Origin of the sequence: Phocaeicola plebeius DSM 17135, assembly GCF_000187895.1 — a bacterium.
Lineage (GTDB): Bacteria > Bacteroidota > Bacteroidia > Bacteroidales > Bacteroidaceae > Phocaeicola > Phocaeicola plebeius.
The window spans coordinates 57,672-115,342 of record NZ_DS990133.1; the positions used below are offsets into that span (position 1 = coordinate 57,672).

Here is a 57,671-nt window from a genome sequence, read left to right on the forward strand (position 1 = left end):
CCGCAAAGCCGAATTCGACATCATGTTCGGTGAAGGAATCTCTCGTAGCGGTGAAATCATCGACTTGGGAGCTGAATTAGGCATCATCAAGAAGAGCGGTTCATGGTACAGCTACAACGACACCAAGCTGGGCCAAGGACGTGATGCGGCCAAACAGTGCATCCAGGATAATCCGGAACTGGCTGATGAACTGGAAAAACTGATTTTTGACGCATTGAAAGACAAGGAATAAACTGATTCTTTATCTATATAGAAAACGGATTCACCGTGCTGGAATTCAGCGGGTGAGTCCGTTTTTTGTGCAAGCTAAAATACCCGTCCCCGCATTGTATTCCACATAAAGAAAAAACCACCCCAAGTTTATCTGAAAATCTTACCACACACTCTACGTTTCGCGCAGCAAAAACCTATGTTTCACGATAGGAAAACGTACGTTTCCGCCAAGGAAAACATAAGTTTCCCGTTCGGGAAACATAAAAAAGACAAAAGGAAATAAGCATATACGCCACGGCATTCAGCACTTATCAAACGAAGGTTCCCTAACCATGTTTCCTCTTTTCTCAGGCAAGCAATACTCCCAGCGATTTGTCTTATTTTTTCTTTTTCTTTCTTTTTCTTGATAAAAAGCGAGGAAAAATACAGAAAAATACGTTATATTTACCACTGAGAATAAAATAACAGGTAACTAAAAAACAAAACTATGACACTAAAACACTCGCTTTCTTTCATATTTTGCCTGGCTTTTACCACCATCGCAGCTTGGGCGCAGAGTAACAAGTTTTCAAACTCCATCTTCCGCTTTGCCACTCGTGCCGAAGGACAAATGCTGATTACGGAACTGGATGACTATACCCGCAACTGGAACCAGTTTGACATTGACGTACGTCTGCAAAAACCGCAAGGACGCAAATCACAGCTGTTGCAGTTTGCCATGGAACAGACACTCAACTGGAGTGACACTGAAAAAGAGCGCATCAACAAGGCAATGAAAAGCCTGGATGCAGAAATCAAGAAACAAAGTTACAACCTCGATTTCCCGAAAGAAATCATCTTTGTAAAAACTACCCAGAAAGAAGAAGGTAATGCAGAGGCTTACACCCGCGTAAACTGGATTGCCATCGGCGAGCATGCGTTGAAGGAAGCTTCGGACGCAGATTTGAAATACCTTGTAGCCCATGAGTTGTTTCACCTGCTGACACGACAGAATTCCAACTTCAAGAAAGACATTTACAAGGTCATCGGATTCACGGTGATTGAAAAAGAAATTATCTTCCCGTCCGATTTGGCGGAGATTCGTATTTCCAATCCGGACATCAGCCGATATGACAGTTACGGCACGTTTACCATCGGCGGACAGAAGCAATACTGCACCATGGTGATTTATACCGACAGACCTTATGACGGGAAAACGCTCTTCGACTACCTGAAAGTGGGACTTGTACCTTTGAACGGTGATTTTGTTCCTATTCAGAAGGCTGGAAAGACAATCATTTATGCACTGGATGAAGCGGAAGATTTCTACACACAAGTAGGAAAGAACACCAACTATCTCATTCATCCGGAAGAAATCATGGCAGACAACTTTGCCTTCACGCTGACTGGCAAGAAGGACCTTGCTAATCCGGAAATAATCCAGAATGTACAAAAAGTGCTGAAGGCCAAAAACCGATAAACAATCTACTTTCACAGATATAAAAAAAGTCAGGCAACCACTGAAGTGCCTGACTTTTTTTATGACTTATGAGATTATCTTTTCCGGTAATCCTTCTCGATGGCTAAGGTTATCCAGTTGGCTAAGGCCTGACGATTGTCGGCAATGACCAGACGTTTCTGATCCTGCGCATTCTGGATATTTCCTACTTCCAGGAAAACAGCTACCGGAGTCGTGTTGCGAAGTACGAACAGGTTACGTTCGCTCACCGTACCATCGAATCCGCGGTTGGGCTGATGGCGGTCGTACTTGGCACGGAAAGTCCGCTGGATTTCTCTCGCCAGCCGTTTTCCTTTCGAACTGCCCGGCGCATGATAGAAATACACGTCGGTCTGGTTGTTCCGGGCCCGACTGTCTACATGGATAAATACAGCACGCTTGTAGCTGCTCTTATCCTTCCGGTACATGCGGTTCACTGCATCACAGCGCTGTTGCAGACGGGCTATCTGATTCAACGGAATAGCCTTTCCCATGCAAGTTTCCCGCTTGCTGTTATTCAGTATAGCCTGGTCACGAATCCCATCCTTTGCATCCTGAATGATAAAATGCACTTTTGCCCCACGTTTCATCAACTCGCGTCCCAAACGGAGAATGATGTCGTAAGCATACTCATCTTCATGCAATTCTTTTCCGCGGTATTTACCAATGCAGCCAGGATCCGGTCCCCCATGTCCGCTGACAAGATAGAAAGTGGCTCCTTTCAACGAGCTGGAAGTTACCGCATACGACGCATATTTCTTTCCAAACAGCGGTTCATAATGTCCCTTCTTTTTTCCCGTCATTCCCGAAGGGAAGCACAGCAAGCCACACAAAATCAAACATAAGAACTTCTTCATCACTTCAGCAGTTCATCTATTTTCTTACAAAGAGAAGCAAACTCCTCTTCATTATACAAGCGGGTCATCATCACGATTTTACCCTCCTTATCTATCAGCACGTTACGGGTGATTCCGGCATTGCGTTCCGCATATTTGGCAAAAATATCTGCTCCCGGATCAAGTCCTAACGGATAAGTCACTCCTGTCTGCTTGGCAAAGGCTTTCACTCGTTCCAGCGGCTCGTCACGGTCAATTCCATAAAGCGCAAAGGAAGTATTGTCCTTATGTTTCTGCCAGATGTCTTTTTCAATAAAAGGCATTTCCTTACGGCATACTCCACACCAGCTTGCGGTAAACTGCAACATGACTACCTTTCCCTTAAGTTCTGACAATTTCACCTTGCGTCCGTCCGTCAGCTTCATTTCAAAGTCGGGAGCCGTATCGCCTACCTTGACAATATATCCGGCTGCATCAGGAACCGGCTGAGAGGCTGTAAGTGGTGCATGGCCGCCTAAAAGTCCCATCAATGTCAATGCAAAAATAAGCTTCTTCATACTCATTCTAAATTATATTTCGGCTCAAAGATAGTACAAAAAATTAAAATACAGACACATTCGGCAAGAAACCTGTCTGCAAAAAGAATATCAGAAAGTGCGAAAAGGGCCGAAAGAAAATGCTTTTTATTACTTTTCGGTATGTTTATACAGAAACTTTATTAACTTTGCGAATTATGAAGAACAAAGCGTACACCCTTACGCTTTTATTGTAAATCAAAGCTAAAGAGAAGAACTATGGATTGCACCAACATCATCGGAGAAAAAATAAAATCGCTCCGAACCAATCAAGAAATAAGTATACAGGAACTGGCAGAACGCGCAGGACTGACCGTGGAACAGGTAAGTCGCATTGAGGAAAACATCGACATTCCTTCGCTGGCTCCGCTGATTAAAATAGCACGTGCATTGGGAGTACGTCTGGGTACTTTCCTGGACGACCAGACCAGTGAAGCCGGACCGGTTATCTGCCGCAAAGGCGAAGCGGACGATACCATCGGATTTTCAAACAACGCTACGCATGCCCGCCAGCACATGCATTATCATTCATTGTCAAAAAGCAAGGTGGACCGTCACATGGAACCGTTCATCATCGACATCGACGCCAACGACGAAAAAGACTTCTTTCTGTCGGCACATGAAGGAGAAGAGTTTATCATGGTACTGAAAGGAGAACTGGAAATCAGTTATGGAAAAAGCAACTATCGCCTGAAAGAAGGAGATACCATTTATTATGATTCCATCGTGCCGCACCATGTACACACCGCCGAAGGACAGGCTGCACAAATTCTGGCCGTAGTCTACACCCCGGTATAAGTCTCACACAAATCATCAACGACATGTTACAACTTTCTGAAAGAACATTAGGCGACTGGCTGGAGCATTGGGCGGAAGTGACTCCGGACAAAGAATACATTGTATATTCCGACCGCAACCTGCGTTTTACCTGGAAGCAGTTTAACGAGCGTGTGGACCACATGGCCAAAGGTTTGCTGGCCATCGGTGTGAAAAAAGATACTCACGTGGGCATCTGGGCCCGCAATGTGCCCGACTGGCTGACATTTCTGTATGCCTGCGCCAAAATTGGTGCCGTGGCCGTTACGGTCAACACGAACTACAAGCAGGCGGAACTGGAGTACCTCTGCGAAAACTCCGACATGCATACTCTGTGTATCGTAGACGGAGAAAAGGACAGCAACTTCGTGGAAATGACCTACACCATGCTGCCCGAACTGAAGCTATTCGAACGGGGGCACATGAAGAGCAAGCGTTTCCCTCACATGCGTAATGTGGTATACATCGGTCAGGAGAAATACCGGGGTATGTATAACACAGCAGAGATTCTGCTGTTAGGAAGCAACATTGATGATGAGGAACTGATTAACGCCAAAAAACTGGTAAGCTGCCACGATACGGTAAACATGCAATACACTTCCGGAACTACGGGATTCCCCAAAGGTGTCATGCTTACTCACTATAATATTGCCAACAACGGATTTCTAACCGGTGAGCATATGAAGTTTACAGCTGACGACAAGTTGTGTGTATGCGTTCCGCTATTCCATTGCTTTGGTGTGGTACTGGCTACTATGAACTGCCTGACGCATGGCTGCACACAGGTCATGATAGAGCGCTTCGACCCGTTGCTCGTACTGGCTTCCATACACAAGGAACGGTGTACAGCTCTTTACGGCGTACCGACCATGTTCATTGCCGAACTGCATCACCCCATGTTCCCCATGTTCGACTAGTCAAGCCTGCGCACGGGTATCATGGCCGGCTCTCTCTGTCCTGTGGAACTGATGAAACAGGTAGAAGAAAAAATGTTTATGCGCGTTACCAGCGTATATGGACTGACAGAGGCTTCACCGGGTATGACCCACAGCCGCATTGACGACGATCCGGAAGTACGTTACACCACCGTAGGCCATGACTTTGAGTTCACGGAAGTGAAAGTAATCGACCCGAATACCGGAGAAGAATGTCCGGTGGGCGTACAGGGCGAAATGTGCAACCGGGGTTATAACACCATGAAAGGTTACTACAAAAATCCGGAAGCTACAGCTGAGGTGATTGACGCCAACGGATTCCTGCATTCCGGTGACTTGGGAGTAAAAGATGAAAACGGAAACTATCGCATTACGGGCCGTATCAAGGACATGATTATCCGCGGAGGAGAAAATATTTACCCGCGCGAAATCGAAGAATTCCTCTATAAGATGCCGGGCATCAAGGATGTACAGGTGGCCGGAGTGCCTTCCAAAAAATACGGTGAGGCAGTGGGAGCTTTCATCATCCTGCACGAAGGATACACCATGAACGAATTTGATGTACGTGAGTTTTGCCAGGGGAAAATAGCCCGCTACAAAATTCCCAAATACATTTTCTTTGTAAAGGAATTCCCCATGACAGGAAGCGGAAAAATCCAGAAATTCAAGCTGAAAGATTTGAGTCTGAAACTGTGTGCCGAACAAGGCATCGAAATCATATAAAAAAACGGCCCGGAATCCTTCTTTCTCAAGAACAGATTCCGGGCCGGAATTTTATCGACAAATTGCTTGCTTTATTTCTTTACAATCTTCACCAGCAATGTCTTGCTGTCTAAGTTGCCTTTAGTATCGTATGCTTCTGATTTTACCAGTCCCACTCCTTTGGCATACCATTCGGTCACACGCAGTGTAGTGGTTTTCAGCACAATCTTTGTACGCTGCAGGTAAGAAATCTTCACACAGTCAAACTTTCCGGCTGTAGTGCTGATGGTTTCATTTCCCATGTAAGCTGCACCAGACACATTCACTTCATTCTTCAACATATTGCAAACTACCTGATAAGAGCGGTCAGGAATACTTTCCCCACCTTTGGCACCGTCTTTGATAGTAAATGAATTGTCGCCTTTAAACTTGAGCTTCTCCAGCAAACCTAAACGGGCAGCCTCGTTGTATTTATCAGGGTCGGAATCAGAATCTACATACGGACCGTACATCAAATCTTCCGTACATACCGTATTGGCTCCATCGTAGCTCCAGTTGAATAAGGTATAGCTGGTATTGTTCTTTGCCTTTGTAGTGACAATCTTATCATAGTAGGCAGCCTGAAGCTTTCCGTCCACCTTCTCTACTTTACTTACGGTCATGGTTTCATCCGATGTGCTCTGACCGATTTCATCGTAATTCACATAGTGCAGTTCTGTACCTTCTGTCGTGCAGAAATATTGTGCCTGCATGGAATGGCAAGCCAAGACAGCTGCCACCAAAAACATTAGCCTCTTCATAGTTTCATCTTTTAAAGTAAAATACGGTGCAAACATACAAATTTCTTTCTTTTTTCTGCCTATCTTTGCCACAGAAAAAACATTAAATCAGTTTATCATGGGATTATTATCATCTTTATTCGGAAAAAGTAAATCCGATGCAAACGAACAAGAGAAACAAGACAAGAAGAATTTCGACATCCTGAAATATGACGGCATCCGTGCCCGCAACATGGGTAAACTACCCTACGCCATCAAATGTTTTGAAGAGGCTGTGGCGCTTCAAGAAGAAAAGGAAACGCTGGGTTTACTGGCCAGTGCATATCTTCAGGCCAACCGCACGGAAGATGCACGTATCACCCTTGACCGGCTGATTGCAAAAGATGAGACAAACGTACAGGCCTTGCTGTCTTTGGCCAGTGTATGCTATATACAAGAAGACTATGAAGGGATGGATAAGGCCTGCCAGAAAGCCATAGCTTTGGATGAGAAGAACGCTCAGGCTTACTACTTAGCCGCTCGTGCAGCACGAGGTTTGAAAAATGACTTGCAAGCCATTGTCATGCTAACCAAAGCCATCGTACAAAACGAGAGTTTCACAGAAGCCTATCTTCTGCGTGCCGAAGTGTTGTGGGAAATGCGCCAGGCGAAAGATGCGCTCAACGACCTGGAACAGGTGCTGAAACTCAATCCGGAAGAAGAGGAAGCACTTCTACTGAAAGCTACCATCCACATCGGTATGGGAGAAAATCAGGAAGGAGAAGCATGCGTGGAACAGGTTATAGCTTTAAACCCGTTCAATGTGAAAGCGTATTTGCTGAAAGGTGGCTTGCTGATAGAGGAAAAACAACTGGACAAGGCACTTGAGAATTATCAGGAAGCTATTGAACTGATTCCACAAGAAGCGCAATTATACCAGGAAAGAGGACGCGTTCACCTGCTGATGGGCGACAAGGCCGGTGCGGCAGAAGACATGAAAAAGGCCATCGAGCTGGCTCCTGAAAAAGAAAACCTGATTTCCGGCAATTTCAATAACTTTGAAAAGAGTAATCTGCAAACCGGAATCTACTAAACGATACCGTTCAAGAAGAGCGGGTACGGAACATTCATTCGATGAAATTCCGCACCCGCTCTTTTATGTATAGATTAAAGTGCTTCGTAAGCTGCTTTCAACTGCTGCAAAGCTTTTTCAAGTGTCACACGCGGACAGCCTACATTCATCCGCATAAAGCCTGCTCCTTCCTTACCAAACATCTCTCCATCGTTCAGCGCCAATCCGGCCTTGTCTACAAAGAAAGCATTCAATGCCTCATGCGACAATCCCAGTTCGCGACAATCCAGCCAAATCAGGTAAGAAGCCTGCGGACGCATCACCTTAATCTTAGGAGTATGTGCTTTTGTATAGGCATCTGCATAGTCAATATTTCCCTGAATATAAGCCAGACACTGTTGCAGCCACTCTTCTCCTTCAGTGTAAGCAGCGGTTACAGCCGGCCATGCAAACACATGTCCCGCATTCAGTTCTCCGGCATCCAGATAAGTCACGAAGCGTGAACGAAGTCCTTCATTGTAAATAATGGTATGCGAAGCAGCTACTCCCGGCATATTGAAAGTCTTGCTGGGTGCCATGAAAGTAACAGAATTATTGCGGGCTTTTTCTGACACCATGGCAAAAGGCAGATGCTGATAAGGCGGTAAAGTCAGGTCGGCATGAATTTCATCCGAAAAGACAATAACATTGTCATCGGCACAGATTTCGGCCAGTTCCTGCAACTCTTCTTTCTTCCAAACCACTCCTCCCGGGTTGTGAGGATTACACAGAATCAGTACCCGTACTCCCTTTATGGAACGGCGAATCAAATCCAAATCCATGCGATAATGTCCGTCCACTTCTTTCAGCGGGCATTCCACCAGACGACGGTTGTTACGTGTCACCAGCCAGGCAAAAGGATGGTACACCGGAGGCATAATCATAATCTTGTCGCCCGGCTTTGTGAAACAGTTGATAGCCATTCCCAAACCCGGTACAATGCCTGGTACAAAATTAATTTCTTCCTTCTCTACCGACATGCCATAACGTTTCTTTACCCATCCGATAATAGACTGATAGTAATCGTCTGAACGGAAGGTATATCCCAACACCGGATGTTCGCAACGCTTGCGAATGGCTTCCAAGATAAACGGAGGTGTGGCAAAATCCATATCGGCCACCCACATCGGAATCAAATCAGACTTTCCCCATACGTTTACCATACCGTCTACCTTCTCGCAACACGTGCCGCGACGGTCAATCACTTCATCAAAATTATAGTTCATGTTCTTATTTGTTTTGGCTGTTTTACAAATGAAATATCTCTGTACAACAAAGGTAAGAAAATACATTCATATCCGCCATTCTGAGGCTATTTTTTAAAAATAAGAAGAAAAAGTTTGTCGGAACATTTGTTTTTTAAAGAAAAGTATTACATTTGCAGCAGAAATAACAACAAAATAACAAACAAATGAGAACATTTGCATCATACTTCTTCTTTTACTTTTATTTCTTTTACTTTAGCAATGAAGTGAAGCGGGAGTTTGCATGCATACGGTAATAAAGAAAACAAGAATGAAATGATAATACAAAGTCCCGCTTCGATGGAGCGGGACTTTTTTTATAGTTATACAAAAGATGAAGAAGATAGCCATACAAGGAGTTCCGGGCTCGTATCACGACATTGCAGCCCATAAATTTTTCAAGAATGAGGAAATCGAACTGATCTGCTGCAACACATTCGAAGAGGTGTTCGATACTCTGAAAAAAGACAGCAGCATCATCGGAATGATTGCCATTGAGAATACGATTGCCGGAAGTCTCCTTCACAATTACGAATTGCTCAGAGACAGTGGAGCTACGATTATCGGAGAACACAAATTACGAATCAGCCACAGCATCATGTGTCTGCCCGGAGAAGACTGGAGTACACTGACAGAGGTAAACTCCCACCCGGTAGCACTGGCACAATGCCGGGATTTCCTGCAACACCATCCACAACTGAAGGTGGTAGAAACGGAAGATACCGCAGGCAGCGCACGCGACATCAAGGAAAAAGGGTTGAAAGGACATGCTGCCATCTGCTCCAAATATGCAGCCGAGCTTTACGGCATGAAAATCCTACAGGAAGGCATTGAAACCAACAAGCATAATTTCACCCGCTTTCTGGTGATATGCGACCCCTGGATGGCCGACGAACTGAAAGACCGTTCCAAAATCAACAAGGCCAACATCGTTTTCTCTCTGCCTCATAATGAAGGAAGCTTGTCACAAGTGTTGTCCATCTTTTCGTTCTATCACATCAACTTGACCAAAATACAATCGTTGCCCATCATCGGACGGGAATGGGAATACCTGTTCTACGTAGACGTGATGTTCAACGACTATTTGAGATACAAACAATCCATTGATGCAGTAATGCCATTAACCAAAGCACTTAAAATTTTAGGAGAATATGCAGAAGGAGAATCAACCTTATAAGATAGAGCCGGCCAGCCGACTGAGCCACGTCAGCGAATACTACTTCAGCCGGAAACTGAAGGAAGTGGCACGGATGAATGCCGAAGGAAAGAATGTCATCAGCTTAGGAATCGGAAGCCCGGACATGCCGCCTTCAGAAGAGACCATCAACGTGTTGTGTGAGAATGCCCGCAAGCCGGACGCACACGGCTACCAGCCTACGGTGGGAATACCGGAACTGCGCAAGGCCATGGCCGACTGGTATAAAAGATGGTATGATGTAGACCTGGACCCGGCTACGGAAATCCAGCCGCTCATCGGTTCAAAGGAAGGTATTCTTCACGTCACACTGGCACTGGTGAACCCCGGCGACCAGGTGCTGGTTCCAAACCCCGGATACCCTACTTACACTTCACTGAACAAGATTTTGGGAAGTGAAATCGTGAACTACAACCTGCGGGAAGACAATCACTGGCAACCGGATTTCGAAGAACTGGAAAAGATGGATTTAAGTCGGGTAAAAATCATGTGGACCAACTATCCCAACATGCCGACCGGCGCCAATGCCACCATGGAACTTTACGAGAAGCTGGTGGATTTTGCACGCCGTCACCAGATTGTCATCGTCAATGACAACCCGTACAGTTTCATCCTGAACCGCAAACCTATCAGTATCCTGAACGTACCGGGAGCCAAAGAATGCTGTATCGAGTTCAACTCCATGAGCAAGAGCCACAACATGCCGGGATGGCGCGTGGGTATGCTGGCAACCAATGCTACTTTCGTACAGTGGATTCTGAAAATCAAGAGTAACATTGATTCTGGTACTTTCCGCCCCTTGCAGCTAGCAGCCGCACAAGCTTACCACAACAGCGCAGAATGGCACGAAGAAGCCAATATTCAGACTTACGCACGTCGCCGGAAACTGGCTGAAGAAATCATGCATACCTTGGGATGTACCTTCGACCCGGAACAAGTAGGTATGTTCTTGTGGGGACGCATTCCAGACCACTATGCCGACGTGGAAGAGTTGACCGAAAAAGTATTGCACGAAGCCCGCGTGTTCATCACTCCGGGATTCATTTTCGGCAGCAACGGAAAACGGTATATCCGTATTTCACTCTGCGCCAAAGAGCCTCAACTGGAAGAGGCGTTAAAACGAATCCAGGCCATCATGAATAAATAACATTACAAAAATCAAATACTACCATGGAACAGTTAGATTTACTCCCTATTGAACTGGAAGGTGTTTCTCAGGAACGCCCGTTGATTATTGCAGGCCCTTGCAGTGCCGAAACAGAAGAACAAGTTATGACTACAGCCAAGTCACTGTCAGACAAAGGTATCAAGATATTCCGTGCTGGAATCTGGAAACCCCGTACCAAACCGGGAGGTTTCGAAGGTATCGGTGTAGAAGGTCTTTCCTGGCTGAAAGAAGTAAAGAAGGAAACCGGTATGTACGTAGCCACGGAAGTAGCTACCGCCAAGCATGTGTACGAATGCCTGAAAGCTGATGTTGACATCGTATGGATTGGTGCCCGTACTACTGCCAACCCGTTTGCCGTACAGGAAATTGCCGATGCACTGAAAGGCGTAGACATTCCCGTCTACGTAAAGAATCCGGTAAACCCTGATTTGGAATTGTGGATTGGTGCATTGGAACGCATCAACAATGCCGGACTGAAACGTATCGGTGCCATTCATCGCGGATTCTCTTCATACGACAAGAAAATATACCGCAACCTGCCGCAGTGGCACATTCCTATCGAACTGCGCCGCCGTATCCCGAACCTGCCTATTATCTGCGACCCAAGCCATATCGGCGGAAAACGTGAGCTGATTGCTCCGCTGTGCCAGCAGGCCATGGACTTAGGCTTCGACGGACTCATTATCGAATCACACTGCAATCCGGAATGTGCATGGAGCGATGCCGCACAGCAGGTTACTCCCGATATCCTTGACTACATCCTGAATCTGCTCGTTATCCGTTCTGAACACCAGACTACAGAGAACCTGAACGAGCTTCGCCGACAGATTGACGAATGTGACAACGACCTGATGGACATACTCGCCAAACGTATGCGTGTGTGCCGCGAAATCGGTACCTTCAAAAAGGAACATAACATGACCATCCTGCAGACCGGACGTTACAACGAAATTCTGGACAAACGTGGCGCACAAGGCTCACTTTGCGGCATGGATTCCGATTTCGTCAAACAAGTATTCGAGCTGATTCACGAAGAAAGCGTGCGCCAGCAAATGGAAATCATCAACAAATAACAAAAACAAAGCATGAAAATATTGATTCTAGGAGCCGGAAAAATGGGCTCCTTCTTTACCGATGTATTGAGTTTTGAACATGAAGTCGCCGTGTACGATGTGAATCCCCAACGCCTGCGCTTTATGTACAACTGCTACCGCTTCACCAAACTGGAAGAAATCGGCGAATTCAAGCCGGAGCTGGTCATCAATGCTGCCACGGTAAAATACACACTCGATGCTTTCCATCAGGTCCTTCCGGTACTGCCTAAGGACTGTATCATCAGCGACATTGCTTCCGTGAAAACCGGATTAAAGGAGTTTTATGAAAACTGCGGTTTCCGCTATGTATCTACCCACCCGATGTTCGGTCCCACATTTGCCAACCTCGACAAACTGAGTACGGAAAATGCCATCATCATCAAGGAAGGTGACCACCTGGGCAAGATTTTCTTCAAAGACCTTTACCAGCACCTGAAGCTGAACATCTTTGAATACACTTTCGAGGAACACGACGAAACGGTGGCTTACTCCTTGTCCATCCCGTTCGTATCAACCTTTGTGTTTGCAGCTGTCATGAAACACCAGGACGCGCCGGGTACGACCTTCAAGCGCCACATGGCCATTGCGCAAGGTGTACTAAGCGAAGATGATTTTCTGCTACAGGAAATCTTGTTCAATCCACGCACTCCGGCTCAGGTCGAAAATATCCGTACGGAGCTAAACGAACTGTTAGATATTATCAGCCGGAAAGATGCAGAAGGTATGCATGCCTATCTTAGCAAGATTCGAAAAAATATCAAATAACTTATAGGGAAATCCATAAAAAGGGCAGGAAGAAAATCACAAACCTTTCTTCCTGCCCTTTCTATTTTTTATCAGACCGTTATTTATTTACAGCTTAATCTTTTTTGATACCGATTTCGACTCATTGTGCAGACGGTCGAGTGCAGTCACTACGTAACGATACTTCGTCTTTCCGTCTTCATACGGTAACTTATAGAACTCATCGTGTGTAATCGCTACAATGTGTGAAGGATCGTTCAGATTCACCTTCTCCTTGCTTCCGAAGCGGTACACCACATAATGATAAGCCTTATCCATCTCGGTTTTTGCCTTCGGTGCCGTCCAGAACAAGATGTATCCGTCTGCAGTCCATACCGGTTTCAGCTTACGCACTTTTCCCGGAGCCTTGTCGTCCATAAACGGAGAAGCCGGAAGCAATGCCGGATACTTGTGATATTCTTTCACCAGCATATCCCGGTAATTTCCCTTGTTCTCTACCACTGCCGCCGCATACCACTGACAGCTTCCCTGTACGGTAGGCAATGAACGCTGCAAATTATACTTTGCCGGAATCTGGCTCTGGTTCGGATTCATCAAATCCGCTTTCGATACCGTACGTATCACATCCTGACCGATGTACAGCGGACGAGCTGCCGAATGACGTGCCCACCAGCGAATCAGCGTATCATAATCAGCTGCCGGATGTCCGATTTCCCAATAAATCTGCGGGATATTGTAATCTACCCAGCCATTGTTTACCCACAAAAGTACATCGGCATACAAGTCATCGTAGTTCTGCAATCCGTTCGTCTCACTTCCGTTCGGGTCATTCTTCTTGTTACGATAAATACCGAACGGTGATACACCAAACTTCACCCACGGTTTGCATTCGCGTACGGTTTCATGAATTTCCTTAATCAACACGTTCACATTATCCCGACGCCAGTCTGCCCGACGCGTAAATCCGCGACCGTATGCTGCAAAGCTGACATTATCCGGAAACTCCTCTCCCGGATTCGGATAAGGATAGAAATAGTCGTCCATGTGAATGGCATCCACATCATAGCGGGTCACAATATCGCGTACAATCTTGCAGATGTATTTTCTGGATTCCGGCAGTCCCGGATCAAAATACAGCTGGCCGGCATACTGCACAAACAGTTCCGGATTCTTGCTGTACGGATGCATGGGCGACAAAGCACCTGTGCCTTTCGTCTTGGCACGATACGGATTAATCCACGCATGAAGCTCCATGTTCCGCTTGTGGCATTCCTCAATCATAAACTGCAAAGGGTCCCACATAGGCGAAGGAGCTTTTCCCTGCACACCGGTCAAGAAACGGCTCCATGGTTCGTAAGGAGATTTATACAAGGCATCCGCCTCTGCTCTTACCTGAAAAATGATGGCATTGATACCGGCTTTCTGCAAGTTGTCCAACTGGCTCACCAGCACCTTCTTCATTTTCTCCGTAGGCATACCCTGGAACTGTCCGTTTACACACTGTATCCAGGCTCCGCGAAACTCCCGTTTGGGATAACGTGTCTGAGCATACAAGTTGCTCGTCCACAGGCTTCCCCAAAGGACAAGCAACATCAATAGTTTAGTCTTCATATCCGTAAATTTTATCATATCCTTTTCACTTTCCGGACAAATGTCCGATTAAGCCGCAAAGATAATGAAAGGTGAGAGCAATACCAAGCCAAAAGCCTGCTTTTGAGCACAAGTATTGCCGAACCGCAGCCTATATTCAAGAAATCAAAATTTCCTTTACTTGGCAACCTTATGCAACTCCACTCCCACCACATAATAATGTGGTACGTTCGACAAAATCATTCCGGTCTTATCATTCCCGTCAATTTCTCTTTCCCCACAGAAGCGCATAAATCCGTATTTTTCATCTACCCAGCCAGAGCCGTATAAGACTAAAGGTATGTTCAGGCTGTCTACATTCGGATTATTCCGTAAGATATAAGGTCTGGCTTCGTAAAAATACACCTTTTCTTTTCCTAACGGATGCAACTTCAATGCCACATTCGTAGTCATCGCATTCGGAACTTTAATAGTAAGCAAAGTTGTAGAGTCATTTCTGCTTGTCAGGAATAAAGACAGATCTGTGATTTTATTCCACACTTCTGTGTCCTCCGGTAAATCCTTGTATCTCCAGGAATCTTTCAGCAGCTCCTTATTTTTCCCCATCCGAAACAGTTCGATACGTTTGGATGTTTTCCCCTGCTCATGTTCCTCCACATATACTTGTACTTCATACGTATCTGCCAGGAACGGCATCAGGTCAAAATGGAACATCTTTACACGCATCACATTCAGCACATCTACAATATCCTCCACACCAATTTGTTTCGTATTTACCTTTAATGAATCTTGTGCATACAGTCCTGCGGACAAACAAAGGCAAATAATTGCCATCCATACTCTTTTTTTCATTGTATTATGTTTTAAATTTCATTCAGCTTTTATCTGCAAATCGAAAATGCATAGTACGATTATATCCTTCTATATAAACCAACCATGCAAATTCTCACAAATATAATGATTACTGAATGATTATCACTATAACTTCCTCAAAATCTACGATTTGCTTCTACACCAGTCCTAATAGAAGTAACTGGGCCGTCCTAAATCTTCTAAACCGCCTTATATAAAAGAGAAACTCCTATACAAAATTACCTTGACACGTAGCTGTCAATATCTCGACACGAACGTGACGAGACATCAGCACGTACGTGTCAAGACCTCGTCACGTACGTGTCGAGGTAAATTTAACTCTATTTTAAGTAATATACGGAAGAAAGCTGAAGAATCTATAAGAAACTATTTACTCTTTTTTGCAGGCAGCAACGGCTTTATATATTTCTTGAAAATTTTTCCTACTTCAATGGGAGTGGAGTTATTCAGCATATCATACGTTCTGCCCGTTGAGGGCTTGAGAGAATGCCCGTAATCTGTCTGTAGTTTTTTACTGACGTCCGGTCCCTCGTTCATGATAAGTTCAGGCGGACGACCTTCCACAGTCACATCATACACCGGATCTTCTCCCCGTTTTGTCCAGATGGAATAAGGACACATGCGGATATATCCCTTCGGTTTCTTCACCATAAGACTGTCTGTCAGACTTCGGGGGATTCCTTTATCAAAAGGATTCTGAAATTCCATCCATTTCTTTTCCAACGGAGCTTCCAAAGGCTTGTTATAATTCTCCATATCCCCTGGAAGGAAATCAAACTGAATGAGTTTTACCGTTTCTTCATTCAGCTTAATTTCCTTGTCTTCCTTTTGCTGGCTCATCACAGGTATCACCACCAGCAAAAGGGAGTTCAACACCATATATCGTTGGAGAGTGTTCATTCAACCTTCTTTACTGATTATCCATATTCAATCGTGACATTTCCGTCTCAGCTGCACTCTGATTATTCATCTTCTTTTCGGTACGGAAGCGATAAGTAATCGTGAAACCGACTTTTCGGGTTTCCTCCTTTCCGACACTGTGCATGATAATATCATTCAGACGGGCTGAAGCACGCGTATTGTTCTTATTGAAAATGTCATAAGCATCCAGTGAAAGTTGAAGCTTGTCTTTCAGGAACGATTTCTTCAAACTCAGGTTGAAGGAGGTGTAACTCTTCGCTTCGTACAACTGATAATATCCTCTGGAACCATAATTAAAATCAGCAGACAACAGAAATCCGGATGGAAGTGTGAAACTGTTGTTGAAGTTCAGCATCACCAGCGGACGTCCCGCTTTTAGAACACTCTCGTTCGGCCCCGGATAATTGAAGAATGTTTTCAAACAGGTAAGCGTAAGTGAGGGCAGCCACCACTTCACCGGATATTGTACGTTCACCATACCCGTCAGATTGTGCATCCTGTCAAAATTATCCATGTAGCTGACAGTAACTGCTGAATTTCCCGGCATACTGTAGAACGCTGTTATCAGCGGATTATGGGTATGAGTATAATTCAGGTTAAAAAACAGAAACTTATAAAACAGCATATAGTTCAGGTCATGAGTCAAAGCCTGTTTCAGGTAAAGATTTCCTTTCTGATAGGTAAACCGGTCGGTATAAACAGCATTGTCGTTCATCATACCAAAAGGCGGGCGCTCCGTATGAACGGAATATGTAAGTGACTGTTGCAGGCTCTCAGTATTGTAGCTTAACGAAACAGACGGCAGAAAGTTATGATATGTCTGGTTCTGGCTCTTGTTGCTGCTGTTTTCCTTCAAATCGCTCCGGATGTGTTCGTAACGCAAGCCAGCTCCCAGCGACAGTTTGTTCCATGTGTAATCATACGACAGGTAGAGCGAGTTCTTCATTTCCGTATTACTTGTACTACCATTATTCAGCGCACGGACATATTCTATATAGTCCGTTCCGGTTGTGTGGCTGAAATCATAACCGAAACTGAAAGTTCCGGCTTTCCCGGTTTCATACGATAAGCTTAATTTGGCTGCAAACAAATCCCAGTCCGCCTTACGGTAATAGTCCATAGACGTTTCCACACCGTCGCTTTCCCATTCACGGATATTGCCACGGCTTCGGTCGGTCTTATGAAGATAATCACCGAATGCGTTCATCCTCCAGCCATTCTTCCAGTCGTTTGTATAATACAGATTCAAATGATTGCTGACAGATTTATCAGACACATCGCTGAGATTCCTGATAAAGGTTGAAGTCCCTTTGTCCGGTATCATGGAAAGCGTATCCTTAGAAAACGTATTACCTTCATTGTATTTACCTTCATATTTCAGGCCGATTTCCGACTCCGGAGAGAAATGATAAGAAACCCCTCCCGTATAGGCATGGCTTTCATTGAAGATTTGTTTCCGGTTCAAATCGGTCAGATTCCAGATTGTATCACTTTGAGTCTGCTGGTAAACGTCAAGATTCGAATCCTTCTTTCCACGGTCATAATTGTAAGAGAAAAAGAAGTCCCAGTTCTTGTAATTGTAACTTCCGTTCATCTTGTAATTCTGACTAAGATAATTTCCCTGCAGCAGATTACCGCTGACATTAAAGGCAAGTCCTTCGCCCAGGCGTTTGGTCTTGATCTCAATCACCGCACGCTGTTCTGAATGATAACGTACCCCCGTATTCGTCACCAGTCTGACAGACTGAATCTGGTCGATAGCCAGATTATCCAGTTCAGTCTGGTCTGTCACTTCACGGCCATTGATATAATAGGTAGGGAGACCTCTACCAATCACTTCTATGTCCTCACCACGTTTCTGAATGCCGGGTATTTTGCAAAGCAAATCATCCAGTGTAGTCTGTTTGGCAAGAATCGTATTGGGTACATCAGCCGTAATACCTTCCCTATCCAATTTGAAAGGTTTTCGGTAGGCAGTAACCTCCACTCCTTCAAGTTCGGTCTGTGCCAGTTCCATTTTAACTACCGGCAATGTGAGATTCGCATTGACTTGTATATTCCGAAACAATGTCTCATAACCCAGATAAGAATAGCGGATGATATAATTACCTCCAGCAAGCGATGTGCTATATACCCCGCAAGAGTCGGATACCGCTCCGGTGACGAGTGTACTGTCTGCCTGATTCAAAAAGGCGACATTCACCATTGGCATCACCGTATTTTCCGAATCGATGATTGTTCCTTTAATCAAATGCTGACTGTAAACAGGCTGTATGATTAAGCTGCCTATAACATATAAAAATAGCTTTTTCATAGAGTTAAGTCAATGCTAAATTTTTCATTCCATCATGTTTGTGTTTTATCTTCCGAAACGTGAAGAATCTACTTCTTTCTTCTCCTTACTGATGCTGCCACCAAAACGGTAGACAAATTTCACTGAAACGGTACGGCTGTACTGCCCCATGTTCAAGTCGATGTGCTGTCCTGCATAGCGGTTTCTCACCTTCATACGCATGGTATCGAACAAGTCAGCACAGTTCAGACTCAGACTGGCCTTATCCTTCAGGAAGTTCCACTGTGCTCCCACATTGACTGTAAAGACCGGTTTCGTATCGCTGATACCGGAAATCATGCTTGAACGATACATCGCATCCAAGTCAAATCCGAGGTTGGAACCTGCCGAGAAATGATTCTGCATGGCAAGCATACAGGCCCATTTCTTGCGGTCAAAAGGAGTATCCCAGAAGTTGTCGCAACGGTTACGGTCATTGACCAACGTCGCATTCACCTGAGAAGACAACCACTCGCCGATATTGAACGGAATGTTGGCGCTCATACCGAAGGACTGGTAATAGTCCCAGTTCTGCGTGCGGTACACCAATGCCAGACGGTCTTTTGCCTGATACATATCCATCGTGAAATAATCGTTGGTACGCTCGTAGAACAACGACAACATGTACTTCTGCAGGAAAAGATAATTGGCATTTACACTATACACATTGGCAGGCCGCAGTCCCTCAATAGTCTGGAGCTCTTCATAAGCGTTCATATAAGTGGTACTGGTCTGCATATCCCAATAGGTAGGATAATCTTTTTCAGACGAAACGCCCAGCATGAACGTATGCTTTTCCGACGGCGAATAGGTCAGACTGGCCTGCGGATAGACAGCCCATTTATGATAGTCACCGATGGAGTAATACTCACCGGTTGCCGAGAGAGAAAGAGACAGCCCGTTTTCAAACTCCTTGTCGAAACCTCCATAAAAGTTGGTAATCTGCTCATAAAGACGTGAGGAAGAATTGCCCACATTATCCTTACCTTCAGTCTGATTGAAGAACTGGGCGTTCTTATTGTCCGTATAATCATAACGGACACCGTATTTCAAAGTCCAATCATTGGCGAGAGCGTGGCTCTGGTCGGCATATATAGAGAACTTGCGTATCTTCTGGTCCGAAGTATAATCAAGCAACTGACGTGTATTGTCTGTCAGTTTACTTTCCAGACAATTCTTGTCATTCATGGTATAGTCCGTATAATCCACCCCAAAATCAAGTCCGAATCCGGAAGAATAGCGGGCAAAAACATTGTGCAGACGGCTGTCCTGCAACTTGTCATTGTGGCTGTTCTGGAAGTTTCCATTTACATCAATCGTACCTTTACCATTATCGGAAAGGGCACCGTTGTAACCCACGCTCAACTCATTATCCTCATCTATCTGATAACCATATTCAGCATAGATATTATGCTTCCAGCCCTTTGTATTGATTTTCTGTGTCTGCGTAATATCGTATACCTTTCCGTCATACGTATGTTGGGATGCCAGATCCATCACCGTCATTATATGCGAATAACCCGGATTATAAGAGACATTCAGCGATGACTTGCCTTTCGTCAGCAGAAAGTTTACATTGCCGCTGTAACTGCTAAAATACTGGTTGCTGTAGCTGGCCGACAGCTCACTCTGGATGGTATTGTCGTCTGCCTTTGCCGTTACGATATTAATGGCAGCCCCGCGCACATGATATTCAGGCGGTGTATTATACATCACTTCGGCCGTCTGTACCTGCGAAGCGGAAGTATTCTTCAGCATCTCAATCAGCTGTTCCTGTGTCAGTGTACTTGCCTTTCCGTTCAAGATAACCGTTACGTCCTTTGCACCCACCAGTGAGAGTTTACCGTTCCTGTCCTGCACACCCGGCAGCTTACAGATAGCCTCGTAGGCATTGTTTACAATATGCTTTTCTGAAATGGCCGAAATGTCATAATTCAGCTTTCCCTGTTCCACGGTTACAAACGGGCGTTCTCCCTCAATTACCACTTCCTCCAGATTGTAGTCTTTTGCTTCCATAGTAATAACACCGACATCACGCGCCTGGCCCTTCACCTGCCTAGTCTGATAAAGTAGATGCTGGACAATGAGCTGATAATCCTCCGGTTCCGGCTCAAGCACAAATGTACCGTCGGCTGCAGATATGGTTGCTCCCAGATAGGTTGAATCCGGTAGCTGCATGACGATGGTAGCACTTTCTACTGGATGCTGATTGGCATCTACTATCTTTCCGGTTGTCTGACTGAATACAGATGATACAAAACCTGCATATATGAAGAAACCTGCTATAATTTTTTTACATTCCATTCTATCTATCCATTATAGGCTTTAAATGAAATCTTTACTATTTCCTTCCCTGCAAAACACATATCTCCTACTAGATTCAACGTGTCATTTACTGAGAGATATACAATTATAAGATATTATTTTTAAGAATAGCCCTCAAAGGTAGATATTATACACAAAACTCCACCCCACCCTTCTCATAAATTATCCTTTCAGCAATCTATAATTGTTTAATTAAGAATAAAAAGACACTTATCGTTCAATTGCACTTCTCACTGCTTCATAAAACAGGCCTCCCACATCTATGCCTAGTTTAAACTTACGAAATTTATAGGATGGAACGACCATCGGTGCAGTCTTCCATCCTTGTCGCACATCATAATACTTTTGTACACCAACGTCCACTCCAAAACGGTTTGTAAAATCGTAACCAATGGTGGCTCCATAATACGTACGGTTGAGATTATACCTATTATCCGGACTATAAGCACCAAACACGGTAAGATGAAAATCATCTGTCGGATAAAGCGTCATGCCTCCTGACACACCAAACGACTGACCGACACTATAGGGAAAAGTATATTTTGCCGCATTCACTCCTGCATATATATCCAAGAAATCATTGATTTCCCTTTGGTATATAAACATCATCTGGTTCACCCGACCGATGCCTGGAATGGTAGTTTGCATTCCCCTGCCATAAAAATAGGGAGAAAACTGCCCGAATGCATTATAGTCACCCATAAACATGGGAGACGGATTCACATAATAGATTGGGACATAAAAAGGCCTTTCCTGCCTAAAATCAAAATCTACGGATGAATCAGACTGTATTTCTTGATTTACTTCATGGTCTTTTATTTTCACTCTATCCGTGGATGAATCAATTAACAAGAATTCCCCACCCACATCTTTTTTCAACCCTGTACCAAGCTTTATCGTATCTTTTTTGATACTTTCTTGTCCAAAGATCTGCATACAGGGTAGTCCCAAAAGCATAAGAAAAACCACTACCGATTTCATAGCTTAAAGATTAAAAAGCAATCACCTCAAAGTTAGTTTATTTTTCATTCTGACTAAAAATAATACGTTAATGAAGCTACAAAAGTCCGGAACTTAGTATCGGGATTATGCTGATAAGTTTTGGTCATGCCCCAGTCGTATCCTATGGCAATCTGTACATGGCGGGCTATCTCTACCCCGGCACGAAAGCCTACTCCCCAGTCAAAACGCGGCATCACTCCCTCCTTAAACATATTATGTGAGGCTACTGTAACAATATCCTGTTCTCCCGGAAGACTGGCTATTTGCTTCATTTGACCAAACAAACCGACATTAAAATAAGGTCCGGCATCCAGAAACAAACTGACATTTCTCCCGACTTTCAACTTATAGCCTAAGTGGATGGGAATATGAAGATAATAAGGCGTACTTTCATATTCGTAGGTTCTCTCATTCATTACATAATAAGGAACACTTTTCCAACCGTATGAGGAAATCATCAGTCCCATATCTGCATACAGCCCTTTTGCAGCCTCACGGAAGGCATATTCCCCTTTCAGTCCGGCATGAAAACCAGATCTGGAAATACTTTCTTTCGTGGAATTATAGTTATACCCTCCTGAAAGTCCATATCTGAACTCTTGCGCTTGTACACCTACGCGCAATGATACCGCCATTACCAGCGTAAATAAAATTTTTTTCTTCATAAGTCTATATTTTAGTTTGTAAATAAAATTCTTCTCACTCGATAAGATTTTAGACCACTCACTTCAAATCCTTTCTCTCTCTCCTTTTCCACAATTCCATAAAACAGTCCTGTACCGCATCTTCTGCATCATCAATATCTTTCAGATAATGAAGCGCAAACAAGCAAAGCGGACGATAATATTGAAGAAAATTATCTCTGAAGGCTTTTGTATTAGTATCCATATTCCCGTGTGATTGATAGATTCGCATTTTTAGGAAAACTTGGAATAACTGATTTACCACTATAAACAAATCCGTCTTTTATTATATTTAAACACAACAGACTTATTTTATACGTTTTTTATGTATCAGAATCTTACTGGCTTTTAAAATCAAAAAGGGGGCCGAATTCAATTTGCAGATTGAATTCGGCCCCCTTTCATAAAACTCATATTAATAACGAAATCTTTCCCACACACGACACAATAACAACCCAATAAAGTAATGGGTACCTACTACTCATAGATTCTCCCTATCCTTAAACTCTTCCCACTTCCTGACCACCGTATCAATGGAAATATCCAGCAATTTCATCTGACTAAACAGTTCCGGCAGGTTTTCTGTCATAAACTTCAGGCTTCGGGTCTGTTTTATCTTCTCCAGTGCATCAGTAGTTACAAAATACCCCAGCCCTCGCCGGGTGTAGATAATCCCCCACTGCAACAGCAGGTCGTAAGTCTTCACCACGGTATTGGTGTTGACTTCGAACATAACGGCCTGTTCCCGCACACTGGGTATGCGATCATCTGAATGATACTTTCCAGCCAGTATCTCGTCGCAGATTCGTTCTGCCATCTGCAAATAAATGGCTCGGTCTTGCTTGAAATCTACCATCTTACTATCTAAACTCCAACTTTCTAAAACCTTTATAGGTCATGATAACAGCTACTATGCTCCAAACCACAGAAACAATCGACCATGTGTATTTAATGATACTTTTAGGAGCACCTAATCCATACATACACAATACTGGCAACACATAAGACAAAACACATAAAACAACTATCAGCCAGAACCGGGTTTTGCTGTATTGTTTCCTCAACATAACCACCAAAGTCCACAGGGCTACATAAAAAGCAATCACCACCTGCAGCATAAGTTGCTTAAGTCCATAGCCTCCTCCCAAAAAGAGAAGAACCGGTCCGTCCGTTTCCTCCGTAAAAAACAATGGAATAGCCAGTTGCATAAAGATATCCGATAATATCGCACATCCTAACAACATCACCGTACCTATCAAAAAAGTACTGAAAAACAAACTTACATATTTTTCTGCCAGTGTGACCGGAAGCATGAACTTATTTATCAGACCTCTGTCATTCCGCATATCTTCCACCAGACTCCAGAACGTAAAATAATAAGACAGAAGTATCAGCAATTGCTCTATGAGTGACAAGCATTCTTTCAAACTATCTCCTGACACCAAGGCACAAATCACACAGATACTAAAAGAACGTAAAAACAAAAGCTGGATAAAGGCTTTCTTTTTTCCATAGCAGAACATTTCATTTAACTGAAGCAGACTAAACTTCCACATTTCTTTCACTGCAAAACTTTTCATATCCTTCCTCCTCCCTTGATTAATGCATTAAACAGCAGTTCCAAAGATACCTCCGTATCCATGTTTTCCTGCTTATGAGCGATTACATGGTAACCTTCGGCACAAGCTTCTGCATATAGCACTCCTTCTTCATTACTTTGGATTCCGAACGAATACCGAGTGGCGATTTCCTCCAAAGAAGCCGCATACACAGGAGCATACTTTCTTAACACAATCACATCGGTCAACAGATTTTCAATGTCCTGCACAATGTGTGTAGACAAAACCACTATCTGATCTTCACGGACATGCTTCATCAGTAACTTACGAAACATCTTTCGTGCCGGAATATCCATTCCGTTGGCAGCCTCATCCAGTAATAGAACTTTCGTTCCCAGCGACAAGGCAATGCTGAATGCCACTTTGTGCTTCTCTCCCAACGACAATTTGTCCAAATGTTCAATATCCCGCCGTATTTCAAAATCGGCCAGACAGTCATCCAGCACTTCTGCACGAAACTTAGGATAGAATTTGGAATAAATGGCAAGAAAGTGTTCCAGCCTCATATCCGGAAAAATAAAGTCAGCTGGCAACATGAATACTTCCCTCAAAGTTTCTACCTCCCTTTTCCGGGAGTTGCGACCGTCTACATAAATCTCACCGTCGTGAGCGAAAAGCTTACCAGCAATCAGTTTCAAGAGCGTGGTCTTGCCTGAGCCGTTCATTCCCAGCAGGCCATAGAATCGTCCTTCTTCCAAACGGAAACTCAGATTGTTCAACACATTCTTATCAGACTGATACCCAAATGAAACACCGATTAATTCTACCATAACCTTACAAAGTAAAAATTGTTATACTGTACCATCAAAGTGATACAGCAAAAATAACTTTTTTTCTTGAACAAACAAATGGTTTTACGGAATTTATGATACAATATCCAACAAGCCTCAGCACACTTTCTACGTTTCCATTCCGTGAACCTTACGTTTCCCGATGCGAAACCGTACGTTTCGCATAAGGAAAACATACGGTTCCACTCCGGGAAACGTAAAAGACTTCTTTTCGTCCGAAAGTATTCGCTTTGATAATTCCAGCTATTTTTCGTAACTTCGCATGTTCATCTAACAAGAAAAGATACATGTCAGAAAATGATTTTATTACCATAAAGGGTGCCCGGGTGAATAACCTGAAAAACATCGACGTACGTATCCCACGCAACAAACTGGTAGTCATTACCGGCCTGTCAGGTTCGGGAAAGTCGTCGCTGGCATTCGATACGCTGTATGCCGAAGGGCAAAGACGCTATGTGGAAAGTCTGTCTTCTTACGCCCGCCAGTTTCTCGGACGTATGAGCAAACCAGAATGTGACTTCATCAAAGGAATTCCACCTGCCATCGCCATTGAACAGAAGGTGACGAGCCGCAACCCGCGTTCTACCGTGGGTACCTCAACGGAAATTTATGAATACCTGCGCCTGCTTTTCGCACGGGTAGGAAAAACGTATTCTCCCGTAAGCGGACAACTGGTGAAGAAGGACAGTGTGGAAGACATCGTAAACTGCATGCTGTCTTACCCGAAAGGCACACGCTATACCGTACTGACGCCTATCCTTCCCCGTGACGGAAGAAGTGTGGCAGAACAGCTGGACATGGATATGAAGCAGGGCTTTACCCGACTGGAAGTGGACGGCGAAATGGTACGCATTGAGGATTATGCCTACAATGAGAACGACAAGGTGTATCTGTTAGTGGACCGCATGAGCTGTGATGATAGCAAGGATGCCATCAGCCGACTGACGGATTCTGCCGAGACGGCTATGTACGAAGGTGACGGCACATGTATGCTCCGTTTCTATTTGTCGGATGACACCCGCCTGCATGTATTCAGCACGAAGTTTGAAGCCGACGGTATCAAGTTTGAAGAACCGAACGACCAGATGTTCTCATTCAACTCTCCGCTGGGAGCCTGCCCTACGTGCGAAGGTTTCGGAAAGATTATCGGTATCGATGAACACCTGGTGGTGCCTAATCGGGCGCTGAGCGTGTACGATGGTGCCGTACTTTGCTGGAGAGGGGAGAAAATGGGAGAATGGCTGAACGAGTTCCTTCGGGAAGCGCCGGCTCATGATTTCCCTATCTTTGCCCCCTATTATGAACTGACACAGGAACAGAAAGATTACCTCTGGCACGGCCCAAGAGAGAAGGTCTGCATCGACTCTTTCTTCAAGATGCTGGAGGAAAATCAATATAAGATACAGTATCGCGTGATGCTGGCCCGCTACCGGGGAAAAACGACTTGCCCTACCTGTCACGGAAGCCGACTGAAAAAGGAGGCCAGCTACGTGCGAGTGGGGGGAAAGAATATCTCGGAACTGGTGGAAATGCCGATTACCCAGTTGCAGGAGTTTTTCCGTACGCTCACACTGGATGCACACGACACTCTCGTGGCACAACGCCTGCTGAGTGAAATCAAGAACCGTCTGACATTCCTGTCGGATGTGGGATTGGGTTACCTGACACTGAACCGGTTGAGCAACTCGCTTTCAGGAGGTGAAAGTCAGCGAATCAATCTGGCCACCTCGTTAGGAAGCAGTCTGGTAGGCTCATTGTATATTCTTGACGAACCAAGCATCGGTCTGCACAGCCGTGACACTACCCGCCTTATCAAGGTGCTGCGCCAGTTACAGCAATTGGGAAACACGGTAGTGGTAGTGGAACACGACGAAGAAATCATCCGTGCAGCAGATTATATTATCGACATCGGCCCGAAAGCCGGACGACTGGGCGGACAAGTGGTGTATGAGGGCGACATGAAAGACTTACAGAAGGGAAGCGACAGCTATACCGTGAAATACCTGTTAGGAGAAGAGACCATCGACCTGCCTGCCAGCCATCGTCCGTGGAACAATTACATCGAAATCAAGGGAGCACGTGAGAACAACCTGAAAGGCATCGACGTGCGCTTCCCACTTAACGTGATGACGGTAGTGACAGGTGTCAGCGGTTCCGGAAAGAGTACGCTGGTACGCGACATTTTCTACAAGGCTCTAAAACGGGAATACAGTGAATCGAGCGAACGTCCGGGCGAATTCATCTCATTGGAAGGAGACATCCGTCAGGTGAACGACATCGAGTTTGTAGACCAGAACCCCATCGGAAAGTCTTCCCGAAGCAATCCGGTGACTTACGTCAAGGCCTACGACGAAATCCGCAAACTGTTTGCCGACCAGCCACTGGCCAAGCAGATGGGATACAGCGCAGGCTATTTCTCGTTTAATACGGAAGGCGGACGTTGCGAAGAATGCAAGGGAGAAGGTACGGTAACGGTAGAAATGCAGTTCATGGCCGATCTGGTGTTAGAATGTGAGTCATGCCACGGCAAGCGCTTCAAGAACGACACGCTGGAAGTGAAGTTCGAAGGAAAAAACATTTACGACATACTGGAAATGACGGTCAACCAGGCCATCGAGTTCTTTACGGAACACAACCAGAAGAAGATTGTCAAGAAGTTGCGCCCGCTACAGGATGTGGGACTGGGTTACATCAAGCTGGGACAGTCTTCGTCTACCCTCTCGGGAGGAGAAAACCAGCGTGTGAAACTGGCGTACTTCCTCAGTATCGAAAAGGCACAACCTACCATCTTCGTGTTCGACGAACCGACAACTGGCTTGCACTTCCATGACATCAAGAAACTGCTGGAAGCTTTCGATGCCCTCATCAGTCGGGGACATACGCTGGTCATCATCGAACACAACATGGATGTCATCAAATGCGCCGACCACGTGATTGACCTCGGTCCGGAAGGTGGCGACATGGGAGGAAATCTTGTGGCAGCCGGCACCCCGGAAGAAGTGGCCAAATGTGCGGCCTCCTATACGGGACAATACCTGGCAGAAAAACTCAATCAGCAATCTTAACAAACAGACACATGACTCAAATTCTTGAAACCCTATACAGCCAGTTCACCGGCCATGCTCCGGAAAGCGTGGAAGCATTGCCGGGAGCCGGCTCCAACAGAAGCTACTACCGCCTGAAGGGTACTCCGACGCTTATCGGGGTATGCGGTACTTCACGCGAAGAAAACGAGGCCTTCATCTACCTGTCGCATCATTTTCAGGCACAGCATCTTCCGGTACCGGTGGTGCATGCCGTTTCCCACGACGGACTCTGTTACCTGCAGGATGATTTAGGAACAGATTCTCTGTTCCAGCTTATCGCACACAGAAGAGAAACCGGAGAGTTTGACTCAACGGAAAAGGACTTGCTGAAGAAAGTCATCCGGTTACTGCCCCGCATACAGTTTGAAGGAGCACAAGGACTGGATTTCGGGAAATGCTATCCGGCGGTAGAGTTCAATCACAGAAGCATTCTGTGGGACTTGAACTACTTTAAATATTGTTTTCTGAAAGCTACAGGAGTAGAATTCAGAGAGGATTTGTTAGAAGACGATTTCGAAGCCCTTTGCCAGACACTGATAGAGAGCATGGAAACCCAACCGGTATTCATGTATCGCGACTTCCAGAGCCGTAACATCATGGTGAAGGACGGAGAGCCTTACCTGATTGATTTCCAGGGAGGACGGAAAGGACCGCTGTATTACGATGTGGCTTCTTTCCTCTGGCAAGCCAAGGCCAACTATCCGGATAGCCTGCGCCAGGAATTGATTGACGAATACCTGACAGTCCTGCGTCCCTACAAACAGATAGAAAAGGAAGTGTTCCTGTCCCGTCTGCGTCATGTCGTATTGTTCCGCACGCTACAAGTACTGGGAGCTTACGGCTTCCGCGGCTACTTCGAGAAAAAGGCTCATTTCATTGAGAGCATTCCTTTTGCCATTGAAAATCTGCGCCAGTTATTGCAGGAGGGTTTTCCGGAATATCCTTATCTCTGCGAGGTATTGCAGCGCATGACAGAACTGAAACAGTTTGCCGCTGCACGCAACCGCCGTAACCTGACGGTCACGGTGATGAGTTTCTCTTACCGGAAAGGTATTCCGGCAGACGAAAGCGGAAATGGTGGAGGATACGTGTTTGACTGCCGCGCCGTACACAACCCCGGACGCTACGAACAGTACAAATCACTTACAGGACTGGACACACCGGTCATAGAATTTTTAGAAAAGGACGGAGAAATTACAGAGTTCCTTCGCCATACTGACGCTCTGGTGGATGCCCACGTGCAGCGTTTCCTGGAACGTGGATTCTCGCACCTGATGATTTGCTTCGGATGCACCGGAGGACAGCATCGCTCCGTATACTCTGCCCAGCACACAGCGATGCACTTGCATGAAAAATTTAAAATTAATGTACACCTGATTCATCGGGAACAACAAATAGACCAATTACTGAAAGCCAAATGAAAGCCATGATATTTGCTGCCGGACTGGGTACCCGGCTCAAACCGCTGACCGACCACATGCCTAAAGCCTTAGTACCGGTGGCCGGACGTCCCATGCTGGAACATGTAATTCTCAAACTAAAAGAAGCGGGATTTACCGAACTGGTCATCAACATTCACCATTTCGGAGAACAGATTATCGATTTTCTGAAAGCCAACCAGAATTTCGGACTGACGATTCATATCAGCGACGAGCGTGACAAGTTACTCGACACAGGGGGCGGTATCAAAAAAGCGGCAACCTTCTTTACAGGAACGGAACCGTTCTTGGTACACAATGTGGACATCCTGTCGAATGCCAACTTGAAAGAGGTATATGATTTTCATCGGAAAAGTCAGAATCTGGCCACACTGCTGGTCAGCCCACGCAAAACCTCACGCTACCTATTGTTCGATACAGACAACCGCCTGCAGGGCTGGATTCACAAGGACACCCTGCAAACCAAGCCAGAAGGGTTTGTGTACGAACCAGGCCAATACCGTGAATATGCATTCAGCGGCATCCATGTAATTTCACCAGAGCTGTTTCACCACATGGAGGAAGAGACATGGAACGGTAAATTTCCCATCATGGATTTTTATCTGCACACCTGCCGGCAACTCCAGTTCGGAGGATACATCAAAGAAGACTTGCAACTGATTGACATCGGCAAACCGGACACGTTGGCCCGGGCCGAAGAATTCCTAAAGGATTAATACCAGGTAACTGCACTACCCGTATTGCTTCGCTGATCCCACTTCAGGGCATCGGTCAGCATACTGGAATTGGCACGGATAGAGAAGTTATAAGAAGTAAACGGACCGAACACCAATCCACAACTCATATTAAAGCAGTGCAAGTCACGGGTAATGTTCAAGGTTGTCATAGACATCTCCTTGGAGGTAAAGTCGTATCCGGTAGAATAGGTCATATTCCAACGGCTACCAATCTTGAAGTTACCCGATACATTCAATGAATGCGTCAATGAATACGGATAACGCATGGTCTTGATGTTAATGTCCTTCGAACGGTCTTCACGAATACTGTAGCTATAACTCAAGCTGACACTCCACGGAAGTTTGAAAGCCAGGTAACCATCTGAATCGACAGAAGCTTTCTCTGTCTTTCGCATGTTGGAGTTGTTATTCTGTTCTTCCGTTTCTTCATCTGTCTCCTCGTCTTCATTTTCTTCCTTCCCTTTATTGTCCTTGTTCTTTTCATCCTCTTCTTTCTTTCCGAAGAGTTTCTTGAAAGTATCATTGTTCAAGGTATAAGAGAATGAACCACTGTACCCCTGAAAACGTCCAAAACGTCCATAAGACCATTCTGTACGGTCACCCACCACTACATTACCATTCTCATCAAACTCATAGGCATACGTAGCGAATGAGGCATTCATATTAAACGTATAACTCTTGGTCAACTTCAAGCGAAGATTCATACTCAAGTCACTCCACCGCTTGTTGGCTACGTCGTAAGAAAGAGAAGCTCCCAACTGGTCAATCAAACTTATTTTCTTATAACCAGTGGTATCCTTATCCGACTTCATCTTCATTTCAATGTTATTATCTACCGAGAAGCTAATGTTCTGTGACATACCTTTTCCCGGATAACCATACACTGCTCCTTCATAAGGAGAATATTCTACGGTACGCACTTCACCATCCTCATCCGTATAAGTATAGGTATCATAATAGCCGTAACGTGATTTTCCAAAGTCTGGCGTATAGGTATAGCTAACAGTAGGGGTAAAGACATGACGAATCTGAAGTTCCTTACTCTTCATGAACAAAGGCTTGTACATACCATATAACTTGGTATTCATCTGTAAAGACAAGTTATAATCATACAAACGGTTGAACCCGTTGATGGTATCCCGCTTCACATGGTCAGTAGAAGCAGGACTCGGGTCATAACTCTGCTTTACTTTCCGCAAATACCAGCGCTCCGTATAATTGAACGAAGGAACGATGTTGATGTACTTGAACAAGTTGAAAGTAGCCGAAACCGGAATCTTGTGCTGCATACCATTCTCCCACTGTGTCAAAGGTGTCTTAAACAACAGATTATCCTTTGTACTGATGGAGTTGGTGATACTTCCGGTATATTGCAATGAAATCTTTTCATACCAACGTTCATCTCCTACCGATTTTTTACGTTTGAACGGATAAATACGGTTCAATGAGATATTTACGTCGGGCAACGTCATACTCAAAGAAGAGTCACGCGTATTCTGTGTGATATTGAATGTACTTGAAATATTCAATCCAATTTCCGGGAAGTTCCGCGAATAGCTCACACTGGAAGCCTTGGTATTCTGAGAATACTGTTGCGGATTATACAAACTACTCAAACTAGAACGGTCATAACTACTGGTAGCAAAGTTCACACTGGCAGAGAACGAGCTGTTCGGGTTAGCCTTGGCATCCTGACGATGACTCCACTGGATACGGAAGTCTTTCGACACAGAATAGTCGGGCATATTCTTCTCACCCGTCTTTGTCACCAGATAGCTGGCATTGAAGGAGCCACTGAATTTATAACGCTTGTTATAGTTAGATGCAGCCGATAATCCCCATGAACCCTTCGTAAAGATTTCTCCCAACACCTTCAAGTCCATCTGGTCGCTGATGGCAAAATAATAACCACCATCACGCAAATAGAAACCACGGTTCATTTCATCACCATACGTCGGCATAATGAAACCGGAAGAATAGCTGCTATTAAACGGGAAGAAGCCAAAAGGTACGGCAATAGGTAAAGGCACATCCTCTACCACAAGCTGGGCCGGACCAAATACTACATTCTTCTTGGGACGGACCTTTGCCATAGAAAGCCGCAAGTAAAAATGAGGATGTTCATGATTGTCACAAGTTGTATATTTACCATGACGCATGTAAATCTCATCATCTGCTCCTTTCTTTCCCTCCTCACTGGTGACATATCCTTCACCCTGCTGTGTGACAATGTTATTGATGAAACCTTTCTTCGTCTTGAAGTTATAGCGCATAATTTTAGACTCATACGGAGTCTCTCCATCCTTGAAAATCGGCGTACCCGTTTCCACTCCTGTCGTATCGGCTACCCCCTTAGCAAAGACAGTACTACTATCCATATTCATGGTAATTACCGCAGAAGTCAGTTCAATGTTCTGGTAATTCACCTTACCTTCCCCATAAAGGTGCGCATATCCATCCTTTGTAAAGACAATAGAATCGCTTGCCTCATAAATGACCGGCGCATCCAGGGGTTCTTTTTTCTTTGTGGTATCCACGGCCAGAGAGTCCATTCCCAGCGAATCAAGCGCCACAGAATCCCGATGAAGGGAGTCGGTCTTTTCTCCTCCCCGCATACGCTTTCCCCTCACACGCTGTGCTTCGGCATAAAATGAGCAGAAAAAGCCAAAAACAAACAGAGATAGCAGTAAATATGTAGTTCTTCTAAATGATGTCATCACCGTCTTTTTACGCAATATGCGGTGCAAAAGTAAGCATTATCCTACAAATAAACGTCAACCCTTTCCTTTTTAATGTATTTTTAGTTCTACAAAAAGAGTTTACACCAAGCATCAAAGCGTGTCAAGCCCTCTTCCCCATGCTTTTCAATACTCTTTCGGGCCTTCTCCACACTCTTTTCTTTATCTAATTTAGTCTTTGAATAAAACTTGTCGGCAAAGCAGATAATCTGTTCTTCCAGGCTGACAGGAATCATTTCACGGTGAGGTACCGGAAGGTCACGTTCCATAATCGCCTTAAGAGAAAGTCCGGCACCTGTATGACGCTCACACACCAGCGCATGACGTGGATAACCTTCGCGAGCTACCAGTTCTGAACCTAAATACCCATGACAAATATAAGGATACTTTCCAAAACAGAAAATACCATCTGCATCCGTCATAAAAATACCAATATCATGAAGCATGGCTGCCTCTTCTATAAAAGTCAAATCCAGATTCAGTTCCGGATGCTTACGTGCCATTTCCAAGGCTTTATCTGCTACCGAACGGCTGTGTACCAACAAAATATGTTTTAACTCATTATCTTCCGGATAATATTTGTCAATCAATGCAAGTGGATTCATAAATAAATGTGGCTATATTTGTAAAAAGTATCACAAATCTACAAAAATTCCATGAGTTACACGAAAAGAATCTTTTTGAAATACATTTTGGGTGTATGTATAGGCTATTTTATAGCTTTTCAAGGACATGCCACCGTACGCAACGGAGCCGACCAGCTGGAAAAACTGTTTCCCCTGCTTGAAGGAAAACGGGTTTCTCTAGTAGTAAACCATACTTCTCTTTGTGGGAAAACACACCTGCTGGACACTCTGGCCAGTCAAATAAAAATCGTGCGTGTATTTGCTCCTGAGCATGGATTTCGAGGGGATGCAGATGCCGGAGAATACATTCAAAACGGGAAAGATACCCGCACGGGGGTGCCCATCCTTTCACTTTATGGGAAAAACAAGAAACCGCTACCTTCACAGCTAACAGGCACGGATGTAGTGGTATTCGACATACAAGATGTAGGAGCCCGCTTCTATACTTATATCAGTACCCTTTACTACGTAATGCAGGCTTGTGCCGAGAACCAAAAAGAGCTGATTGTGCTGGATCGCCCCAATCCATGTGACTATGTAGACGGTCCGATACGGGAAAAAGCATACAAAAGTTTTGTGGGCATGCTTCCCATTCCCCTGCTTCACGGATGTACCTTAGGCGAAATGGCCGGAATGATTAATGGAGAAGGATGGTTAGGTAAAGGTCTGCAATGTCGTTTGCAAGTAATCCGAGTGGAAGGATGGAAACACGGTCAGCCTTACTCTCTTCCGGTAAAACCTTCTCCCAATTTGCCCAACGATCTTGCCATTGCGCTCTACCCTTCACTCTGCCCTTTTGAAGGTACTTCCGTAAGCATCGGAAGAGGTACCACCTATCCTTTCCAAGTCATCGGTTCCCCGGCACTAAAGGATTTATTCCAGTTTCAGTTTATCCCACGCTCTTTAAAAGGGTTCGACAAACATCCGCTTCATCAGAATCAGACCTGCTTTGGCCTTGACCTGCGTACAGAGAAAGAGTTTCCTCAAGGCTTTTCCCTAAAATACCTCCTGCAGTTTTATCGGCTTTATCAGAAACTGTATTCGGATGCTGAAAAGCGTTTCTTTAGCCGTCCCCAGTGGTTTGACCAGCTAATGGGTACCTCACAGGTACGAAAGGACATACTTCAGGGAAAAACGGAGTCCGAAATACGTCAGACATGGGAGACAGATTTAAAAGCTTACCATTCCTTACGCGAGGAATATCTACTATATGAATAGCAATTTAAGAAAGCACCTTTTAATTTTTATATTTTAACATTGCATTAAGTAAGCTTTAAATGCCGCAAAGTCTTTCGACATCGGTACACTCTGTTTGGTACCTTTCATGAATGCCTGAAGTTTTTCCGGTATTTTTACTTCCACTCCAATGATACTTTCCACCGTTTGCAGGAATTTTGCCGGATGAGCTGTTTCAAGGAACAAACCGACTTCTCCTTCTTTCAGTTCTTCTGCCAACGCACGGTATCCGCATGCACCGTGAGGATCGAGCAGATAACCAGTTTCTTCATAAACCTTCTGCACCGTTTCACGTATCTGTTCATCGGTATAGGTTTCACCGCTGATTTCAGAAGCAATGGCATCGTGACTACCCTCGTACAAATCCAGTACCCGGGCAAAGTTACTGGGGTCGCCTACATCCATGGCATTGGCAATAGTAGCCACCGACGGACGCGGACAATACTCTCCTGTTTTCAGGTATTGATAGAATATATCGTTACGATTATTGGCTGCTATAAAACGCTTAATCGGAAGCCCCATACGCTTGCCAAACAATCCGGCTGTAATATTTCCGAAGTTACCGCTCGGTACGCAAACTACCAGGTTATCGGCCTTACCGATTTTTTTCATCTGTGCATAGGCATAGAAATAATAAAAGGCCTGCGGCAGGAAACGAGCCACATTGATAGAGTTGGCAGATGTCAGCTGCATGTGCTCGTTCAATTCTTTATCCATGAACGCATTCTTCACCAAAGCCTGGCAGTCATCGAACGTACCGTCCACTTCAACCGCTGTGATGTTACGTCCTAAGGTCGTGAATTGTTTTTCCTGAATTTCACTGACCTTTCCTTTCGGGTAAAGCACATACACATGAATGCCTTCCACTCCCAAGAAACCATTTGCCACCGCACTTCCCGTATCTCCGGATGTAGCCACCAGCACATTGACCTGCTTCTTTCCTTCCTTACGGATAAAGTATCCCAACAGACGAGCCATAAAACGACCACCTACATCTTTAAAAGCCAATGTGGGTCCGTGAAACAGCTCCAAAGAATAAATATTGTCTTTTACTTTTACTGCCGGTACATCAAAGTTCAATGTGTCATACACAATCTGTTTTAATGTTTCGGCCGGTACATCTTCTCCAAAAAAAGCATCTGCTACTTTATAAGCTATTTCTGGAAAAGAAAGTGTCTCAATCTCGTCATAGAACGATTGTGGCAAGGGTTTAATCTGACGGGGCATATATAAACCCTTATCTGAAGCCAGTCCTCTTACCACAGCTTCTTCCAATGTCGCGTCTAATGCTTTTCCGTTTGTACTGTAATACTTCATATTGCTATCTGTTACTGAATATTCATAAATAGGTTCATAAACTCATCTTTCTCCATCAGTCCATATCCTCCTTCCTTGCAGCTGATTTCATCATAAGTCTGCACGGCATCCGGCTCAATACCCGGATAATATATCAGGAAGGGAATCGGTTCATTGGTATGCGTTCTCAACTCACAAGGAGTAGGATGATCGGGCAATACCGCAATGGCCACAGGCTCGTCCCATTGTTTTACCGCTTCATAGACCGGGCCGACAATACGGCTGTCCAGGTATTCAATGGTTTTCAGTTTCAACGGAACATCTCCTTCGTGCCCCGCCTCATCGCTGGCTTCTACATGCAGATACACAAAATCATCTGTTTTCAACGCTTCAATGGCAGCCTGAGCCTTCCCTTCATAGTTGGTGTTATACAATCCGGTAGCCCCTTCCACGTCAATACAGCGCAAACCTGCATAACAGCCGATACCCCGAATCAAATCGACAGCCGTAATCACGGCTCCTTTTCGGATGGACGGATATTTCTCTGACAAAGGTTCCATCTGCGGACGGTATCCCGGACTCCAAGGCCAGATACTATTGGCCGGGTCTTTCCCTTCCGCCACTCGTTTCAAGTTGACAGGATGCGTAGCCAGCAACTCTTGTGATTTCAAAATCAGTGCATTCAACAAATCGGCTGTTTCTTGTGCCTCAGGACAGAGTGCCTTCACCAGATTAGGACGGAAAGGCTGCAAAGGGATGTCATGCGGAGGTACACAAGCCAATCGTTTATCTCCTCCCTTAATCACCAATAAATGACGATATTGCACTCCTGTGTAAAAATGAATGCGGTCGGAACCCAATTTTTCATCCAAAAAGCGAATCAGTTCATCGGCCTCCTCCGTAGAAATATGTCCGGCAGAATGATTTTTCAGCGTTTCTCCTTCCACACAGACAATGTTACAACGCATGGCCATGTCCCCATCCTGAAGGTCTACACCAATACTGGCAGCTTCCAGCACTCCACGCCCTTCATACACCTTAGGTAAATCATAGCCCATCACAGACATATTGGCCACTTCACTTCCAGGATGGAAGCCGTCGGCCACCGTCTTCAATACGCCCGTACGCCCCATACTTGCCAGTTTATCCATATATGGCGTATGTGCATACTGCAGTAAAGTTTTGTCGCCTAAGGAAGGTACAGCCCAGTCGGCCATACCGTCACCTAAGATAATTACATGTTTCATTTTTGTTTGGTTTAAATATTGGCAATACTCATTATATCCGCAAATACACCGGCAGCAGTCACACTTGCACCGGCACCGTATCCCTGAATCAGCATCGGATATTCATTGTAGCGCTCTGTGGTCAGCAAGATAATATTGTTGCTGCCAGCCAGGTTATAGAACGGATGATTGCGGTCTACTTCCTGCAAAGACACCTTGCCGTGTCCATCTTCCAGGCTTGCCACAAAACGCCAGCGCTTGTCCTCGCTTTCCAGTCTCTTGCGACGTTCTTCAAATTCTTTATCTAATTGTGGAATCTTTCTCCAGAAATCATCCAATGTACCTTCAAAATAGCTGTCAGGAATAAACAAGTCTGCTTCCACATCTTCCTGATTTAAACGGTAACCCGCCTCACGAGCCAGAATCACCAGCTTCCGGATTACATCCTTTCCGCTCAGGTCAATTCTAGGGTCTGGTTCTGAATAACCTTCTTCCTTCGCCTGACGGATGGTTTCACTCAAAGGAGTTGTCGCACTGATACGGTTGAAAATATAATTCAACGTACCGCTCACCACCGCTTCAATCTTCAGAATCTTGTCACCACTGTTTATCAGGTCATTGATGGTATTGATTACCGGCAAACCGGCTCCTACGTTCGTCTCAAACAAATACTTCACTCCACGCTGACGAGCAATTCTTTTCAGTTCCGCATAAATATCATATTCAGAAGAAGCGGCAATCTTGTTTGCGGCTACCACCGAGACATTGTGACTCAGCAAATCTTTATACAGTGCCGCAATATCGGGACTGGCAGTACAATCTACAAACACCGAATTGAAGATATTCATTCCCACAATCTCATCACGAAGAGTCTGAGGACAAGAAGGAATGCCTTTTTCATCCAATTCTTCTCTGAAATGTTCCAAATCAATTCCAGCACGCGTAAACAAGGCTTTATGGCCGTTGGCAATACCCACCACATGCAGTTTCAACCCGCGCTCCTGTTTCAGTTTTTCCTGCTGGCCATGAATCTGTTCAATCAAACTGGCACCCACTGTTCCCGTACCACAGATAAACAGGTTCAACACCTGATATTCTGACAAGAAGAATGAATCATGAATCACATTCAGTGTCTTACGCAAAGAAGCACCTTCTACGACGAAAGAAATATTTGTCTCAGAAGCACCCTGCGCACAAGCAATGACATTGATACCGTTACGTCCGAGCGTACCAAACAATTTTCCGGCAATACCGGGAGTATGCTTCATGTTCTCACCCACAATCGCCACGGTGGCCAGACCGCCTTCCGCTTTCATCGGTGAGATTTCACCCATTTCAATTTCTTTGGCAAACTCCTCATTCAGCACCTCACATGCCAGTTCCGCATCCTCATTTCTCACACCGATAGAGGTTGAGTTCTCAGAAGAAGCCTGCGAAACCAAAAAGACACTGATGCCATTTTCGGCCAACGTCTTGAAGATACGATGGTTCACGCCAATGACACCCACCATGCCCAAACCGGTCATGGTAATCAAACAAGTATCATTAATAGACGAAATACCCTTGATAGGTTTCGAAGAATGGTCGGCTTCCTGCTTCACAATGGTACCCGGAGCTTCCGGATTGAACGTATTCTTTATCAGAATCGGAATATTCTTATGGCACACCGGATAAATCGTAGGCGGATACACCACTTTCGCACCAAAGTTACACAGCTCCATCGCCTCTACATAACTCAACTCCGTAATAGGATAAGCCGTGCTGATGACACGCGGGTCAGCTGTCATGAAGCCATCCACGTCCGTCCAGATTTCCAGAATATCCGCATCCAAAGCTGCCGCAATAATAGACGCTGTATAATCAGATCCGCCTCTGCCCAAGTTGGTTACTTCTCCCGTATTCTTATCGGTAGAAATAAATCCCGGCACCAGAGAAACCTTCGGTATTTCACTGAAAGTCTCACGCACCAGTCGGTTCGTTAGCTCTGAATCAAGAATATGCTTATTATGTTTCTTTTCGGTTTTAATGAAAGTACGGGAATCGAACCACACTGCTCCCTCAATAAGAGTAGCCACAATGATGGAAGAAAGACGTTCACCATAGCTCACAATCGTAGCAGAAGTTTTCGGAGAAAGGTCACGAATCAAATAAATACCCTGAAAAATATCCTTCAATTCGCTCAGCAGTTCGTTCACCAGATCCAGAAGCAACTCTCTTCCCCGCCCTGCCGGAATCACTGTGTACACCATTTCAATGTGACGGTTCACGATTTCCTTCATTTCCTTCTCATAAGCGTCATCGCCCGAAGCGGCCATTTTCGAAGTACAAATCAACTTATCGGTAATCCCCCCTAATGCGGAAACGACTACAATTACTTTGTCATCTATACCCTCTACTATACGCTTGACACTTAACATGCTATTGACAGAACCTACGGATGTTCCGCCGAATTTCAATACTTTCATAGGTTATCATTAATTTTTAGTCCGAAACCCAATGGTCTCGGTATATCTCCGTAAGGCCTTACACTACGGCACAAACGGAAACAATGAATTAAAATAAATCTTGATTGAATAAAATAATTGAAAAGTCTGCATCCGCAGACGTGTATCACGTAGAAACACCAAACATACTATCCTCACCCCCTAGGGGTCATCCCTGTGGTAGATGTAATGAAAGGCATATACCCATGCCCGTTCAACAAGATGATATGAAGACAGTGTACAGTCATAGATTATTGTTTTTCCGTTGGCAAATATAGCAACATTTTTCTACAAACAAATAAATAAATGATATTTTTTTGCCAGTATAGAGAATAAGCATAAGATTTCGTACCTTTGTAAAGAATTAGTGTAACAAATATGGCAAAAGAAAAAACGGTCTATGTCTGCACAAACTGCGGACAAGAATCTCCTAAATGGGCTGGGAAATGCCCCTCCTGCGGACAATGGAATACATTTGTGGAAGAAGTGGTACGCAAGGAAGCTCCTGTAGCCAAGCACGTGGCTCACGGCATCGAGTCCGTGCGGTCCAAACCTCAACGTCTGACCGAAATAGAATCGAATGAAGAGCAACGCATAGACATGCTCGACGAAGAGCTGAACCGTGTATTGGGAGGGGGACTGGTGCAAGGTTCACTCACCCTGATTGGAGGAGAACCGGGCATCGGAAAATCGACTCTGATACTCCAGACGGTGTTGCGGCTTACCCACAAAAGAATTCTCTACGTATCCGGTGAAGAAAGTGCCCGCCAGCTCAAACTTCGGGCCGTCCGCATTCCGCACCCGGAAAATGACAATCTGCTGATAGCCTGTGAGACTTCGTTGGAACAGATTTTTACCCATATAAAGAATGCAGCTCCCGATTTGGTCATTATAGACTCCATTCAGACGATTTCTACCGAAAATATTGATTCTTCTCCCGGCAGCATCGTGCAGGTAAGAGAATGTACTGCTTCCCTTTTAAAGTTTGCCAAAGAAACCGGCACACCGGTTATCCTCATCGGACATATCAACAAGGAAGGAAGCATCGCCGGACCGAAGGTATTGGAACACATCGTCGATACCGTATTGCAATTCGAAGGAGACCAGCACTACATGTACCGCATCTTGCGCAGCATCAAGAATCGATTCGGCAGTACGGCAGAACTGGGAATCTACGAAATGAGACAAGACGGACTACGGCAGGTGAGCAACCCTTCCGAACTGTTGCTTACCCAAGACCACGAAGGCATGAGCGGTGTCGCCATCGCCGGTGCCGTGGAAGGTGTACGCCCCTTCCTGATAGAAGTACAGGCATTGGTCAGCACAGCTGCTTACGGGATGCCACAGCGTTCCGCCACCGGATTCGACCTGCGCCGTATGAACATGCTGCTGGCTGTACTTGAAAAACGTGTCGGATTCAAGCTGGCTCAAAAAGACGTGTTCCTGAACATTGCCGGAGGGTTGAAAGTCAACGACCCCGCCATAGATTTGGCAGTTATCAGTGCCATTCTTTCCAGCAACATGGATGCAGAAATTGAAGCAGGCGTATGTATGGCAGGAGAAGTAGGCCTGAGCGGAGAAATTCGTCCGGTCAACCGTATCGAACAACGTATCAGTGAGGCCGAAAAGCTCGGATTCCAACGAATGCTGATTCCCAAGCACAACCTGTCTGGCATTGACCGAAAGAAAATAAAAATCGAGCTCATCCCTGTAAGAAAAGTAGAAGAAGCCTTCCGGGAATTATTTGGATAACCCTCTTCACACCATAAAAACGCCTGTGCGCTTTGAAGTATTCTCCATGCGCACAGGCGTTATTTTATTCAGTATCCTATCTCAATACTCGTTATTTCTGAACGGCATTTTCATAAGGAACCATTTTTTCCAAGTTTGCATTTGCCTTTTCAGGTTCTACGCTTGCAGCTTTCTGGAACCATTCTTTAGCTGCTTCCGTATTTCCAGACAACCAAGCCAATACACCCAAGTTATTGAAAGCACGCGAATCATCTTTCACCTTATCCATATAAGAAGCTGCCTTCTTAAAGTCACCACTAATAATGTTGGCTGAAGCTGCATTCACATTAGCCGTTACATCTTCCGGATAGGTGTTAGCCGCAATTTCATACACTTCTTTATATTCCTTTGTTCCAGGCTGATACATAGCTGCCACACGATACATTTCCTGCAAACTCAACAATTTCGGATTGGTATAAATCAGGCGGGCTGCTTCAGAGTTCAAAACCTCTCTCACTTCGTAATCTACCGACACGCTCAAACGACGCAGACGAGGATAATACTGGTTCATCATCGTACGATAAGTAGTCATCCCCAGTGTAGATTTCAGTCTAGCTTCACGTACATCCAGATTTTCATACTTCTGGATTACAGCCAAAGCCTTTTCCGCATAAGCAGGTTTATCTTCTTCCAGCATTTTCACCAAAGTCTCCCAATCTTCCCCTGCAGAAGTCACATGCAGCACTTCCTGCGGGAAATTATATCCACCTTTCAGGTTCAGCGCAAACGATTCCGCACGTTGCTTAGCTACACGGTCATTGGTACGAACCGAGCCATCCGGCGAAGAGTATCCACATACATTGATCGACTTAAATGTAACCAAGTCTCCATCTTCCAACGGATCCAGAATCTCTTTCAGTTTCTGCAATTCACTACGGTTATTCTTGTAATCCGCATCAAAAACCGTCTTGCCTACCGGAAACTCAATAAACAGAGTACTTTGCTCTGAACGTACTTTCAGCGGTTCTTCTTTCGGTGTCAGGAAAGAAACCATTTCTTTACATGGATCACACACCTCAAACTCGGTGGGCAATGCCGGAGTTTCTACTGCTACATCCGGCTCAATCACCGTAATATCCAGCAAATCGACCTCACAACATTCTTTTCCTTCTTGCAACAGAATCATGGAAGCATGATCCATCCATGCCTGATAAGGAATAGAAGCCTGATAACGTACTACGTCTTCCCGGTTTTCCTGACGTCCGTGAATCACTGTATAAGGATTGTCAAACCCGAAACGACGAGCCACCTTACGCTCTTGACGGCGCATCTTGTAATCACCATTCTTTCCAGTTACCACTACCGGAGGCATGGCATAATAGTTTTTACCTTCACGCAATACAGGAGTAAAGGCATATGTCTGCTCACTATTTACACGTACTTCTTCCACACTCATGGAAAATTCAACGGTCAACGTATCATTTTTCAACGTTAATACAGGACGTGTATACTTTATATCACCCGCCATGGCAGCCAGCGGCAACATGACAAACGACAATATATATGCTAATTTTCTCATATCTATTCTTTATTTAAATTACAATGACTGAACTTCTACGCAACGGTGTTTTGTCTTATACTTCGGACCGAAAGTAAAATTGATTCCCAAATTAATGTTGGCAGAGAATCGGTTAAGTGGTGCATAATATTTTGGAGTGTATTTACACAATGGCACATCAGCAGCCACAAAGAAGTTGAAACCTCTTGGGTGAAAATTCAACATCAAACCTCCTGTAGAACCAAAGTTAGAAAGAGCATAGTTCACTGAAGCTTCGAACCAAGTTAAAGGAGATACATTCGCTGAAACACGTGCTTCTGTCCAGGAATGACGTCCCTGGAAACGAGAAGAAGACAAGAAACCAAACTTCAAGCGGTCATAAGCAGGCAATGTATATTCCGCACCAAGATTCAAGGTAGCCGCCAAAGCTGTAGTACGCTTCAGTCCCTCTCCATCCTTTGTAAATTTAGCCATCTGTTCCAAATCATCCACAATACGGTCTGCCTGATTATCTATTGAATTCGGATCGTTATCTCCCAAATCTGATTTTATGGGAATTTCATTAAAACCATTAAATTCAAAACTATTATTCATAGAAGCTTTCACTGTATTCTTCCAGCAGATAAATCCTAAATCAAGCACAGCAGCAGAGAATGTCCACTCATCGTTCAGGCGATAAGTTGCACCAAAATCAAATGCCATACCAAATCCTGTGGGACCGATATTCTTGTCATCAAAATCCACGTCATCATACGAAATCAACTGTTCAGACCCAGGTTTCAGTTTATCAGTACGGTTACCATTGGCATCCAGTTCATAATCACTATCATCGTAATTACCAGTTTCTCCACGAGTAGGAACAATCAACCCTTTACCTGAAAGAAAGCCTGTGCACCCGACGGAGTAATTTTCCAAGCATCCGGCGTAGCCTCAATGTCCAGTCGGTCAATCTTCACGGTAGCCTTGGCAAGACCTACCAAAAATTTCATTTTTGCACCAACCGTCCACTGGTCGTTTATCTGACGAGCATGCCCCAATGCCAATTCAGCATAATTAGTAGAAAGGATGCTCAAATCGTTTACTGTGTAACGAGTTCCCTCCGGAGCATCGACCCCGTTTTTCATAAACTTAAACAGCTGGTCGGGAGCCGACAAGTTTGTATTGCTTTTAATAGAAAGTCCTATCGTATTAAAACCTCCCCAAGCATAAAACCCGGTAGACAGGATATTTTCATTCACATTAAATCCCATTTTCAGTCGGTTAGGCAAACCATTTAAGAAGTCTTTTCTGCTCACTTCCTCGTGCATGAAAGTCATTAAATCGCCATTAGACTTCACAAACAAGAAATCACCTACACCTGCAGTTCCTTGAGCTCCTACCGACAAGTTTCCTAGTCCGGGCATACTAACATATCCTCTTTCTCCCATAAATGCAGGGTTCAATTCATGACGATAAGTAGCACCTCCCAAAAAATAAGCAGAACGATTAATCTGAGGTTGCGCTACAGCTTCACCCACAAACCCCAAAACAGCCAATCCGGACAGTACCGTACACAATATATTTTTCTTCATTTGTTTCATTTTTTCTCGTTCATTATTAATTCAAATCCACATTCACTCCACCTGGCACAGACAGTTTGACACTTGTCACCTTCAGCCATTGCGTATCCTTCAAAGGCACACCAGTAGCACTTCCCGGTACAGCTGTTATTTTAAAACAAATCCGATCTATTTTCGACAAGAATGCAGTATCATCCGAAGTCAGGCTTAAAACCAGTTCACTTGTTGCAGGTTTTTCTCCATCTGTACTTTCTGTCACATATTGCTTATCTTCTTCCATTGTCTTCTTCACAGCTGTCAGTTCATTGCCATACACATCCTTAATCTGCACATTTTCAGCTTTCAGTTGCAATTTCAAAGGAATGGCATTGTCTACCGACAACATAATCTTGGCATTTTTCAGACTTACTTTATCCAAATCGTTCAAGTCTTTGTTCAAATCTTGTACAGAATCATTGTATACGATATTCAAACCTTGTTCGAAACTTAACGGTACATCTACCTCATAACTTGCCGGCAAATCATACTCTTTTCCTAATTCCGCATTATAATAATTTTCATTTCGAACAATCGGCTGCAGATTCACATCAATATCATCAGGAATAGTTTCAAGCAAATTATTTATATCTTCCACTTTTATATTCTCTGTAACTCCTTCAATAGAACACTCTCCTGTACGAGAAAGAGCAATGATATTTGTACCTGGTATCAATGCTACCTTATTCTGACCATATCCAGTTCCTATTTTTACTTCATGCCCTTCAATATTGACATTATTCTTCTTCGGAGTAAGTACAGCATCGATTTCCACATCCGTCTCCAAAGGATTATCAGCTTTCAGTAAGATTACCGGATTAGTAATATCCAAACGAGTATCCTCGTCTTTCAAGAAATCGGGAAGGTCGTTCAATTCTATTTTTGTTGTTTCCGCTTCAATATTTGGCTGAATAACACCAGTTACAGAATTTACAGTCATTTCATCCAAAGTCACATACATAGTCATCTTTAATTCACCAGAACCACTTGCATTCACAACCTGAACCACCCCTTGCATGAAAACCTCCTTTTTAATAGATATATTTCCATCTACAACAGGTATTCCCTCGCCTGGCTTATCTCCAAATCTATAACCAATTACGTTGAGTTTTCGAGGTGTTGTTGATAATGTTTCATTCAAAGTCAAAGTATTACCTTCTTCAACTTCTCCCTTCTCAAACACAAGGAAATCCGGGAACTTAACCTTCAAGTTTTTTGCCTTCACTTCATCAAATTTCAAACCTCCATCAAACTCAAAGGTTACAGTCATAGTGGCTGGAGTCTGTGCCTCAAGAGCTCCTAATTCTTTTAAAGCCTCATCTATGTCATCAGCAACAGCTTCCAAGCTATTGGATTCATCCAACTCAACATCTACAGTTGCTTCAACTTCATCCCCAATAGAAAATTCAGCAAGACCTTTTTCTAAACTTGTTTCAGCACCATTAATCGTTACTTGTGCTACTACGGTTGGTTCCACACTAATATCATCTTTTTTCGTCAGATGATACACATGAGTAGTTACATCCGGCTGAAGCATATCCCCTTCTTCTACTTCAATAATCTTGCTCAAGAAAGTCGTATCTGTACTACCGGCAGGAATTGTGAGATATTCCCCTCCTACATTTATTGTCATGTCTATGTCTTTGTCAAGATCATACTTGTTATCCACACATGACACCGTCCACAATGGGAACGACAACAAAAATCCCCATAATGGAGACACTTTTTTTACCTTACACATCATAATTTTATTTTAACTAATATTCAACTATCACTATCAATAACGCTTTTTTACTTACAAATGTTGAGAAAAATCGGCCACAAATATAGAAAATTTTACTATTGCTTCAAAGAAAAGTCTTAAATCAGTATAAAAAGTCCTATCTAATCCCCATTGCAAGAACAAAACAGAAACCCTATCTTTGCAAAAAAGTTACAAATAATATGATTCACGAATACCAACTCCGAATTCTGCCCGAACAGGCAGCCAGCGAACAATCACTCAAGCAATACATTGGTCGAGAAAAAGGTTTAGACGTACGTACCATCAATGCCATACGTATCTTAAAACGAAGCATTGATGCCCGGCAACGTACCATTTATGTTAACCTGACTATTCGTGTATTTGTCAACGAAACACCCTCTGAGGAAGAATTTGAACGTACAAATTATCCTAACGTAGAAGGTCGTCCTGCAGTCATTGTGGTGGGTGCCGGCCCCGGAGGATTGTTTGCAGCCCTTAAACTCATTGAATTAGGACTACGCCCCATTGTAGTGGAACGAGGAAAGAATGTACGTGAGCGAAAAGAAGACCTGGCCCGTATCAGCCGGGAGCACAAGGTAGACGCTGAATCAAACTACAGCTTTGGGGAAGGTGGAGCCGGGGCTTACTCCGACGGAAAGCTCTACACCCGCAGCAAAAAGCGGGGCAGCGTAGAAAAAATATTAAATGTATTCTGCCAGCACGGAGCCAGTCCTACCATTTTGTCGGACGCTCATCCGCACATCGGGACGGACAAGCTTCCCAGAGTCATCGAAAACATGCGCAACACCATTCTGGCCTGTGGAGGAGAAGTACACTTCCAGACTCGAATGGAATCCATACTTATAGAAGGTCAAAAGGTAAAGGGTATTGAAACGAATACCGGAAAGACCTTTTTAGGCCCCGTCATTCTAGCAACCGGACATTCTGCCCGAGATGTATATCGCTGGTTGTATGCCCATGGGGTGCAACTGGAGACCAAAGGAATTGCTATCGGTGTGCGACTGGAACATCCTTCCATGCTGATTGACCAGATACAATATCACAATAAAAACGGACGAGGGAAATACCTTCCTGCTGCCGAATACAGTTTCGTACAGCAAGTAGACGGACGAGGAGTGTACAGCTTCTGCATGTGTCCCGGTGGATTTGTGGTACCGGCAGCCAGCGGTCCTCATCAACTGGTAGTCAACGGTATGAGTCCGAGCAACCGTGGCACCAAATGGAGCAACTCGGGTATGGTGGTAGAAACACGCCCAGAAGACCTTCTGCTCCCAGAAATACAACTCCAGGCGGAACCTTTCCCCGGGTCCAATGAAAGCCTGACGGAAGAACTGATTCTGCGCGACGGAAAGCAGCCTGAAGGAACTGTCCACACATTAGCCATGATGCGTTTCCAGGAAAAGCTGGAACAAATCTGCTGGCAGCAGGGAAATATGCGACAGACTGCCCCCTCGCAACGTATGGTCGATTTCACACGAAAGAAACTCAGCTATGACCTTCCGGCTACCTCTTATAGCCCGGGATTAGTATCTTCTCCCCTTCATTTCTGGATGCCCTCTTTCCTGAGCGAACGCCTGAGCAAAGGTTTCCAGCTTTTCGGAAAGAGTTCACGTGGCTTTCTCACTAACGAAGCAGTCATGATTGCCGTAGAAACACGTACTTCCTCTCCCGTACGCATCGTACGTGATAAAGATACCCTACAACATCTTACCGTAGAGGGTCTCTTCCCTTGTGGAGAAGGTGCCGGATATGCCGGAGGTATTGTCTCAGCAGGAATTGACGGAGAGCGATGTGCTGAAGCCGTAGCCCATTATTTAAACCACTAATTACCTACTATATGCACCACCTGCCGGAAATTGCCATCATTGAGCCCAACACGCTGACGGCCCTCGGACTACGCACGATTCTGGAAGAACTTATTCCCGAGGCAGTCATACGTACGTTTTCTTCTTTTGAAAAACTGATAGACGACACGCCCGACATGTATGCACATTACTTTGTGTCGGCCAACGTGTATTTTGAGCATACATCCTTTTTTCTGGAAAGAAAACCCAAGTGCATTGTGCTCTCCGCAGGAGAACCTCCCTTGCTGACAGGAATCCCAAGCCTGAACATTCTTCTTCCACAGGAGCAACTGGTAAAAACCATCATGCAGACCCGAAAACGAGGACACGAGCTGACGCATCATCCCGTAACACCTCCTGCCACTGATGCAGAACATGAACTGAGTGCCCGAGAAATTGAGGTACTCAGACTTGTCACCAAGGGATTGATTAACAAAGAAATAGCAGACAAACTTCACATCAGTCTGACTACGGTTATTTCTCACCGGAAAAACATCACAGAAAAGCTGGGCATTAAATCTGTATCCGGCCTGGCCATCTATGCAGTCATGCACGGATACATTGACGCAGACCGTATCTAATTCAAAATCCTCATTTATTAGGATTGCCCATCCAGGCAAATTGGCGTTACTTTGCAGCCGTTAACTAAACTATATCTTTCAACAGAATGAAAAAAAATATTGCTATCGTTTCGTTACTGGCTGTTTCTATAAAGAGCGCCTTGGCAGGTCCGGTATCACCTGAGAACTCATTACCTAAAGATACAACAAAGGTTATTGACATAGAAGAGGTTGTGGTTATTGCTACTCCAAAGGAGAACAACCGTCTGCGTCAGCAGGCTACTTCATCGACTTCCTTTTCACAAAGTGCGATGCGCAATAATTCGGTAACCTCTGTAAAATCATTGTCTGCACTGGTACCGAACTTATTTATTCCGGAATATGGTTCTAAGCTGACCACTTCTGTTTATATCCGAGGTATCGGTTCACGTATCAACACACCGGCTGTCGGACTTTATGTAGATAATATCCCTTTCATTGACAAATCCGCATTCGATTTCAACTACTCCGATATTGAACGTATCGACGTAATGCGAGGACCACAAGGAACACTCTACGGACGCAACACCATGGGAGGACTTATCCGTGTGTTTACCAAATCGCCGTTTACGTATCAGGGAACAGACCTTCGTTTAGGTGCTGCCACCTACAACAATTACAATGCCTCACTTACTCACTACCATCGTATCTCCAATCAGTTTGCCTTCTCAGTCGGACTGTTTTATGACCATAAGGGAGGTTTCTTCAAAAACGACTTCAACGGAAAACGAATTGATACGGACAATGAGTTTGGCGGACGCATACGTGCCATTTATCTGCCGACTGAAAACTTGAAACTTGACTTTACCGTAAACTACGAATATACCAACCAGGGTGGCTATCCGTATGAATACACGGGTAAAGTCAAAGGAGAAGAAGACCGTGCAGAGTATATCGGCCGCATCTCTTACGACAATGCCTGCGGATACAAACGTAACTTGCTGAACACGGGAGTAAACCTGGAATATCAGGCTGACAACTTTATTCTCAGCAGCGTAACCGGTTTCCAGTACCTACGCGACCACATGGATCTGGACCAGGATTTTACGGAACAGAACATCTACACCATGATGCAGAAACAGAATTCCAAGACACTCAGCGAAGAAATCGTGTTGAAGTCCAAACCCGGACGCCGCTGGCAGTGGACTACCGGAGTTAGCGGATTCTATCAGTGGCTGGATACAGAGGCTCCTGTCACCTTTCAGAAGGACGGAGTAAACTGGCTGAATTCTACCATCAACACAAACGCCAACAAATACATGCCCACGATATCAATGGGGGCCATGAGCATGAAGCTAAACTTCAATGACGTAATCAATGGTGAACAACTTGCCATTCCGGGAAAATTCAGCACGCCGATCTTGAATGGGGCGATTTTCCATCAATCCACTTTCAATGATCTTTTCGGGCTAGAAGGACTCTCTTTCACTGCCGGTCTTCGCATGGACTATGAAAGCCTGAAGCTGGATTATTACAGTGGTTGCCAATTTACTCATACTTACTCATTGAGCGGTACATTAACTCCAGCCAACAAAGTAATTGAAATGATTCCGGCACAAGAATTCAACGTAAACAACGGTTATGATGGAAAGCTGTCGCACGACTATATCCAGCTGTTGCCTAAATTCGCCTTGCAATATGATTTTGACTCACGTAACAACATCTACGCCAGTGTATCCAAAGGATACCGTTCGGGAGGATACAACATCCAGATGTTCTCCGACCTGTTACAGAATGACATGCAGGCAAGTATGATGAAACACGTGGCCGATGTAACTATTCCGGTAGTCAACAATGTACCGATGCTGAACGAGGAACAGAAACAAATGATTGCAGGAATGCTGAACGGTATGGCTCAGAGCCCGCAAACAGACGTAAAAGCAGCCACGCTCTACAAGCCGGAATATTCATGGAACTACGAAATCGGTTCTCACCTCACCTTGTTCAACGGAAAGTTACAAACTGACCTCTCTGCGTTCTACATGGACACTCGCGACCAGCAGTTGTCACGCTTTGCTGAAAGTGGATTGGGACGTATCACCGTGAATGCCGGAAAGAGCCGTAGCTTAGGTGCAGAAGCTAGCTTACGCGCACAGCTTACCGACCAGTTCAGCCTGAACGGAAACTACGGATATACATACGCCACCTTCACTGATTATGTGATAAGTGAAACAGAAAACTATAACGGCAACTATGTCCCCTTCGTCCCTAAACATACATTTGCAGTAGGCGGACAATACATTTTCCCACTACGCAAGAACGCTATTCTGGACAACATCACCCTGGATGCCAACTATCGTGCTGCAGGCCGTATCTACTGGACAGAACAGAACAATGCCAGTCAGGCACTTTACGGCACATTGAACGGCCGACTCAGTTTGAACAAGGGTAACGGACAAATCGGTTTCTGGGTAAACAATGCCTTAAACAAAGATTATCAGGCTTTCTACTTTGAAACAATGAGCCGTGGATTCGCACAAAAAGGACGTCCCGTACAAGTGGGAATTGACATCCGTTGCCGCTTCTAAAAAGCGCAAGAATATTAAAAACAGAACGCTTCGACGTTTGAAACAAGACGCAAGTCCGTTTCAAGTAAAACGCAAGTACATTTAAGACAAAACGCAAGGAGGTTTCAAAACAAACGTCCTTGCGTTTGAAGTGTACTAAAAATAGTTGTCAGTTTGAAGATTAATTCCTGACTAAGTTGACAGGTTAAACATTATATTCCTAAAAAGGTTGTCAGTTCTGCAAAACTACAACAAAAACTCAATATCCGTATATTTTCTCTCTAAAAACTCATCGCTCGGGGAGCGCCGTGCGGCAAGGGGCGGGAGCACCCGTCCCGACGAGCACATCTTTCAGTTATACCGATATTCCATAAGAGGGTTTCCTCCTCTGCCTGAAAAGACTTCCATAGGGGTCTTCATACCCAGTGCCCTGTGTGGTCTGGCATTGTTGTACATCGCTACGGATTTACTTACGGCTTCCTCTGCCTGTCTGAAGTCCATATCACCTTCATTGAAGAGCCACCCGTTCTTCAGGGTGTTGTTCATCCTCTCGGCCAGGGCATTGTGAAGCGGGTCTCCCGTCTGGGTCATGCTGATTCTGATGCCTTGTGAAAGCAGCAGGTTCGTGTACTGCTTCGAGGCATACTGCACGCCACGGTCAGAGTGGTGTATCATGCCTTCCGTACTGATTCCGTAGGCACGGTAGGTCTCCAGAGCCATGTACATGGCTTTCAGCGGTCCCTCCGCATCCAGACTCCTGCTCAGGCAGTATCCGACTATGTATCTGCTGTAGGCGTCAGTCACCAGTGAAAGATAGGCAAAACCTTCTCTGGTATAGATATAGGTGATGTCCGCCACCACAAGCCGGCCATTGCCCACAGGCGTGTACTTGGGAGAAGTGTTTACAAGATCCCTGTAAAGACGGTAACCGTGTCTGGAGTCCGTGGTACGAGGACGGTACCTTGTCCGCCTGAGCATGAGCGAGTTGGAACGGAGCACATTGTAAAACCTGTCCCGTCCTATGGTGAACTTTTCCCTGAAGTATTCACGGCAGAGTGTGTAGAGTTCCCGACAGCCCGCCTTGGGAAGACATTCCTTCTGGCGGACGTACAGGCAGTACAATACAATGCTGGCAGAGAGTATGTCAGCCTCGTTTGAGGCATAGTCATGCTTGTAGTATCCCTGTGCTGATATGCCAAGCAATCTGCAAAGCGGACGCACGCGGTAACGGCGTCCGCCTTGAGACAGGCCCCGGATTACTTGGCACCGGAGTTTTTTCTTACCGGAATGTTATAGGTCTTTTCCGCAAGGTCAATCATGCAGTCGTAGGCGTCACGGGCCATGTTGGACTGCTTCAACTCTACTTCCAGGGACTTGATTTTCCGCTCGAGCTCATGAATACGGTCATGAAGCTCCTGCTCGGTCTGACTTAGTTTCTTGCTCATAATGGGACTTGGTTTATCTTCAATCCCAAAGATACGAAGCCAGCGGCTAATTGTAGTACGTTTCAGACCTTTTTCTCGTTCAAATTCACTATGGTTCTGAGAAGAACACATATATTCTTCCAGATAAGACAGACATTCTGCCTTTGAGAACTTTCGATTTTTACGCATGTTACTAAATAAATTGTGTCAACTTATTTAGTACACTACAGTTTTTTACATTGATATAAATCCCTTTTTAAAACAGCAGAAAGCCATTAAATTCCAGTCAAATATCCTTTCAATGCTTCCACATATTCGGCCATAGCTTCCCGCCCTTTTGAGGTCATCCGGCAAACAGTACGAGGTTTCTTGACCACAAAACTTTTTTCCACCTCGATATAACCGGCTTCGCTCAACTTGTCAAGCTGCACACTAAGATTACCTGCCGTGGCATTAGTCTGCTCTTTCAGGTACACAAAATCAGCCTCGTCCACAGACAAGAGTATCGACATCACAGCTAGACGAAGCTGTGAATGAAGCAACGGATTCAGTTCTTTCAACATACGTTACGGGCCTTTCGGTTTAAATAATGGCCGGGCAACACCATCATGACCACAAACGACAATCCAAAGTACAGATACCAGTCAATGGTAACAGCCTGATGAAGGGTATAGGCCATCAGCATGTAAATGGCAAAACAAAAGCCTACCAGCGGTGACCACATCACGACTCGGCTACGGATGATGATTCCCGTAATGGAAACTCCGATACCGCTATAAAGCAGAGAAAGGGGCAGCATCAATGAAAAATTGACTCCTCCGTAGTGGAATGCCAGCAAAGACATGATGACTACGGTCAGCACAAACAGGCTGCCTATCACTTTCCAGACCTGCAGAATGGCACGGTCGGTATACGTAATTACCGAAGGAGTTTCCTTGCGCTGCATGCGAAGCATAAAGCCCCAGAACAGAAACATACTGAACCAGCCGATACTCCAACGGGCATCTCCCGTATAGTACACCAATAAAAACAACAGTACCGAAAGCGCCGCAGTAAAATATCCCCAGTAAAGAAACTGGTTTCCACTGCCCACTTCCATATTCTTCCGAGTAGAACGAATCATTTGTGAAATCAGTTCCAGGCTTTCTTGTTCTGATAATTTCTTTTCTTCCATAAGGCAATCAGTTTTAGGTTTTAAATTCAACATGGTTTATTTTATAAACCATAAAGCGAAAAATAAAGGCAAGGAGGCGCGCTTCTCTCTTGCTTTAATGCAAATATAAATAAGTTTATTTTATAAACCAAATAAAACAGCAGGAAAATAACAGAAAAAAAGCCGTTCCAATCTTTACGACTGAAACGGCTCATATAGAATAAAAAAGATGTACTTACTTATTTCTGCAAGTCATTCTCATTCACTAGCAACTTACCTTGGTATTCTCCGGTCAACGTACGCAGGAAGGATACCATCTGTGCGACTTCCTGTGTTGACAAATCCACGCCTACCTCGTACTTAGCCATGGCAATGACGGCATCTTCCAGCGTAGCCTGTGTTCCATCATGGAAATAAGGTGCAGTCAATGCCACATTACGCAATCCGGGCACTTTAAAGCGATGACGGTCTCTTTCGTCTTTTGTTTCCTTGAAACGGCCATTGTCTTCTATGGTCAGTTCCGTACCACGGTCGGCAAAGTAATCATGCTTGATGCCGAGCAATTCGTACGACTGTCCACCCATGTTCTCACCTACATGGCAAGTAGCACAGTTGTATTTCTTGAACAAATCATATCCAGCCAGCTCTTCAGCCGTCAGGGCTGCATTATCCCCTTTCAGGTACTTATCGAAACGTGAGTTCGGTGTAAGCAAGGTTCTTTCAAACTCCTGAATGGCATCTGTAATGTTTGCCTGATTGAAACCGTCGGGATACACTTCCTTAAATGCCTTGCTGAAAGCTGCATCCGCATTCAATTTCTCGCAAATCTCATCAAACGACTTGCAAGCCATTTCTACCGGATTCAAAGGAGGACCGGCTGCCTGATCGGCCAGCGTAGCGGCACGTCCGTCCCAGAACTGCACGAAATTATAATGTGCATTATATACAGAAGGAGCATTTACTCCACCAAACTGACCTCCTACTCCTTCTGAGAACTGTTTGTTATCTACTCCACCGGTATTCAATCCGTGACAAGACGAACAAGATACAGTATTATCGGCCGACAGACGTACGTCGTGGAACAGCAGATTACCTAAAATCACCTTCCGCATATCTACCGGAACGGAATCCTGAATCGGACGGATGGTTTCATTGCTCCACTGCGCATGAGCCAGCTGATTGGGATAGAAGGCTGCACGCTGTGACTTCACCCACGAAAGTGCCATCTGCTTTTCCGTATCATTCAACGAAGCTCCCCAATGTACCAGATAATATTTGGCCATAGGCATGGTGCCGTCCAATATCACCTTCTCTACTTTTGCCAAATCTACCTCGCTGACTTTCTCTCCTTTTTTCAAAGCTTCTAACATCGGAGTCATGTCGAAAGAGCGGTAAGCCAGGCGAGCATCTTCCTTGACTAGCTTTCCAGCAACCGGCAAGCTGGCATAAAACGGTAATTCCGGATTGGCAGTATGACAGGCCATACATCCGCTGCTCGCAATGATTTCTTCCATCTGAGCACTGCTTTCCAAACTGGCTGAGGGAGGACGGTTCACCACCCGATAGGTTGCGGCCAATACCGCAGCTACCACCAGCACTGAAAAAATGATTTTTGTTCTTTTCTTCATAAGAAACTGATTAGATTTTAATAACTCAATAAATATCTCACACGTTAAAATGCTAAGAACGGTTGTATAAATGCACGCTTTGCTGTGCGGCAGGAAGGTAATTCACCCCATACCAGCACATCTGTAGCGAAAGGAAAGACACAATCAGTATCCAGTACAGCGTACGCGGAGTACTCCTGCGGAACAAGCGCAGATGTACGTACAGCAAATAACCTGTCCACGTAACTGCTGCCCAGGTTTCTTTCGGATCCCAGCTCCAATAATGTCCCCAGGCCGCTTTTGCCCAAATTGCTCCGGTCAGCATACCGACTGTCAGAAAGGCCAATCCTGCATAAACTAACTTGTCGGCGGCTTCAAGGTAATTCTCCCGATGCTTGTAAAGTCCCATACAGGCCAAAATAAACGCACAGCCTAATACAGAATAGGAAAACATATACACCGTGACATGAGGAACAAACCACGGGCTTTGCAAGGCAGGCATGAGGGACTGGTCATGAATTTCCGGTTTCAGAATATTGATAATCGCAAATACCGCACCTACTACAGTGGAAAAAGACAATATCCAGGGGTACTTCCAACGAAGATAGGTCAGCAAGCCGGATATACCCATAAAGAACGAATACCACAATCTGGTCTCGCCCATAGTGCGCAAAGGAGGACGCTGAAGGCTCAGCCAGAATCCGGTAATAAAGGCGGCAAACACCAATATACCTGACAAGGTCAGCCCAATAGCCCATTGGCTCCGCTCTTTAGAGAACAAGGCAAAAACCGCTCCGGCTCCCCATAAAACGATGGCAGGCAGGGCAAACAAATAAAAATTATCCCACGTAATCATTCAAGAATAGTGTTAGTTATATATAAAGTCAGTCAACAAGTTCACTTACAGATTTACTCATCTGCTTGTCTGGCCCTGCCAGAAAGAGCAGTAACCCTCCGCACAGCATCATCACAATGCCCAACAGCATGACGTATTTCAGCGGCTCACGCACAATCTGCACTACGCAGTATTCCGGTTCGGCAGAATGCACATCATAGGAAGTCAGGTAATAATCTTCTACCCAGCTTGCCGAATAGGGCTGGTTTACTTCCAGATGTATCGGTTTTCCGTCCATTGACACTTCGGCAAAGAAGCGGCGTGGCGTACCATTGGGATAATGCTCTACAGTAAAGTTTGTCAGCTGCAACGGTTTTTCCAGGTATACCACATTTCCCCCGGAGGTAAAAGCTTCATTGTTCGGATTAGCCCGAAATACCGGAATGCGCAAGGTCTGTTCCTCTGCACTTCCCATAAATCCGGCAAAGAGCGCCAGCCACAATCCGGCATGATTCAGCATAAAACGCCACCGATTACGCCCCGGCGTGAAAAATCGTCTTACGGTAATCATTCCCAAATGAGTCAGCAACCCGAATAATCCGGTAACAAAAATCCAGGAAGACATAAAATTATAGCAACCCAAACGAGAAAATAAACCCGACTTCTCTGCAGCCTCTTGCGCAGAAAGCTGGGGAAACAAGCCTATCACCAGACAACCGGCCAAAAACCAGCCTAATGTCCAGCAGGTACATTGCGGGGAAAGCCACAAACGGACAGCTTCCGAATGACGCTTCTCCTTATAGCCATATCCTATCAATGCAATCCACAGTAAGGCTAAAATAGCATCTAATGGAAAAGCAAAAAAGGCAAACGGAAAATTGCCAAAAACACATTGGGCTGCCACAGACAGCAGCAATAATAAAATGAATAGTAAGTTAGTCTTTAAGTTCATTCATCAGTCGTTGGTGAAATATGTGCAAAGATAGGGAGTTTATTTAATACTGCAACAAAATTGTAAAGATAACAAATCTTTTTCCCTGCAAAATTCGGAAAAAAGATTTGTTATCCTCCTTTTTTAATGCTCCCGACGCATTCTGTGGCCATATATGGTAATAACCACGAAACAAACGAGCGGAAGTACAAACGACAGATTCACTGCAGGCATCCCCCACAAGGTCTTGC

The 57,671-nt window shown here is 44.8% G+C and carries 48 protein-coding genes and 1 pseudogene (2 of these 49 cut by a window edge); 17 read left to right on the forward strand and 32 right to left on the reverse strand.

All coding sequences use genetic code 11. The annotated features are described in order from the left end of the window. Positions 1-232 carry the 3' portion of a recombinase RecA gene (gene recA / locus BACPLE_RS13075; RefSeq protein WP_007562763.1) on the forward strand. It extends 818 nt beyond the left edge of the window, so the window shows 232 of its 1,050 coding nt (coding positions 819-1,050); the start codon falls outside the window, past its left edge; it ends in the stop codon at positions 230-232. Positions 233-700: 468 nt separating this feature from the next. Then, positions 701-1,672, forward strand: a complete 972-nt coding sequence (locus BACPLE_RS13080) for a hypothetical protein (RefSeq protein WP_007562767.1) — start codon at positions 701-703, stop codon at positions 1,670-1,672. A gap of 74 nt (positions 1,673-1,746) precedes the next feature. On the opposite strand, the gene BACPLE_RS13085 is transcribed toward BACPLE_RS13080, so the two are convergent. Then, positions 1,747-2,547 carry an N-acetylmuramoyl-L-alanine amidase family protein gene (locus BACPLE_RS13085; protein WP_007562769.1) on the reverse strand — a complete coding sequence of 267 codons (801 nt, stop codon included), beginning with the start codon at positions 2,545-2,547 and terminating at the stop codon, positions 1,747-1,749. Next, positions 2,547-3,053, reverse strand: a complete 507-nt coding sequence (locus BACPLE_RS13090; RefSeq protein ID WP_394357941.1) for a TlpA family protein disulfide reductase — start codon at positions 3,051-3,053, stop codon at positions 2,547-2,549. The genes BACPLE_RS13085 and BACPLE_RS13090 overlap by 1 nt, the downstream gene beginning before the upstream one ends. Positions 3,054-3,320: 267 nt before the next feature. Between BACPLE_RS13090 and BACPLE_RS13095 the strand changes: the two genes are divergently transcribed. Together BACPLE_RS13095 and BACPLE_RS13100 are read left to right on the forward strand one after the other, a co-directional pair. Next, positions 3,321-3,899, forward strand: coding sequence for a helix-turn-helix domain-containing protein (locus BACPLE_RS13095; protein WP_007562773.1), 579 nt, complete (start codon positions 3,321-3,323; stop codon positions 3,897-3,899). A gap of 23 nt (positions 3,900-3,922) precedes the next feature. Next, positions 3,923-5,575 (forward strand): annotated as a pseudogene (locus BACPLE_RS13100) (AMP-binding protein). A gap of 71 nt (positions 5,576-5,646) precedes the next feature. Here BACPLE_RS13100 and BACPLE_RS13105 read toward each other — a convergent pair. Next, complete coding sequence (locus tag BACPLE_RS13105; RefSeq protein ID WP_040313279.1) at positions 5,647-6,354, reverse strand: TapB family protein; 708 nt, start codon at positions 6,352-6,354, stop codon at positions 5,647-5,649. Positions 6,355-6,451: 97 nt separating this feature from the next. Between BACPLE_RS13105 and BACPLE_RS13110 the strand changes: the two genes are divergently transcribed. Next, complete coding sequence (locus tag BACPLE_RS13110) at positions 6,452-7,405, forward strand: tetratricopeptide repeat protein (protein WP_040313203.1); 954 nt, start codon at positions 6,452-6,454, stop codon at positions 7,403-7,405. Positions 7,406-7,479: 74 nt separating this feature from the next. On the opposite strand, the gene BACPLE_RS13115 is transcribed toward BACPLE_RS13110, so the two are convergent. Then, positions 7,480-8,649 (reverse strand): MalY/PatB family protein, encoded by a 1,170-nt coding sequence (locus BACPLE_RS13115; RefSeq protein WP_040313280.1) that lies wholly within the window; start codon positions 8,647-8,649, stop codon positions 7,480-7,482. A gap of 352 nt (positions 8,650-9,001) precedes the next feature. Between BACPLE_RS13115 and BACPLE_RS13120 the strand changes: the two genes are divergently transcribed. From BACPLE_RS13120 to BACPLE_RS13135, 4 genes are read left to right on the forward strand one after another with little or no spacing between them, the layout of a single operon-like run. Next, a complete protein-coding gene (locus tag BACPLE_RS13120) occupies positions 9,002-9,844 on the forward strand; it encodes a prephenate dehydratase (protein ID WP_007562780.1) in 843 nt (280 codons plus the stop codon). Next, positions 9,819-11,009 (forward strand): pyridoxal phosphate-dependent aminotransferase, encoded by a 1,191-nt coding sequence (locus BACPLE_RS13125; protein WP_007562781.1) that lies wholly within the window; start codon positions 9,819-9,821, stop codon positions 11,007-11,009. The genes BACPLE_RS13120 and BACPLE_RS13125 overlap by 26 nt, the downstream gene beginning before the upstream one ends. Before the next feature lie 23 nt (positions 11,010-11,032). Beyond that, complete coding sequence (locus BACPLE_RS13130) at positions 11,033-12,103, forward strand: bifunctional 3-deoxy-7-phosphoheptulonate synthase/chorismate mutase type II (protein WP_007562782.1); 1,071 nt, start codon at positions 11,033-11,035, stop codon at positions 12,101-12,103. Between the two features lie 12 nt (positions 12,104-12,115). Next, positions 12,116-12,889 (forward strand): prephenate dehydrogenase, encoded by a 774-nt coding sequence (locus tag BACPLE_RS13135; RefSeq protein WP_007562783.1) that lies wholly within the window; start codon positions 12,116-12,118, stop codon positions 12,887-12,889. A gap of 87 nt (positions 12,890-12,976) precedes the next feature. Here BACPLE_RS13135 and BACPLE_RS13140 read toward each other — a convergent pair whose 3' ends face one another. The 11 genes from BACPLE_RS13140 to BACPLE_RS13185 all read right to left on the reverse strand — a co-directional run bounded on the left by BACPLE_RS13140 (position 12,977) and on the right by BACPLE_RS13185 (position 24,983). Then, a complete protein-coding gene (locus BACPLE_RS13140) occupies positions 12,977-14,479 on the reverse strand; it encodes a glycoside hydrolase family 10 protein (protein WP_040313281.1) in 1,503 nt (500 codons plus the stop codon). A gap of 156 nt (positions 14,480-14,635) precedes the next feature. Then, positions 14,636-15,310, reverse strand: coding sequence for a DUF5041 domain-containing protein (locus BACPLE_RS13145; protein WP_007562785.1), 675 nt, complete (start codon positions 15,308-15,310; stop codon positions 14,636-14,638). Between the two features lie 387 nt (positions 15,311-15,697). Beyond that, positions 15,698-16,231, reverse strand: a complete 534-nt coding sequence (locus tag BACPLE_RS13150) for a DUF4858 domain-containing protein (RefSeq protein ID WP_007562786.1) — start codon at positions 16,229-16,231, stop codon at positions 15,698-15,700. Between the two features lie 10 nt (positions 16,232-16,241). Next, complete coding sequence (locus BACPLE_RS13155; protein WP_007562787.1) at positions 16,242-18,566, reverse strand: TonB-dependent receptor family protein; 2,325 nt, start codon at positions 18,564-18,566, stop codon at positions 16,242-16,244. A 45-nt stretch (positions 18,567-18,611) separates the two neighbouring features. Further along, positions 18,612-20,888 carry an outer membrane beta-barrel family protein gene (locus BACPLE_RS13160; protein ID WP_007562788.1) on the reverse strand — a complete coding sequence of 759 codons (2,277 nt, stop codon included), beginning with the start codon at positions 20,886-20,888 and terminating at the stop codon, positions 18,612-18,614. A gap of 231 nt (positions 20,889-21,119) precedes the next feature. Continuing rightward, entirely contained in the window at positions 21,120-21,788 is a 669-nt protein-coding gene (locus BACPLE_RS13165) for a hypothetical protein (RefSeq protein WP_235777936.1), read from the reverse strand. A gap of 155 nt (positions 21,789-21,943) precedes the next feature. Beyond that, positions 21,944-22,576, reverse strand: coding sequence for a porin family protein (locus BACPLE_RS13170; RefSeq protein ID WP_007562791.1), 633 nt, complete (start codon positions 22,574-22,576; stop codon positions 21,944-21,946). A gap of 58 nt (positions 22,577-22,634) precedes the next feature. Further along, positions 22,635-22,799, reverse strand: a complete 165-nt coding sequence (locus BACPLE_RS18975) for a sigma factor (protein ID WP_081458134.1) — start codon at positions 22,797-22,799, stop codon at positions 22,635-22,637. Positions 22,800-23,075: 276 nt separating this feature from the next. After that, positions 23,076-23,450, reverse strand: coding sequence for a GntR family transcriptional regulator (locus BACPLE_RS13175; protein ID WP_007562796.1), 375 nt, complete (start codon positions 23,448-23,450; stop codon positions 23,076-23,078). 4 nt (positions 23,451-23,454) lie between these two features. Further along, positions 23,455-24,174, reverse strand: coding sequence for a hypothetical protein (locus BACPLE_RS13180; protein ID WP_007562797.1), 720 nt, complete (start codon positions 24,172-24,174; stop codon positions 23,455-23,457). Then, positions 24,171-24,983, reverse strand: coding sequence for an ATP-binding cassette domain-containing protein (locus BACPLE_RS13185; RefSeq protein ID WP_007562799.1), 813 nt, complete (start codon positions 24,981-24,983; stop codon positions 24,171-24,173). The genes BACPLE_RS13180 and BACPLE_RS13185 overlap by 4 nt, the downstream gene beginning before the upstream one ends. A 308-nt stretch (positions 24,984-25,291) precedes the next feature. On the opposite strand from BACPLE_RS13185, the gene uvrA reads away from it, so the two are divergent. The 3 genes from uvrA to BACPLE_RS13200 are packed head-to-tail and all read left to right on the forward strand — an operon-like array spanning position 25,292 to position 30,245. Further along, positions 25,292-28,069 carry an excinuclease ABC subunit UvrA gene (uvrA, locus tag BACPLE_RS13190; RefSeq protein WP_007562803.1) on the forward strand — a complete coding sequence of 926 codons (2,778 nt, stop codon included), beginning with the start codon at positions 25,292-25,294 and terminating at the stop codon, positions 28,067-28,069. A gap of 11 nt (positions 28,070-28,080) precedes the next feature. Continuing rightward, complete coding sequence (locus BACPLE_RS13195) at positions 28,081-29,511, forward strand: RapZ C-terminal domain-containing protein (protein ID WP_007562805.1); 1,431 nt, start codon at positions 28,081-28,083, stop codon at positions 29,509-29,511. Beyond that, positions 29,508-30,245, forward strand: a complete 738-nt coding sequence (locus tag BACPLE_RS13200) for a nucleotidyltransferase family protein (protein WP_007562807.1) — start codon at positions 29,508-29,510, stop codon at positions 30,243-30,245. Before BACPLE_RS13195 ends, BACPLE_RS13200 begins: the two co-directional genes overlap by 4 nt. Here BACPLE_RS13200 and BACPLE_RS13205 read toward each other — a convergent pair. Continuing rightward, entirely contained in the window at positions 30,242-32,881 is a 2,640-nt protein-coding gene (locus BACPLE_RS13205; protein ID WP_007562809.1) for a putative LPS assembly protein LptD, read from the reverse strand. The genes BACPLE_RS13200 and BACPLE_RS13205 overlap by 4 nt on opposite strands. 191 nt (positions 32,882-33,072) lie before the next feature. After that, a complete protein-coding gene (locus BACPLE_RS13210; RefSeq protein WP_007562811.1) occupies positions 33,073-33,609 on the reverse strand; it encodes an HD domain-containing protein in 537 nt (178 codons plus the stop codon). Positions 33,610-33,660: 51 nt separating this feature from the next. On the opposite strand from BACPLE_RS13210, the gene BACPLE_RS13215 reads away from it, so the two are divergent. Beyond that, complete coding sequence (locus tag BACPLE_RS13215) at positions 33,661-34,848, forward strand: exo-beta-N-acetylmuramidase NamZ family protein (RefSeq protein ID WP_007562814.1); 1,188 nt, start codon at positions 33,661-33,663, stop codon at positions 34,846-34,848. Between the two features lie 33 nt (positions 34,849-34,881). Here the strand turns inward: BACPLE_RS13215 and thrC are convergent, their stop codons facing one another. The 3 genes from thrC to thrA are packed head-to-tail and all read right to left on the reverse strand — an operon-like array spanning position 34,882 to position 39,853. Next, on the reverse strand, positions 34,882-36,183 hold the full coding sequence (thrC, locus tag BACPLE_RS13220) for a threonine synthase (RefSeq protein WP_007562816.1): 1,302 nt from the start codon (positions 36,181-36,183) through the stop codon (positions 34,882-34,884). 11 nt (positions 36,184-36,194) lie between these two features. Further along, complete coding sequence (locus BACPLE_RS13225) at positions 36,195-37,409, reverse strand: cofactor-independent phosphoglycerate mutase (protein ID WP_007562819.1); 1,215 nt, start codon at positions 37,407-37,409, stop codon at positions 36,195-36,197. A gap of 11 nt (positions 37,410-37,420) precedes the next feature. Beyond that, a complete protein-coding gene (thrA, locus tag BACPLE_RS13230; protein ID WP_007562821.1) occupies positions 37,421-39,853 on the reverse strand; it encodes a bifunctional aspartate kinase/homoserine dehydrogenase I in 2,433 nt (810 codons plus the stop codon). A gap of 396 nt (positions 39,854-40,249) precedes the next feature. On the opposite strand from thrA, the gene radA reads away from it, so the two are divergent. Further along, positions 40,250-41,623, forward strand: coding sequence for a DNA repair protein RadA (radA, locus tag BACPLE_RS13235; RefSeq protein ID WP_007562822.1), 1,374 nt, complete (start codon positions 40,250-40,252; stop codon positions 41,621-41,623). A gap of 91 nt (positions 41,624-41,714) precedes the next feature. Here the strand turns inward: radA and BACPLE_RS13240 are convergent, their stop codons facing one another. Genes BACPLE_RS13240 through BACPLE_RS13255 form a run of 4 tightly spaced genes read right to left on the reverse strand, consistent with a single transcriptional unit; the run spans position 41,715 to position 46,499 of the window. Continuing rightward, a complete protein-coding gene (locus tag BACPLE_RS13240) occupies positions 41,715-43,181 on the reverse strand; it encodes a DUF3868 domain-containing protein (RefSeq protein ID WP_007562824.1) in 1,467 nt (488 codons plus the stop codon). A gap of 18 nt (positions 43,182-43,199) precedes the next feature. Next, positions 43,200-44,027: a DUF5723 family protein gene (locus BACPLE_RS19740; RefSeq protein ID WP_007562826.1), complete on the reverse strand. Its 828-nt coding sequence runs from the start codon at positions 44,025-44,027 to the stop codon at positions 43,200-43,202. Then, on the reverse strand, positions 44,024-44,731 hold the full coding sequence (locus BACPLE_RS19745) for a DUF5723 family protein (RefSeq protein ID WP_235777937.1): 708 nt from the start codon (positions 44,729-44,731) through the stop codon (positions 44,024-44,026). The genes BACPLE_RS19740 and BACPLE_RS19745 overlap by 4 nt, the downstream gene beginning before the upstream one ends. 25 nt (positions 44,732-44,756) lie before the next feature. Then, complete coding sequence (locus tag BACPLE_RS13255) at positions 44,757-46,499, reverse strand: hypothetical protein (RefSeq protein WP_007562830.1); 1,743 nt, start codon at positions 46,497-46,499, stop codon at positions 44,757-44,759. A 200-nt stretch (positions 46,500-46,699) separates the two neighbouring features. Between BACPLE_RS13255 and BACPLE_RS13260 the strand changes: the two genes are divergently transcribed. The 3 genes from BACPLE_RS13260 (at position 46,700) to BACPLE_RS13270 (ending at position 51,491) form a co-directional block, all read left to right on the forward strand. Next, entirely contained in the window at positions 46,700-48,346 is a 1,647-nt protein-coding gene (locus BACPLE_RS13260) for an NAD(P)/FAD-dependent oxidoreductase (protein WP_040313212.1), read from the forward strand. An 11-nt stretch (positions 48,347-48,357) separates the two neighbouring features. Then, a complete protein-coding gene (locus tag BACPLE_RS13265; RefSeq protein ID WP_007562834.1) occupies positions 48,358-48,945 on the forward strand; it encodes a response regulator transcription factor in 588 nt (195 codons plus the stop codon). Between the two features lie 86 nt (positions 48,946-49,031). Then, complete coding sequence (locus BACPLE_RS13270; RefSeq protein WP_007562836.1) at positions 49,032-51,491, forward strand: TonB-dependent receptor; 2,460 nt, start codon at positions 49,032-49,034, stop codon at positions 51,489-51,491. 330 nt (positions 51,492-51,821) lie between these two features. On the opposite strand, the gene BACPLE_RS13275 is transcribed toward BACPLE_RS13270, so the two are convergent. The 8 genes from BACPLE_RS13275 to fucP all read right to left on the reverse strand — a co-directional run. Beyond that, complete coding sequence (locus tag BACPLE_RS13275; protein WP_148374551.1) at positions 51,822-52,727, reverse strand: IS3 family transposase; 906 nt, start codon at positions 52,725-52,727, stop codon at positions 51,822-51,824. Beyond that, the gene (locus BACPLE_RS18625; RefSeq protein WP_007559766.1) at positions 52,727-53,083 is read right to left on the reverse strand and encodes a hypothetical protein; all 357 of its coding nucleotides are present in this window, start codon (positions 53,081-53,083) and stop codon (positions 52,727-52,729) included. Before BACPLE_RS18625 ends, BACPLE_RS13275 begins: the two co-directional genes overlap by 1 nt. 86 nt (positions 53,084-53,169) lie before the next feature. Further along, positions 53,170-53,457, reverse strand: coding sequence for a winged helix-turn-helix domain-containing protein (locus BACPLE_RS13285; RefSeq protein WP_007562838.1), 288 nt, complete (start codon positions 53,455-53,457; stop codon positions 53,170-53,172). Further along, complete coding sequence (locus BACPLE_RS13290) at positions 53,451-54,068, reverse strand: hypothetical protein (RefSeq protein WP_022054699.1); 618 nt, start codon at positions 54,066-54,068, stop codon at positions 53,451-53,453. Before BACPLE_RS13290 ends, BACPLE_RS13285 begins: the two co-directional genes overlap by 7 nt. 218 nt (positions 54,069-54,286) lie before the next feature. Next, the gene (locus BACPLE_RS13295) at positions 54,287-55,675 is read right to left on the reverse strand and encodes a cytochrome-c peroxidase (protein ID WP_007562845.1); all 1,389 of its coding nucleotides are present in this window, start codon (positions 55,673-55,675) and stop codon (positions 54,287-54,289) included. 52 nt (positions 55,676-55,727) lie between these two features. Then, positions 55,728-56,510 carry a cytochrome c biogenesis protein gene (locus BACPLE_RS13300; protein WP_007562847.1) on the reverse strand — a complete coding sequence of 261 codons (783 nt, stop codon included), beginning with the start codon at positions 56,508-56,510 and terminating at the stop codon, positions 55,728-55,730. A 28-nt stretch (positions 56,511-56,538) separates the two neighbouring features. After that, positions 56,539-57,441 carry a cytochrome c biogenesis protein ResB gene (locus BACPLE_RS13305; RefSeq protein ID WP_007562850.1) on the reverse strand — a complete coding sequence of 301 codons (903 nt, stop codon included), beginning with the start codon at positions 57,439-57,441 and terminating at the stop codon, positions 56,539-56,541. A gap of 123 nt (positions 57,442-57,564) precedes the next feature. Beyond that, a protein-coding gene (fucP, locus tag BACPLE_RS13310) for an L-fucose:H+ symporter permease (RefSeq protein WP_007562852.1) crosses the window boundary here: on the reverse strand, positions 57,565-57,671 show its 3' portion. The gene runs 1,207 nt beyond the window's last position; only the last 107 of its 1,314 coding nucleotides appear in the window; its start codon lies beyond the right edge, outside the window; it ends in the stop codon at positions 57,565-57,567.

Excerpts from the sequence above, each read along its gene's own strand:
- BACPLE_RS13080 (WP_007562767.1), top strand. The coding sequence starts at position 701 with ATGACACTAAAACACTCGCTTTCTTTCATATTTTGCCTGGCTTTTACC.
- BACPLE_RS13085 (WP_007562769.1), bottom strand. The coding sequence starts at position 2,547 with ATGAAGAAGTTCTTATGTTTGATTTTGTGTGGCTTGCTGTGCTTCCCT.
- BACPLE_RS13090 (WP_394357941.1), bottom strand. The coding sequence starts at position 3,053 with ATGGGACTTTTAGGCGGCCATGCACCACTTACAGCCTCTCAGCCGGTT.
- BACPLE_RS13095 (WP_007562773.1), top strand. The coding sequence starts at position 3,321 with ATGGATTGCACCAACATCATCGGAGAAAAAATAAAATCGCTCCGAACC.
- BACPLE_RS13105 (WP_040313279.1), bottom strand. The coding sequence starts at position 6,354 with ATGAAGAGGCTAATGTTTTTGGTGGCAGCTGTCTTGGCTTGCCATTCC.
- BACPLE_RS13110 (WP_040313203.1), top strand. The coding sequence starts at position 6,452 with ATGGGATTATTATCATCTTTATTCGGAAAAAGTAAATCCGATGCAAAC.
- BACPLE_RS13115 (WP_040313280.1), bottom strand. The coding sequence starts at position 8,649 with ATGAACTATAATTTTGATGAAGTGATTGACCGTCGCGGCACGTGTTGC.
- BACPLE_RS13120 (WP_007562780.1), top strand. The coding sequence starts at position 9,002 with ATGAAGAAGATAGCCATACAAGGAGTTCCGGGCTCGTATCACGACATT.
- BACPLE_RS13125 (WP_007562781.1), top strand. The coding sequence starts at position 9,819 with ATGCAGAAGGAGAATCAACCTTATAAGATAGAGCCGGCCAGCCGACTG.
- BACPLE_RS13130 (WP_007562782.1), top strand. The coding sequence starts at position 11,033 with ATGGAACAGTTAGATTTACTCCCTATTGAACTGGAAGGTGTTTCTCAG.
- BACPLE_RS13135 (WP_007562783.1), top strand. The coding sequence starts at position 12,116 with ATGAAAATATTGATTCTAGGAGCCGGAAAAATGGGCTCCTTCTTTACC.
- BACPLE_RS13140 (WP_040313281.1), bottom strand. The coding sequence starts at position 14,479 with ATGAAGACTAAACTATTGATGTTGCTTGTCCTTTGGGGAAGCCTGTGG.
- BACPLE_RS13145 (WP_007562785.1), bottom strand. The coding sequence starts at position 15,310 with ATGAAAAAAAGAGTATGGATGGCAATTATTTGCCTTTGTTTGTCCGCA.
- BACPLE_RS13150 (WP_007562786.1), bottom strand. The coding sequence starts at position 16,231 with ATGAACACTCTCCAACGATATATGGTGTTGAACTCCCTTTTGCTGGTG.
- BACPLE_RS13155 (WP_007562787.1), bottom strand. The coding sequence starts at position 18,566 with ATGAAAAAGCTATTTTTATATGTTATAGGCAGCTTAATCATACAGCCT.
- BACPLE_RS13160 (WP_007562788.1), bottom strand. The coding sequence starts at position 20,888 with ATGGAATGTAAAAAAATTATAGCAGGTTTCTTCATATATGCAGGTTTT.
- BACPLE_RS13170 (WP_007562791.1), bottom strand. The coding sequence starts at position 22,576 with ATGAAGAAAAAAATTTTATTTACGCTGGTAATGGCGGTATCATTGCGC.
- BACPLE_RS18975 (WP_081458134.1), bottom strand. The coding sequence starts at position 22,799 with ATGGATACTAATACAAAAGCCTTCAGAGATAATTTTCTTCAATATTAT.
- BACPLE_RS13175 (WP_007562796.1), bottom strand. The coding sequence starts at position 23,450 with ATGGTAGATTTCAAGCAAGACCGAGCCATTTATTTGCAGATGGCAGAA.
- BACPLE_RS13180 (WP_007562797.1), bottom strand. The coding sequence starts at position 24,174 with ATGAAAAGTTTTGCAGTGAAAGAAATGTGGAAGTTTAGTCTGCTTCAG.
- BACPLE_RS13185 (WP_007562799.1), bottom strand. The coding sequence starts at position 24,983 with ATGGTAGAATTAATCGGTGTTTCATTTGGGTATCAGTCTGATAAGAAT.
- uvrA (WP_007562803.1), top strand. The coding sequence starts at position 25,292 with ATGTCAGAAAATGATTTTATTACCATAAAGGGTGCCCGGGTGAATAAC.
- BACPLE_RS13195 (WP_007562805.1), top strand. The coding sequence starts at position 28,081 with ATGACTCAAATTCTTGAAACCCTATACAGCCAGTTCACCGGCCATGCT.
- BACPLE_RS13200 (WP_007562807.1), top strand. The coding sequence starts at position 29,508 with ATGAAAGCCATGATATTTGCTGCCGGACTGGGTACCCGGCTCAAACCG.
- BACPLE_RS13205 (WP_007562809.1), bottom strand. The coding sequence starts at position 32,881 with ATGCGGGGAGGAGAAAAGACCGACTCCCTTCATCGGGATTCTGTGGCG.
- BACPLE_RS13210 (WP_007562811.1), bottom strand. The coding sequence starts at position 33,609 with ATGAATCCACTTGCATTGATTGACAAATATTATCCGGAAGATAATGAG.
- BACPLE_RS13215 (WP_007562814.1), top strand. The coding sequence starts at position 33,661 with ATGAGTTACACGAAAAGAATCTTTTTGAAATACATTTTGGGTGTATGT.
- thrC (WP_007562816.1), bottom strand. The coding sequence starts at position 36,183 with ATGAAGTATTACAGTACAAACGGAAAAGCATTAGACGCGACATTGGAA.
- BACPLE_RS13225 (WP_007562819.1), bottom strand. The coding sequence starts at position 37,409 with ATGAAACATGTAATTATCTTAGGTGACGGTATGGCCGACTGGGCTGTA.
- thrA (WP_007562821.1), bottom strand. The coding sequence starts at position 39,853 with ATGAAAGTATTGAAATTCGGCGGAACATCCGTAGGTTCTGTCAATAGC.
- radA (WP_007562822.1), top strand. The coding sequence starts at position 40,250 with ATGGCAAAAGAAAAAACGGTCTATGTCTGCACAAACTGCGGACAAGAA.
- BACPLE_RS13240 (WP_007562824.1), bottom strand. The coding sequence starts at position 43,181 with ATGAGAAAATTAGCATATATATTGTCGTTTGTCATGTTGCCGCTGGCT.
- BACPLE_RS19745 (WP_235777937.1), bottom strand. The coding sequence starts at position 44,731 with ATGAAGAAAAATATATTGTGTACGGTACTGTCCGGATTGGCTGTTTTG.
- BACPLE_RS13255 (WP_007562830.1), bottom strand. The coding sequence starts at position 46,499 with ATGATGTGTAAGGTAAAAAAAGTGTCTCCATTATGGGGATTTTTGTTG.
- BACPLE_RS13260 (WP_040313212.1), top strand. The coding sequence starts at position 46,700 with ATGATTCACGAATACCAACTCCGAATTCTGCCCGAACAGGCAGCCAGC.
- BACPLE_RS13265 (WP_007562834.1), top strand. The coding sequence starts at position 48,358 with ATGCACCACCTGCCGGAAATTGCCATCATTGAGCCCAACACGCTGACG.
- BACPLE_RS13270 (WP_007562836.1), top strand. The coding sequence starts at position 49,032 with ATGAAAAAAAATATTGCTATCGTTTCGTTACTGGCTGTTTCTATAAAG.
- BACPLE_RS18625 (WP_007559766.1), bottom strand. The coding sequence starts at position 53,083 with ATGCGTAAAAATCGAAAGTTCTCAAAGGCAGAATGTCTGTCTTATCTG.
- BACPLE_RS13285 (WP_007562838.1), bottom strand. The coding sequence starts at position 53,457 with ATGTTGAAAGAACTGAATCCGTTGCTTCATTCACAGCTTCGTCTAGCT.
- BACPLE_RS13290 (WP_022054699.1), bottom strand. The coding sequence starts at position 54,068 with ATGGAAGAAAAGAAATTATCAGAACAAGAAAGCCTGGAACTGATTTCA.
- BACPLE_RS13295 (WP_007562845.1), bottom strand. The coding sequence starts at position 55,675 with ATGAAGAAAAGAACAAAAATCATTTTTTCAGTGCTGGTGGTAGCTGCG.
- BACPLE_RS13300 (WP_007562847.1), bottom strand. The coding sequence starts at position 56,510 with ATGATTACGTGGGATAATTTTTATTTGTTTGCCCTGCCTGCCATCGTT.
- BACPLE_RS13305 (WP_007562850.1), bottom strand. The coding sequence starts at position 57,441 with ATGAACTTAAAGACTAACTTACTATTCATTTTATTATTGCTGCTGTCT.